The sequence below is a fragment of the Bradyrhizobium sp. USDA 4449 genome (assembly GCF_054056275.1).
In genome coordinates, this window is sequence record NZ_JBSRYD010000002.1 from 57672 (window position 1) to 113443 (window position 55772).

The following is a 55772-nucleotide window of genomic DNA, read 5'->3' on the forward strand; positions in this document are numbered from 1 at the left end:
AGCAGGTTTCTGGTCATCAGCCAGCGGTCGTGATCCTTGCGGCCAGACTCGGCGGCGGCCGTCATGGCCTCGAGCTGCACGACCAAACGCGCTGCGGCCTCGCGTGGCCGCCGGCGCTCACGCGGAATGTTTTTCAGCCCAGCATGCAGGCACGGCAGATGGGATCGCGTTTTGCCGCGGTCCCTCAACAATGCTGCGGCGAGCAGGCGGCCGAGCCAAGGCGTGTGCTCGAGCGGTTCGATCTCACCCCAGGCGTCGGCGGCAATCGCCCCAGCCAGGGTCGGCGGCAAGCCGCGAGTCTGGTCGACCACATCGCGCCACTGATCGAGGCGTTCCTCCTCATCCCAGTCGGGATCGTAGATGAGAGAATCCCGCTCCGGCCGAAACCGAGTCTCGTCGGCAAGCCTCCGCTCCGCCCTGGTGTTCGCTGCGTCGACCGCGTCGAAAGCGGCGGCCAGATGGGGATCGGTCTCGCGGAGACCGAGGGGCAATTCGAGACCCACCTCCTCCCGCTCGCGAGCCTCGTCGATCTCAAAACCTCCCTCACCTTCCTTCCACTTGCTCGTCTCCTGCTCTCGTTCGCCCCGCCCGCGGAGGCTGGAGAGCCCTCGAGCTGACAACGCCCATTCGGGTTTCGCCTCGGCGATGCGCCGACGGGCGCGCAGCACGGCGTGGGCGCGAGTCAGCTCATGGGTAGGAGCGCGAACGTCCATGCCGGCATCGTGGAGCACGAGGTCATCGAGGTGGACAAGTTCGCCGTCCAGCCACAAACTGGCGCAGGCATCGGTGAAGTGTGTCCGGCTGATTGCGCCGTCACGGATTGGGCTTTTGGCCAGCCGCTCGTCGAAGCGAGCCACGGCGTCCTCGGCGGCAGCGAGCGGTCCGACGAGCTGGGCCCAAGGCAGTGGATCGGGGATTTTGTAGGTCGGCAGCAAGGCCCTGATAAACCTTAGGGAGAAGCAGCGAAACGGAAACTAACACGGCTTTAGCTTCCGTCATAGCGATGTCGGTTCCGGACAGTCCACGATTGAATTTCGGCTAGCAAATTAGCGCTTCGGCCGACCTCGACCCAGACTCTTCGCCGCGCTGGCGCCAAACCGCCGAGAAGATGCGCCGCTGGTCAGGTCCCCTGCCCTCTACCGGACGCCTTCGGCCGCCGTCCGCGCTCAGATGTCCTCGTTGGTCAGGTCGACTGTCCGAACGTCGCGGTCACGGCTATCGGGCTGGCTCCCCGCGAATCAGCGTTCATTACTTCTGCCACGCTCAGACTCGGTCCGATAGTAGCGCTTGTCAGGCCGCCTCGATGTCGGTCTGCGGAAAATCCGCGCCCTTGAACATCAACGGTTCGCCAAGATATCGGGCGCAGGCGTAGGCAAAACAGTCCCCGAAATTGAGCCGCGCCGGGTGTCGGCCCTTGCCGAAGCGGTCGAAGGCGTCGAGCGCGATGCGGGCTGTTTCGGGCGCAACGTTCACCATTTTAATTTCGATCAGCGCGAGATAACTCTCGACCGCTTCGGCCGCCGCGGTGATCGGCAGATCGAGCACGCGGGCGATAGCAATCGCCGCCTCCCAGACGGCCAGCGGCGAAGTCAGCCGGGTTGTGCTTTGCTGCACGCGGGCCAGCAACTCGCGCGCCTCATCTTCGTCGGTCAGCATCGCGGTGAGCGCCGAAGCGTCAATGAACATCAGGAATCCTCGTACAGGCTGTCGCGGAACGCCTTGTCAGCAGGCTTGCCGCTCTGCGGATTGCCTCTAGCCCGGAGATCGCGACAGAACTGTACGCCCAGGTCGACCAAGGTTGGCTTACCCTGCTCACGCTCCAGCTCATGGGCGAGCGCCGTATGCACGGCCTCGGTGAGGCCAATCTTCTTGAGCGCAGCGACCCTGCGTGCCAGCGCGTCGGTCTCGGGATTCTTAATATGGAAAGCCATCGGGCGCTCCTCTATCCGCCAACGTGTATCCTTATATAGCACGTCGGATACACCACTTGAAGGCCAACCCCAATTGCTCGCCAAGGCTTGCTCACGACGCCTAGCGGCATTCTGATGTTTGAGGCCGCCTTTGACTTTTCCTCGGACCAGTACGCTCAACGGTCTGTTTGGAATTTCCGGGGGTTCTGTGCTGCGTCCAGCCCCGTCGCGACGGCGGCCAAGGCTGTGCGACCTTGAGATTCGCTGGATTGGGTTGCCGGGTCCGGACTGGCCCCCTAGGGCGCGGAATGAATCTCTGCTTGAAAAGAGCGTCTGCTCTCCAGATTCCAACCGTGCACTTGAGGCTCAGAATTTTCACCGGCTTGTTGACCGCGGTCAACTTTTGATGGTCGGGCGCGCACAGGCAGGGCGTGTAGGTGCTATGATACCGAAATGCCAAAGCGGATGCGGGGGTCCTGCGGGCATGAGCTGCTGCCTTCCCTCCTCGGATTACGACGGTGTTCGGCTTTCTGCACCGAGCAAAAGTTGACCGCGGTCAACTTTCCAATGCACTACATTACGCGATCCTTCCCTCGCTAGACGTTGGTGCGTGGAGCCGTCCACATCTGAACCGGGTTGCAAAATCGGCAATCTGGGGCCAGGGGTTCTTTGACTAGCAGGCCTGAGCCGACCGAAAATCATAAACTCCGAGATTGGCCTGGCGGACATCTCCGATCAGAGCTGGGTGGGCATGATAAAAGCCTGCCGGCCCTTACCGCTGAATGCTCTTTGGAATTCGATTCTCATGGGGCGCATCGACCGCGGGCAGGCAAAAGATACGAGCGTCGCCTGGGCGGTCCGAATGAGCATCTCGAAAAATTCGCCTAGCAAAGAGTTTGGCTCGTGGTCATCGTCCAATTTCACACTGGCGCGAGACTAGATCCGAACGCCTTTTCGGTCGGCCGATCGATGATGGTGATGAGGTTCTGCGCTGTCTCGCCGTCCGCATGGCAACGTCTCGCAGTTGGCCCAGACGATGCGGGGAGAGCGGCCCGAACACTCGCCAAAGCGGGCTCAGCCCGCGAAGAAAGTTGGTGACGCCCCGTAGAGTTTGCACTTCACCGCTGCAACGGATCGGAAGTCTTCGATAGAAGCGATGCCGAGAAAAATGCCATCGCTCGCGATCCAAGATTTCCTTTCGCAGACAAAGACAGCATTGAGCTGGCAGCAGCCTATCGTTCGGCGGCAGAAATCTTCTATGCTTATCCATGGCTTCTGAACGTACAGGGCCTTCCACGGCAGCACGCTGGCGGCTTAGGAGGCGCAATTTTGTAGCCAAATGGGGCCGAGTGACCGCGTCGGGCAGGGGTGCTCAAGGTGTTCGACGTCGACCAGTCTGGCCGAGACCACTTCTCAGATAGGTGACGGCGATTGCGGGTGAGCTTCGCCGAACATGGGAGCGCCACGCACCGCATTGTTGCTATTCGTTGAAGTCGCGATGCATGTAGAACTCGGCCTTTGCGCGACTGGTTCGTTGGCCTAGCCCCAGCCGTCCCGTAGTCCTTAATCTCTCGTTAACCCTTTCTTCATTGCCGAGCGGTAGAGAATCGGAGTTACTAACGCCGAATGTAGAGTTTTCGGCAAAATGTCGTAACCACGAGATGCCGCCGTGTCTTTGACAGAACAAACTGTCGCCGATTATTCGGCGTTAAATGAGCCTCGCGCGATCCATGAACTGATCGCTGCGGACGCTCGCGAGCTATCCGCGAAACTTGTCGCCCACAGACTGAAACTCTTCCCGCCGAAAGCCGCAAAAACCTTACGTCGATTCTCGTCCGGCGAAGCGGCCAAGTTGATCGGCGTGAACGACTCCTATTTGCGGCAGTTGTCGCTCGAGAAGAAGGGGCCCGATCCCGAGATCGGGCCGGCCGGCCGACGTCTCTATTCCCTGGGCGACATCCAGGCCCTTCGGACTTATCTCGACGAGACCGGAAAGGCCTCGCGCCGATATCTGCCGACGCGCGGGGAAGGGGAGCATCTGCAGGTCATAGCTGTCGTTAACTTCAAGGGCGGTAGCGGCAAGACCACCAGTGCGGCGCACTTGGCCCAGCATCTCGCCTTGCAGGGATATCGCGTTCTTGCCGTCGACCTCGATCCCCAAGCGTCCTTGTCGGCTCTGCATGGATACCAGCCCGAATTCGACGTCGAAGAGAACGGCACCTTGTATGGCGCCATCCGCTACGACGACAGCCGACGCGAATTGAGCGACATCATCCGACGGACCTACTTCCCGCTCCTGGATATCGTGCCAGCGAACATCGAACTGATGGAATTCGAGCACGAGACGCCCAAGGCTTTGGCCCAGCGGCAGTCCGGAGATCCACTCTTCTTCGCAAGGGTGGCGACGGTGCTCGGGTCGGTGGAGGCGAACTACGACGCCGTTGTCATTGATTGTCCGCCCCAGCTGGGATTCCTCACGCTGTCGGCACTATGCGCCGCGACCGCAGTCCTCATCCCGGTGCATCCCCAGATGCTCGACGTGATGTCGATGTCGCAGTTTCTTCTGATGACCTCGGACTTGTTGGAAGTCGTCGCGAAAGCCGGCGGCAACATGAATTACGATTGGATGAGATATCTCGTTACCCGCTACGAACCCGGCGACGGTCCGCAGGCGCAGATGGTCGGCTTCATGAGATCGCTTTTCGGCGACCGCATGATCACAAACATGATGCTGAAAAGCACCGCAATCAGCGACGCCGGCATCACCAAGCAAACCCTCTACGAGGTGCCGCGCGAACAGTTCACGCGATCGACCTACGACCGCGCGATGGAGTCGCTCGACGGCGTCAATGGGGAGATCCAGAACCTCATGCAAGCGGCCTGGGGGAGAGCCTGATGGGACGCAAGAACCTACTCAGCGATCTGCTGAGCGATGCCAAGCCGGCCGCTCCTAGCGCGCCGCCGGCGGAGGAGGGGAGGGCACCCCACCCGACCCTCGGTGGGCGTGGCGTCGTCGGAGCCATGAGTCGGTCGCTTGAGCGATTGACGGCCGAGAGCGAAGCGGCGAGAGCGCTGGCCGATCGGTTCGCCAATGGCGAGACAGTGCTCGAAATCGATGCCTCGCTGATCGACGCATCTATCGTGCCCGACCGGATGCCTGGTACGGACGAGGAGCATGAGGCTCTGGTCCAATCGATCTCCGCCAACGGCCAGCTCGTTCCCGTTCTACTGCGTCCTCATCCAAGTCAGCCGGCCCGCTACCAAACGGCTTACGGTCATCGCCGGGTGCGGGCGCTGAAGGCACTCGGACGGCCGGTCCGTGCGGTCATCAGGAAGATGACCGACGAAGAGCTCGTGGTGGCGCAAGGCAAGGAGAACGGCGAACGGAAGGATCTTTCGTTCATCGAGAGGGCAATCTACGCCGTCACTCTCGAGGACCGCGAGTTCAAGCGTGACACGATCGGCTCCGCCCTCAGCGTCGATAAGACCGAACTTTCCCGCCTGATCTCGGTCGGTCGCGCCATTCCGCGTGCGCTGATCGAGGCAATCGGCCCCGCCCCGAAAACTGGCCGGAGACGGTGGATGGAGCTCGAAGCCTTGCTCCAGGGCAAGGATGCAATCGGCGACTTGGCGCCGCTGATCTCGAACCAGGCCTTTCGCAGTAAAGATTCCGATGCGCGCTTCCTTGCCGTATGCGCAGCGCTTGCGCCCAGGCCGCAGCGAGCGGAACCTGAGCCTTGGACATCTGCCGACGGCAAGGCAGTCGCCTCGATCGACCGCAAAACGGAAAAGACCACCCTTGCGGTAAACGAGAAGGTTGCCCCAGGCTTCGGCGAATTCGTCGTAGGACGGCTAGGTGAACTCTACGTGGAGTACCTCAAGGGAACTGCGTAAGCGCGCTTCCCGAGACTCCTTGAGAACATGGCGCAGCCAGCAAGAAGGCTTGCCGCGCGATCAGTAGGCGTATCGATTTTCAACAGAGGAGTAGAACGCAAAGAAAAAGGCCCCCGAAACGTCTCCGCCCGGAAGCCTTCTCTAACGTGTAAGCAGCCTTAGAGAATCACGGACGCGAATCCCAGTCAAGCGTATTTGCTGCGGTATCGATTCGCCGAGCGCTTTTTCTTTGCCTGAAAAGGCGAAGAACATGATCGACAGTCACCCAACGACGCCCTTCGGGCGGCGCGCGCTGACGCTTGCCATGATGGCGAGCCAGGCGGCCGCGAAGGCATGCCCTGAAGACAGAGTAGTTCACAAGTGGAAGATCTTCCGCGCGATCACCGATGCGAGGGAGCGGCTCGATATCTCGGATCGTGCGTTGACCGTGCTCAACGGCTTGCTGACGTGTCTACCGGAGACGGCTCTCACCCCTGGCAACCTCGTTGTCTTTCCCTCGAACGCGTCTCTGAGCGAGCGCACGCACGGGATGGCTGGGACCACGCTCCGCCGACATCTCTTCGCGCTGGTCAACGCGGGACTCATCATCCGCCGCGATAGCCCCAATGGAAAGCGATACGCTCGGCGATCTGGCGATGGCACAATCGAGCAGGCGTTCGGGTTCGATCTGACGCCGATCGTGGCGCGGGCCGATGAGTTCGATCGTCTGGCCGAGGAGGTAAGGATCGAGCGTCGCGCTGTCGCCTTGGCGCGGGAGCGTGTCTCGATACTCCGGCGGGATATAGCCAAGATGATTGCCGTCGCGGCGGAGGAGGGGGCCCAGGGCGACTGGGGGGATGTCCGGAGGCGCTTCGCAGGCCTCAGTGGCCGCTTGCCACGACTGGTCGGTCTAGGCCTCCTCGAACCTCTTGCCGAAAGCCTGGAGCGCCTTGCCGCAGAGGCGGGCAAGCTGTTGGATTCACATCTCTCTGCACAGAAAACGGACGGCAATGACAACCATTCTGGCGCGCACTATCAGAATTCAAATCCAGACCCCTTTATTGAACTTGAACCAGCCTCTCAAGAAGGCACGGGGCCGATCGGTGAGACCCAACCGGTGCCGGAGAGGAGGAGCCAACAGACGACGGGATTTCCGTTGGGGATGGTCCTCAAGGCTTGCCCTGACATCGCGATGTACTCGCGGACAGGGATCGGAAGCTGGCCCGAATTCATCGCGACGGCCGCGGTCGTTCGATCGGCGCTGGGGGTCAGCCCGAGCGCCTGGGAAGACGCCGTGGACGCGATGGGGGAGGGCGATGCAGCGGTCACCGTCGCCGCGATCCTGCAACGGTCGGCCGAAATCAAAAGTCCCGGCGGCTATCTACGGGGTCTGACGGCTAAAGCTAGGGCCGGGAACTATTCCATCGGACCGCAGATCATGGCGCTCTGGAAGAAGCAAAAGATTGCAAATCATGGACAGGCTTCCTAGCAGCGAGCGGGCGTTCCGACGCCCTGCGACTGGCGACTGCGTCTCAGGAACGGCGAGACGCGAACTGCACTGCGGGCGCGATTGAAGTGTTCGATGGTTCGATAGAAGCGATGCCGCTGCCGGAGGGCGCGGGAGGCGGTGCGATGTGAAGGAAGGAGACGGGGAGCGCCAGAACATAGAGTAACGGCGCGCCCACGATGTGGCGGTGAAGCAGCCCACGATCTGCACTGCGACCTTTCGCTAGGACTCGCCGGAGCCGGCGAACAGCACCGTTGGTGGCGTTGCGCGTTGCGGCGGGATGGACCGTCCGCCTGGTGATCCTGGTTTGCTCTTGAGATCGTATCGCTGGGCCAGGTCGAGTAGTCGCCGCCTGGTGAACGGGTCCGCGTTCTCGGCCAGATCGCGCGCCCGCTTCGCGAAGCTCCTATAAAAATCTTCCACGACGCCACCCCCGCAACATCACTGAAAACCGGATTTCAGTGCGGGACGCGCTCCGCGTCAAGCGGTCTGGTGCATACGGACAAGTTTTGGCGATCTACTTGTGCTCGCGGCGCACTGGGAGCTGGTTCCGGCAGGGAAAAACCATGACTCCGCTCTACCTGAGCCGGAAGCTGTGCCCGAAGTGCGGGAAACCGATGACGGTTGTGCCCACGACGTCGCGCCGGGCCGGCCGTGCTACGTCTGCTTGGCCTGCGAAGACGATCCGCTGCGCGATCCCGCTGCCCGGAAATGGGCGGAAAGCCGGCTGCGCCCGCCGGCTAAGTAACGTTCGAACCGAAATCGAGCCCGGCAGCCGATCTCTGTTGACGTCGATCGTGCTCACAACCCGCACCAATGCTGTGGCGTTGCAACCCGCACGCCGAGCTTCGTTCGATCGCGCGTGCCGGCGGAATCACCCCGGACTCGGCGGCCGGCAAGTCCAGCGACGCTACCATCTGTCTCACGCCTCGCCGGGCGGTCGCATGGATGCGTAGAGCGGGGCGTTGAATCCACCTGGCGAGACAGGTCACTAGCCTCTTTATCGATCTTGCGACGGCAACTTCGACAGGGGCGCCGACGTTGCTGACAGCGACAAGCTCCATCGCGGGTGATGACTCGGCGCCGAGCTGGCCTGCTCAGGGTGATCTGCGCTTTGTTACTACGCCGTTGCCTTGAAATCCGAATGGCCGGACCGACTCGGGCCGCCTGTTTTCATTCCACGTGTTTTCGCGAAGGGCGCACCCATCTGCGTCCTCGATGGAGGCTGGTCTGACCGAAGGTCGATCCCGCTTTGCGGGCTCTCGATCTTGTCCCTGCAACGCCCGCCCTCGACTTTCTTCCCCTGGCGCTGCCCGCCATTCCTCGCGGTCCAAGAAAGTCGCTGCCGGCCGCCCTCCATTCATTTCGGCCCTCCGGGTGCAGGTCGATCGCCTCCGGTCTCACGACCGCCATCGAGGACGCGATAGGCGCGCCCGAGAAAACCAAGGGAATGAGACAATGGCTACCATCGGCACCTTCACCTCCACTGGCAATGGCTTCTCCGGCGCGATCAAGACGCTAAACCTCAACGTCAAGGCCAAGCTGATCCGCGTCGAAAATCCTTCTGACAAGGGACCGCACTTCCGCATCTACTCGGGCAACGTCGAGTTGGGTGCGGCCTGGCAGAAGACCGCCAAGGACACCGAGCGTGACTACCTCTCCGTCAAGCTGGACGATCCGAGCTTCCCCGCTCCGATCTACGCCACCCTGACCGAGGTCGAGGGTACGGAACGCCTCCAACTGATCTGGTCCCGGCCGAACCGGGACTGAGCCTCCCAAGAGGGCTCCGCTGCGAGGCGGGGCCTTCTTCCCTTCGAATGGAGAGAAGCTCATGACGGTCGACACCATCGAGGAACTACGCGCCGAACTGCGCGACTGCCTGTTCGGTCCCGCGGAGCGCAAGGCGCTCGAAGCGCAACTCGTCGAGCTGATCCGGCAACGCAACCAGCCAACCACGTCCGGCGACGCATGGCCCGCCGATCAGCGGTTTTCCACCGCCGGGGCATAGCCACGGCGTCGCTTTGTTCGCTCGAGCCGGTCAAACGCCTCGCCGAGCATCAGCAGGTTGATGTCGCATTTGCGCCCGAGGGCGCCGCGCGGTTCTTACCGTCGTCCAGCTTTGGTCGGCGTCGGCTCCGTCTCGTCTCCCAAACTATACGGAGATTGCGAGGTGACGCTGCCTCAGAACGTGTTGGTTTGAACCAACAGGGCTAGTGGCACACGCATTTGGCTTTCGTTGTCTTGCGTCAACTCCGGTGTGCGCCTGTCCAATCATGCGAACTGACTGCGCGCCCGATGTGGCTCGGTCCCACCTGACTCTTCTGGCAGGGGATTTTGTGCCTGCTTTCAGGATTCTGCTGGTTCGCCATGGGCGTTGGTTCAAACCAACACCCAGGATGAAGAGGCCGGTCAAGTCAGGACCGAGCCGGCAGCCGAAGCACGGTCTGGAGGAACATGGATGGAACGGGCGCAGATGGTTGCACCAAGGTCGGCCCGGTGAACACGATCGTCATCAACAACCAAAAGGGCGGCGTCGGCAAGACGACCCTTGCCGTGCATCTGGCCTGGTTTATGGCGGAAGCGGGCCGCCGGGTTCTGATGATCGATGTTGATGCGCAGGGCAACGCGACCGACACGCTCAAGCAGCATACAGGGTCGATTTCGGCGGCCGCCCTCTTCAAGCCGGCGACCCGGTTTGTCGCTGGGGAAAACAACGGCATCACACTGGCGCCGGCCGACAGCTCTTTGACGGATATCGATCGCGGCAATGCTGCAGCTGTCATGACCCTGCAGCAGAATCTCGCTGAGGCCGCCGGCCGCTTCGATGTCTGCGTGATCGACACCCCGCCATCGCTTGGCCTTCGCAGTGTCGCTTGTTTGGTCGCCGCCTCGCATGTGTTGGCGCCGATTTACCTGGAAGATTATTCCGTAAAGGGCGTCAAAGCCCTGATGCAGACCGTGATCGGTGTGCAACGACGCTACGCTCGTCAGGACACGCGATTCCTCGGCCTGCTGCCGTCGAACTTTAATACCAAGTCGCCGCGTCAACGAACGCACCTAGAGCAGTTGTTGCGCGAAGCGGGCAAGTACGTGTTCCCAGGTCAGATCGTTGCACGGGACGGCTATGCCGAAGCCGTTGCGGAGCGGGTGCCGGTGTGGAGCTTGAAGCGTCGCTCGGCGCAAGAAGCCGGTCGGGAAATCCGCGCGGTTCTCGCCAAGATCGTGGAACGGCTTGATCAGGAGACGACGAATGACGCTTGATCTCAGCTTCAAGGAGCTCGTCGACGTCGCTGCAAACCCTGGCGGCGTAACCGGACGGCCGCTTTTGGTCGCAATCGGCTGCATTGACGAAGACCCCGATCAACCACGCCGCACCTTCGGCGAACAGGAATTGGAGGAGCTCTCCCAATCGATTGCCGAACATGGCGTGCTGCAACCCATCGTGCTTCGCCGTTCTAGTCAAGATGGACGCTACGTCATCGCCATGGGCGCGCGCCGGTACCGCGCCGCGCAGCGCGCCGGGCTGCGAGAAATGCCCGCGTTCATTCAAGACGTCGATTTGCCAGACCGATACGCTCAGATGATCGAGAATATCCAGCGCGATGATTTGCGCGTGCCTGAGATCGCGAGGTTCATCGCAGACCGATTGGACGCCGGCGATACCCAGGCGGAGATCTCGCGCAAGCTCGGCAAGCCAAGAGACTGGGTGTCGCGTTACGCATCGGTCCAAGGTATGCCGGACTTCCTTCGGGCACGGCTTGAGGGCAGTTCGATCCGTGCTCTTTATGAACTCTATCAGGCCTGGCGCACGCACCCCGACGAGATCGAGCGCCGATGCGCGACGCAGGACAGCTTTACCGACGCACAGGCTCGACAACTGGCCCGGGACGTTCGCGGGGAGGGCGTCCGGGCCAATCCACGGAACGAATTACCGGGTGGGCGACTTCGATCCGAAAACTCCGCTCCCCTCCCGGAAGCACTGCTCACGCGCAACGTGGCGGACGACCGCGAAGCGGCAACGGAGCATCAGCCAAAAACTCGCGTCGTTTCGCAATCGAAACCGGCAGCGTCGCTGGCAATCAGGGTTCGGTATCAGGATCGGACCGGGCAGCTCGTTGTCGATCGACCCGCGACCCAGGGCTCCCGTCACGCCGTGGTGTTGGTCGATGGTGCGGACAAAGAAGAGGAGTTTCCGGCGTCGGCGCTCAGCATCGAGGAGATCCTGTCGAGATGAACTCGTTCGACACTTTCGCTGCCGCGGCGACAGACTATCGGCGTGCGCCGGCGGAGCGACTTTCCGATCCGAAGGATGGCGCGTTAGCGCGGCAGCCGAAGGCCGAACGCGCTCCCCACAGCGCCGTAGAGAGGCCGCAGGCTGCTGGAAAGTCGCGGTCCACAGTGCCGGTGTCAGTTAGTGCCTTCGTTTCCTGGCTTGCCGGCGGATCGGTCTTCGCGATGCCTACTCCGCCAAACGAGCGCCCCGAGCAGAGTTCGGCACAGAGGGCAGGGGCCCTCGATCGCCTTACATTGGCGAGCGTTGAATGCAGAGAATGTTGGTTTGAACCAACATCAAGGGACAAATTTTTTGGCTTTCTAGTGCAGGATAGGCTTCGCGCCAGCGATGTATTACATCGCAATTGGGATTGAAGTGCATGGCTCTGATCTCGCTTCGCGTCTCCGACGAAGTCGCGGCGCAGTTCTCCGCTTTTGCGGCTACCCAAGGCGGCAAATCCGCGCTGCTGCGGCGTCTCATTGCTGAGGCCCTAGCTGCACCAGCGCCGCGCATCCTGGCGTTGCCTATCGGACGACCGGAGAAGGTGACGGTGCGGTTTCGCGAGAGCGAGATGCGGCAGCTCGCGGAAGTCTCGCATCAGCGCGGCATGACGCGAACCGGTTGGATCGTCGCGCTGGTGCGCTCACGGCTGGGGTCGCCCGTGCAGCATTCCCCGAACGAGCATGAGGCGCTCCGCGCGATCGTTCGCGAGCTCAACCGGATCGGCGGCAACATCAACCAGATTGCGCGTGCCGCAAACACGAGTGTGCTGCAGGGCAAGGCGGTTGAGCCGGATCTATCAGCAATTCAAGAGGCCAAACTGGTCATCGAAAGAGAGCTCGCGCAATTGCGTGGCACGCTGCACGGCAACGCCGATTATTGGGATGGACGGCGATGAGCCGGCGCTCGCCGCGGCCGACCGGGCTAGCCTCCGATCTTCCGCCGATCTCGTATGTCTGGGAAACGCCCAATCGGCGCCCACGGCGGGCCGAGTGGGATATCCCCGATCCGGCGGTTCCCGGCCGCTTTACGCCGGCGATGCGTGCAAAGCTCGAGCGCCTCGTGCGCCGAGCACCAGAGGTGATGGTCAAGATCACCGGTCGCACCAAGGACGTGGCGCATCTCAAGTCGCACCTTGCATACATCACGCGAAACGGCGAGCTCGATGCGGAAACAGAACAGGGCACGTCGCTGACGGATCGTGCCGGATTGAAAGACCTGCAGCAACGCTGGGAGGATGATGCCGGTCTCGACGACAAGCGCCGCCGCGATGGATCGCTTTCGATCAACATCATTCTGTCGATGCCGGCCGGTACTGATGCCATCGCACTCAAAGATTCGGCCCGGGCGTTTGCCATTGAGACATTCGGCTATAATCACGACTATGTCTTCGTCCAGCACCTCGACAACAAGCATCCCCATGTGCACTTGACCGTTCGGTCTTTGGGCCAGGACGGCAAGCGCCTCAACCCCCGGAAGGCGGATCTTCAGGCCTGGCGGGAACGGTTTGCGGGCGAACTCAGGCTTCGAGGGATCTCGGCGGAGGCAACGCCGCGGCGCACCCGTGGACGGATTCGAAAGGCCGATCGCGGGGCGGTCCGCGCGATGCGCAAACGTAAGATCACGCCCGAGGTTGATCGGCTCGCCCGTAAGGAGGTGCTTTCGGAAGTGAGGGGTGGCAGGGCCGCCAAGCATCCTTGGGACGAACAGATTAAGTCCCGTCAGGACGTCATCCGGCGTCGATATCTCGATTATGCCGCCGAGCTGCAGCGCTCTGAAGCGCCAGCAGATCACGAGTTGGCTCGCCAGGTTCGCCAATTCGTCGACGACATGCCTGCTCTCGAAACCCGACGACATGCACTGAAGAACGAGCTTTCGGAGTTGGCCGCTAGCCGGCGTCGAGACGCGAAGCAGGACGTTGATGCAGTGGGGCACGACAAAACACGAGGCGACGAGCCGACCCGATAGGCGAGTGGGGGAATGATAATCCGGGGTAGGAGGTTCCGGTCCCTCCCCGACCAGATCCAGCGTAATCCCTTGATTCCCAGACTTGGTCGCGATCGACGCTTCGATGCGAGCGATGTCCGTTGACGTTCCGGAAGCTTGGTCAACCAATCGCGCTTAAACCGCGGTCAGTGTCTTCCTATGCGGGGAGGACTTGGGCGGTGTTAATTCGTCAGGCTCATAACCTGAAGGTCATAGGTTCAAATCCTATCCCCGCAACCAAATAACCCACTGATACAACTGGATTTCTTGAGAAGGCCGCTCAGAGAGCGGCCTTCTTGTGTGTGGGCGGTAGCCACCGAGTAGCCACGGAGCGGGTGTGCGAGCCATCTGCCCCCGTCCTCACTGCTGCTTATGGGGTATTGGGGCTCGGCTCGTTCAGGATTTGAGAGCCACGTAGTCGTCGGAAAATCGCCTCTGGTTGCCATTCCGCTCGCAAGGCGAAAGCTTCGAGTCTCAGTTTGAATTTATGCCGTCCAAGTGCGGTGGCGCCTTTCCGGAGGGACGGCAAAGGAAAGCAGCTTTGGCTCGCACTCCGAAATTTTTACGTGAACGAATTTCAGGCAAAAATCGAGCTTGTCTAAAAGCTCTTCCGCCGCTGCTACTACGTCCGACATCCCGGAAAGTGAGCGATGATGGTAAACCGCGTTTCTTGCCTCGCGCACCTTCTCAAACTTCGCACTGAAATCAGCGGTGCTGAGGGGATGGAATCTCGATGAAAAAACTGACCAATGGTCCTCAACAAGCTGTCTGATATGGTTCAGATGGCAATCATGCATGAACTCATATCCATTCAACATCCCGTCGATAGGGCCATTTGGGAATTTCTTCCCTTCAATGTCCAAGATTACGGCGCCAATCCGGAACGCTGCATGTCGCGCCAGCGGGACGGTTCCGATGTGGGTAATATTTTTAGCCCGACCACCCCGCTTAAGCTCTTCGTAAATGGCCCGCCACCATCTGGCATGCTTGTAATGATGCTCCAAAGTAACCGCGACGGTGGAGCGCAGCGCGTTTTCAAACGAATGAAAGACAGGGAAAAGCTGCGCATGAACGTCAGCTCCGGCGCGCTCTCCAACTGCAACGCCTCGAGGAGCTGCTCGCGATCAGCATCATCCGGTATTGTATTTTGCGCTACAATCCCTTATCTTGGGCGTGCATGGAAGGAGGTGGCAATGGCTAGTAGCGTAGAGCGTAAGGAATACCCGATCTCGATGCGTCTGCCGGAGGCAGACGTCGCGATGATCGACCGTGCTGCGAGCTTGCGTGGACGCTCGCGCACCGACTTCGTGCGCGATGCTGCGGTGAGGGCCGCCGAGGAAGTCGTGATGGAAAACCGCCTCATCCGCATGACCCCCGAAGGGTTCGAGGAATTCATGGCGGTCCTGTCTGCTCCCGCCGTGCCGGTTCCCGAAATGGTGGAATTGGCCAAGAGGCCTGCGCCCTGGGAGCCCGGCTACATCGCAAAGCAGTGAGCCGTGGTCCTATCGGCTCCCGAACCACTGACTGCCAGCCACGATGTATCCGAATTTTCGTGCGGCAAGCCGACACTCGACCATTGGCTTAAGACCCGCGCGCTCTCCAATCAGGAGAAGGGTTTCACCGCCGTGCTTGTCGTTCATGAGGCGGGGCGTGTCGTTGGGTACTACGGTCTTGCACCGACGGCGGTCGTACCATCGGTGCTTCCACGAGCCATTCGCACCGGACAGCCGCCTGATCCGGTTCCGTGCCTGCTGCTCGGACAGCTTGCCACTGACACCCGCTGGGCTGGACTCGGCATCGGCACGGGTCTCGTAAAGCACGCGCTCCAACGCTGCGTGCGGGGTGCAGCGTTGGTCGGCGGTCGCGCGCTCATGGTCAACGCCGTCGATGCCGAAGCCGCCGAGTTCTGGAAACGGCGCGGCTTTGTCGCGTCGAGGGACGATGCTCTCATCCTTTTCCGATCGATCGCAGCGATCGCCGCTTCGGTTGCGGCTGAACAGTCATAGGAGCGCAGATTGAACGATCCAATCGTGCGGGGCGACTATGGGACATCATGAGTCCCATGTTCGCGTTCAATATCGGCATGAGCCTCTTTCTTGAACGCAAGCAGCGGAAGCTAGTCCTGATCGATAACAAGACGGACACGCCATTCCATCACCGGGGATCAGCCAATCATAAACTTGCGCGGAGACGGCATCCGGCCTCCGACTGAGCTCTGTTTTTATTATCCGGTCTCTCCCCGTTCGGCCCTTCTGCTGCCGGAAGCCAATGAACAGCCCGCCTTCTCGTCCGCGAGCCTGACTGCGGCGCAGGTTGGAGAGCTAAATCAGGAGATGCGTCGAGCCTCTCACAGTCAGCTCTTTGGGCAGACCAGGGATTCGTTGCTTCTCGTAAAGGCCTAGCATCGTTGTTGGAGCTGTTTAAAAGTGAATGACGAGAGGGCAAGGTTCGGCGTGCAATGCGACCGCGAACTGCCCGCTTCTGGTTACGCGCTTGACGTGAACAGCCGGCCGAAGTCTGCATGCGATCCTGGGCGGCTCGCGCGCGGATGCACTGTAAACAGGCTGGGAGAGGGATCATCCAGCTTTTCGTTCGACCTCAACAGCGTTCTCCAACAACGGAGTATCTAGGCTGGGAATATCCGGCATGGCCTTACCGGCAATTGCCTGCAGGTCGCCGACCATGCCTACGGTCGAATCGATGACGGCCAGGATTTGAGTTTCCCGCTTGGCCCATTGCCGGCCCATAAACTTGCGCTCCTTGTCGAGATCCTCGCGCATATCGTTGAATTTCTCGACGACAGCTTCGACCCGCTGCCGAAACTTCGTGCCGGTCAAGTAGTGATAAACCTGCTCCATCTTCGTCTGTTGTCCCTGCTGCACCATGCGGGAACTGCAGACATCGATGAGTGCCTGACGAAGAGCGACCGCTACGGGGAGGGCGCAGCGTGGATGCGCAACCCACACACCGTCGACCAAGTCGAATTGCTCGACATGCTTCGGCAACGTATGCGAGATGATCAGAGCGACGTCGGCGCCGGAACGACGCTGGTCGTCGCGCAATTTGGCGAGCCACCCGTCACTCCACGCCTTGGTGCGCTTGGTTTCCCAAAGGATGATGCCGGCAGATTGGCCAATAGCACCATTCACCTGTTGGATAACGTCCGCCCCAAGCTCACCTTTGCCAACCGGCTCAATCGAATCGGTTGGAAAACGTCCGCGGAGAAGCTCTTCGAGCTCGACCTCGAGAACCTCCCCTTGAGATTGCTGTGATCCCTGTTCGGCCTTGCGCTTAAGCTCCTCGATCGTGCGTGTCATCGACTCGATGGTCTGGTCTTTTTCGGCAACGCGCAAGCGCGCAGCCTCGTCGGCTTCCTGCCTGGCCTTGATCTGGATTTCACTGATTGAGGCCTGGACGCGCTTCTCTATCGTCAGGTCGAACTCGCGCTTTTCCTCTTCGAGCGCCCGCTGCTGCCGCATCAGTTCAGCCTGCTGCTTTTGGGCCTCGGCGAGCTTCGCGTTGTTGGAGAGCAGGGTGGCTCGTAGCTCCGCAGCTTCGGCCTCCTTCGCCTGCAGCTCGGCCGCGGCCGCCTCCCGCGCCTTCTTGCTTTCGGTCGCGACCAGCTGGGCGCGTTCGGAAGTCAATCGCTTCGCAACCTGGCCTTCGATTTGCTCGCGGTCCTTCGCTACCTGCTCGCGTTCCAGCCGCAGCGCCTCGGTCTTGCGCTCCATCTCGGCATCTTTGTTGGCCAGTTGTTGTTGAAAGCGCTGACGGGTTTCAGCGAGGAGGGGGGCCGCCAGCGACTCAGTCAGCCGGATCTCGTGATTGCAGTTGGGGCAATGCAGGGTCGCCTCGTGCGAAGCGCCGGTTGCTTTGAAACTCATGAATTCCCTTCCATCATTGCAACCGGATTGAACATGATCTGTGCGCGATTGCGATGTCGCTCGGCTCAATGTCCACATACGCGTCGTCGATTTCGACTTGGCCGGCGGGTTTTCCACCGACATGTCGATCTACCCGAACGCTTTCACGGAGGAGCTCAAATTAGAACAAAAAGGGAACAGATGTCAATTTTGTATCCGAATGAGTTTGTGTTTTTGTGATTTTACTTAGTCTGACTGCGGAAAATTGACGTAACTTAAACCTCGCGTGCGGTTTGAAAACAGCTAATTTTACTTAGTATGGCTGAGCAAAACGACAGAAAGCTAAACAAACTCGAACGAACCCTCCCGCAGGGGCTTCTCGTCGATGCCGCCTGGATGGAACGGCATGGATACTCCACCAGCCTGCGCAGCCAATACGTATCGGCCGGCTGGCTCGTTCAGCCGGCGCGGGGAACCTTCAAGCGCCCGCTCGGCGAAGTCTCCTGGCAGGGTGTGGTCGTTTCGCTCCAGCGACTGCTCGGCTCCGATCTCATCGTCGGCGGACGTACCGCCATGGAAGCGCAAGGCCTCGGCCACTACTTGAGCCAGAGGGGCGCTACGACCGTACATCTATATGGAACGCAGTCCGCTCCCGGCTGGCTCGGCAAACTCCCGCTCGAACAGAAATTCCGCGTTCACCGCACACAAAGTCTATTCAAAACGCACGGGAGCAAACCCGGATCAAAGTCGGGGACGACGCGGGAAATACAGGGACCATTCGACTGGCCTCTCACGGTATCGACGCCCGAACGTGCGTTCCTCGAACTGCTTGACGAATTGCCCCGCCACGAAAGCTTCCATCAGGTTGATGCACTGGCGGAAGGCTTGAGGAGCCTGAGTCCCCGGCGGCTGCAAACGCTTCTGAACGACTGCAAAAGCGTCAAGGTCAAACGACTGTTCTTCTGGTTCGCGGAGCGACATCAGCACGCCTGGCTCAAACAGATCGACAGGTCGAAAGTCAATCTCGGCGCGGGAAAGCGCATGCTCGTCAAGGGCGGCAAACTCGACACCAAATACCTCATAACCATCCCAGACGACCTCAATGCCCCTGTCTGAAAAATTCCGGCATCAGGTAGCCTTGTTGATCGAGACGATTCCGTTCGTCGCGGCGGAGCCCGATTTTGCGCTCAAGGGCGGCACCGCCATCAATCTCTTCCACCGCGACATGCCGCGCTTATCGGTCGATATCGACCTGACCTATGTGCCGGTGGCTCCGCGCCCCGAATCTCTTGCCGCGATCGATGCGGCGATGAAGCGCATGGCGGCGGCCATCAGGAAAGGATTGCCGGGCGCACGGGTGACGGAAGTCGTCAACGCTCGTGAAAAGATCGTCACCAAGCTGACCGTCCAGAAAGGCGATGCGCAGATCAAGATCGAGGTCACGCCGGTGATCAGGGGCCGCGTCTTCGAGCCGCAGCTGCGTGACGTGTCGCCGAGCGTCGAAGAAACGTTCGGCTTCGCACAGACGAAAGTCGTTTCGTTCGCCGATCTATACGCCGGCAAGCTCGTCGCGGCGCTCGACCGGCAGCATCCGCGTGACCTCTTTGATGTCCGCGATCTGCTCGCCAACGAAGGCATCACAGACGATCTCCGCAAGGCGTTCATCGTCTACCTCATTAGCCATGACAGGCCGATTTCCGAGGTCGTGGTTCCTCGTCGCAAGTATATAGAGCACGAATTCACGCACGGCTTTGAGGGCATGACCGCCGACGAAGTAACCCTGGACGAGTTTCTCGAAGCCCGGGAAACGCTGATCGGCCGAACTCGCAGGAAAAATGCCGCAAGCTCACAAGGATTTCCTCGTAGAGTTCAAACGCGGCGAGCCGGATTGGAGCCTGCTGGGCGTCCCCGGCGCGGCGGAGCTGCCGGCGGTGCGCTGGAAGCAGATCAATCTGGACAAACTTCTTGCCGAGCACCGGGCGAAGCTCGTGGCGCAGCTCGAGCAAGTCTTGCGCAACGCCTGAGGTCGGAGGAGGGGATCTCCATCAAGTACGCGCGGCATCTTGTTCAGAGAACATCTCCAAGGAGGCGCCGCCACCCAACAAGCTTGGAGCTTGGGAGCTCAGTTGAGCCGGTTATCGCCTGACCTCGGCTGTCTCGGAGCCTGCATAAAAATTCTGAATCGTTGGCCCTGATCGATTCATTTATTTAATTGGACGGTCGATTCGGTAATTGCGATTCTGGCGCATGTCCGAACTCACCGTGCAATACCTCGTGCTCGAGCGTCGCGATCCGGCTCGTAACATGGCGCGCTTCTATGTGCTCACGATCGAGCCGACACTCTTTGGCGATACGGCATTGGTGCGTGAATGGGGCCGTCTCGGCGGGCGTGGCCGACGGCGGCTGGATCTATTCGATGGTCACGTGCAGGCCGTCGAGGCCCTAGAGTCCTGGCTAAGACGGAAAACCCGTCGTGGTTACGTCCAGCGCCATTCGCCATGCTTGGAGCGAACGCGCGATCCGGCGTGAAGAGATGGCTGGGATGGACGAAGCGCCGAAGAAAGTATATCAAAGTAATCCGAAGTCGTCTTCGGTAGCATTCCAAGAATTGAAAAAGTATTCCATGATCTATGTTATACGGCACCAATAGGTAGCCGCGAAAGCGGCGTGGCCATCCTCTTCCCCGGGCAATCCGTGTGTCACACTCAGGAGATGATTCGCCGGTGCATGGACGCGTGACATGTGGTCCTGGTAAATACTCGGAACAATTCGCCGCTCTCTAATGAGGTTTCGGTGACCTCCGTCCAGAGCCTGTCCATTATCCGGCGAGAAAACCGCCATCTACGGCAACGACCGTCCCGGTCGCGTATTGCGAGGCCGGCATGCACAGGAAGGCGACTGCGCCAGCGACATCTGCCGGCTGGCCCCACCGCTTGAATGCGGTGCGCTCGGCGATGCGCTGGTAGTGCGCTTGATCGGTGCGGCCGGCCGCATTGATCGCCGTCTCGATGTAGCCTGGCGCGACCGCATTGACGCGAATGCCTTCCTCAGCCCACTTCAAGGCCAGCGCCTTGGTCAACATCACGACACCGCCCTTGCTGGCGCAATAAGCAGGAATCCGTGGCAGGGCCAGCGTCGCATTCATCGAAGCGATGTTGACGATCGAGCCCTTCTGCACGGCGAGCAGCGGGCGAAACGCCATGCAGGTTCGAAACGTGCCGGTGAGATTTACATCGATCACCTTCATGAAGGTTTCGATCTCGAATTCCTCGTCGCGCGCGAGAATCCCGGCGCAGTTGACCAGCGCATCGACGCGCCTGTGCTGCAGGGCGAACGACGCAACGGATGCATCGTCGGTCACGTCGAGCTTCGCGAGCGTCAGGCCCGTGCGCGGCTTGAGGAGCGTGCGGGCGAGATCGGCCTCATTGGCGCCCGTGGCCGTCACCGTCGCGCCGAGGTCGCAAAACTGGTTGCTGATGGCGGCTCCAATGTCGCCGGCGCCGCCGATCACGACGGCATGGAAGCCGGCAGCGAGGGAAAAGTTCGAATTCATCGGCTGGATCTCACTTCAGGGACTTCGGAGGCGCAGCCGTCGATTCTCGTACCACCAGCGAGAAGTCGATCTCGCGATGCATGATGGTTTGCTCGCCGGCAAGGCTCCGCACCAGATATTCGCCGGCGCGCTGCCAGGTCTCTCCGGTCGGAACGTGGATCGTGGTGAGGCTCGGCCGCAAATGGCGGCTCCAGTCGAGGTCGTCGAAGCCGACCACCGACAGGTCGCGCGGCACGGAGAAACCGTCGCGCTCGGCCTCCAGCAGCACGCCATAGGCGATGACGTCGTTGCCGCACACCACGGCTGAGGGCCGATCCTTGAGGGTGAGGAGATATCGCGCCGCCTCGCGCGCGTCGTCCAGCGTATAGGGTACCTCGACATGCCATTGCGGAGGCAGCTCGAGGCCGTTCTCGGCAAGCGCGCGCCGAAAGCCGGCGACGCGGGCGCTGGCGCGGTCGTTGTTGCGCTGAAGCGCCGAGACGATCCCGATGCGGCGATGGCCGAGCTCGATGACATGCGCGGCGGCGCGATGGGCGGCGGCTTCATTGTCGGTGCCGACGCAAGGGTAGGGCCGGTCGGGCTGGTAGATGCCGACATTGATGAAGGGCACCGCGTTGTCCGCGAGCAGCTTGCGCAAGCCGTCGTGATGGCAATCGCCCCGCAGCACGAGGCCATCGACCCCGCGGCTGATCAGGTTGCGCGCCTGCTGCAGTTCGACGTCGAGATCATAACCGCTGGTGGTGAGGAACAGCATGTATCCGACCGAGGACAGATATTGCTGGAGCGAGGCGATGCCGCGCGCGAACATCGTGTTGTCGATCGTCGGCACGATCGCGCCGAGGGTGCGCGAGCGCCGTGACGACAGAAGGCGCGCCGGCGCGTGCGGGATGTAGCCGAGAGCGTCGATCGCTTGTTCGATGCGGGCGCGCAGGGAAGGGCTGACCGCAGCCGGATCGTTGAGCGCGCGCGAGACCGAGGCGGTCGAAACGCCGGCCCGGGCCGCCACGGCGCGGATGCCCTGTTTCACGGATTTGGCGTTGGTCAGGCTCATGAATGTAACGTTACATTCTGCGGCGTGGCCGCGTCGTAGCGGATATGCACATGTCTGCCGGAGATTTCGTTGCTTGTCCATCGCTTGACACACCGGATTCGAGGTCTATTTTGTAACCGTTTTCAATTGATGCTCAAATGTTCAAAATGGTCCGCCAACCAAGGCGGCCAGCCGGGAGGAGAGTTCGATGAAGGCCAGGATGCTCGCGACGCATGTCGCGCTACCCGTTCTCGCGATTGCAGCGGTCAGTGCGCCGGCGCGGGCGGCGGATTTCGACTGGATGAAGTTCAAGGGCAAGACCGTCACCTTTCTCGCCAACAACAATCCGGTCTCCCAGGCGCTGCTGACCTACAAGGCCGATTTCGAGAAGCTGACCGGCATGACCCTGAAGGTCGACGGCTATCAGGAGCAGCAGATGCGCCAGCGTCTGGTCACCGTCATGAATGCGAACAGCGACGAGGTCGACGTGTTCATGACGCTGCCGTCGCGCGAGGGCGAGCAGTTCGCCGCCGCCGGCTGGTATGCCGACCTCACCGCAATGGCCAAGAACGAGGTGGCCAAGGACTATGATCCGGTCGGGCTGAGCCAGGCGTTGCTGAAAGCCGCGACCTTCGGCGGCAAGCTGACGAGCATGCCGATGAACATCGAGGGCCCGATCTTTTATTACCGTACCGACATCTTCAAGAAGTGCGGTGTCGAGGCGCCGAAGACCATCAAGGAAGTCGAAGCCGCCGCTGCGAAGATCAAGTCCTGCGACAGCGCGGTGACGCCGTTCGTCTCGCGCGGACTCAAGCCGGCGATCGCCTACACCTTCAGCAACATGCTGCACAATATCGGCGGCAGCTATATCGCAGGCGGCAAGTCGAACCTCTGCTCGGCCAAGGGCAAGGAGGCGCTCGATACCTATAGCCGCCTGCTGCGCGATTTCGGGCCGCCCGGCGTCGTCAACTACAGCTTCCAGCAGATCTCGGCGCTCTATCGCAGCGGCCGCGCGGCGATGGCGTTCGAATCCTCGAACGAATTGCGCACGGTGATGGAAGGCGGCGCGCGGTTGAAGGACACCGGCCTGTTGCCGTTCCCGGCCGGCGAGGCCGGCACGGTGCCGACCACCATCGGCTGGGGCATGGCGGTGTCTTCGCACAGCAAGCAGGCGGATGCGGCCTGGTATTTCGTGCAATGGGCGACGAGTCCCGAGGTGCAGAAGAAGATGGCGCTGCAGGGCATTGCCCCGCCGCGTCCGTCGGTCGCAAAGGACCCTGAATATCGCAAGTGGATCGACGAGGAGCCGGTTCGCAAGGAATGGCAGGCGGCGCTAGACGTGCTCGCCACGAAGGGCTCCTCTGAGGTCGGCTATCCCATCGTCGCCAATCCGGAATCCCGTGAGTTCATCGGCCAGGCGGTGCAGGATCTGATCCTGAAGCAGAAGCCGATCGACCAGGCTTGCGCCGATGCCGACAAGGCACTCGATGCGCTGATCGCCCAGAAATAATGTTCGGTGCTGGCTGGCCTGCGGCCGGCCGGCACGCGTCACCCCCAAGGAATCGCACGCATGTCTGATGCGGCTGCGACGCTCACGCAGGATCGACAGAAGCTGGAAATGTCGGCGCTTTCGGCACCGGCCGTGATCTTCACGGTCGCGATGATCGCGTTTCCCGTACTCTATACGGTCTGGCTCGGTTTCCAGAGCTTCTCCTCGACCGGCAAGCAGTCCTTTGCGGGCCTTGCCAATTATTCCAGGCTGGTCTCCGACTACGAGTTCTGGCACGGCCTGTGGGTCACGATCGCCCTCTATGTGCTGTCGCTGGTGCTGCAGCTCGTGTTCGGCGTCTGGCTCGCGCTGGTGCTGTTTCATGCCAAGCGCCTGCCGGGCATCGTCCGCTCGCTGTTCATCTCGCCCTTCATGATGCCGCCGGTGGTGGCGGGCATGATGTGGCTGGTGATCCTCGATCCGTCGCTCGGCGCCGCCAACTACATCCTGCAAGCATTCGGCCTGCCGCCGTCGGACTGGCTGGCCTCGCCATCCCTGGTCATTCCGACCGTGGCGCTGATCGACAGCTGGCAGTGGACGCCTTACGTCGCGCTGATCGTGTTGGGCGGATTGCAGTCCCTGCCGCCGAGCGTCTACGAGGCCGCGCAGATCGACGGTGCATCCCCATTCAAGACTTTCCAGCGCATCACGCTGCCGCTGCTGCTGCCGACCATCGTCACCGCGGCGATCCTGCGCAGCGTCGATCTGCTGCGCTTCTTCGACATCATCTACATCACCACCCAGGGCGGCCCCGGCAACGCCTCGAACACGCTCAACATCTACGGCTTCCGGGTCGGCTTCGAGTTCTTCAACATCGGCTATGCCAGCGCCTTGATGCTGACGTTGACGGCGATCGTGTTCGGCGCCGTGCTCGCCTTCAACCGCCTGCGCGGCGCAGTGGCGTGGTGATGTCATGAACGATGCCGCCCACACCGACCGCTGGATCCGCCGGCTCAACACCCTGCAGCTCGTGCTCGCCGGCGTGCTCATCATGGCGCCGACGGTCTGGATGGTGCTGTCCTCGTTCAAGCCGTCCTTCGAGGTCACCGCCTATCCGCCGACGCTGATCTTCACGCCGACATTGGATAATTATGTCGAGCTGACCAGGACGACGCCATTCCTGAGCTACGCGCTCAACAGCCTGATCGTCACCGTCGGCTCGACCGCGCTCGGATTGCTGTTTGGAATTCCTGCCGCGTTCGCGGTCTCCTGGACGCGGATTTCGTGGCCGGCGATCCTGACGCTCGCTGCGCGCATGGCGCCGGGCACGCTGTTCCTGCTGCCCTGGTACGTGATGTTCCGGCAGGTCGGCATGATCGGCTCCTATACCGCACTGATCCTCAGCCATGCCGTGATCACGCTGCCGATCGTGATCTGGGTGCTGCTGCCGTCCTTCGACGGCATTCCACGCAGCGTGTTCGAGGCGGCGCAGGTCGATGGATGCAGCGTCACGCGCATCCTCTGGCGCATCGCGCTGCCGTTGGTGGCATCAGGCGTCGCGGTCTCGGCGATCCTCGCCTTCGTCTTCTCGTGGAACTACTTCCTGTTTGCGCTGGTGCTCTCCAATGGCGACACCAAGACGCTGATCGCGGCGGCCTTCAACTTCATCGGCGAAGGCTCGACGCAATGGGGCGCCCTCATGGCGGCGGCAACGCTGATCGCGCTGCCGCCGCTGGTGCTGGCTGCCCTGGTCCAGCGCTGGCTGGTGTCCGGACTGACGCTCGGCGCGGTGAAAGGTTAGGTATCCGATGAACGTGTCCCCCCGTACGAATTCGATCATGCAGGCCGCGGTGTTCCACGGCAATGACCGCATCACGATCGAACGCGTGGCAATGCCTGATGTCGCCACCGGCGAGGTGCTGGTCCGCGTCTTGCGCACCGCGTTATGCGGCTCGGACTTCAAGCTGTGGCACAAGGGCTCCGAGTTCACCGCTGGCCATGAGATCTTCGGCGTCGTCGAGCAGCCCGGTCACCGACTGCATGGCCGGCGCTGCGCGGTCTACATTCCCCTGCATTGCGACCACTGCGCGGCCTGCAAGCGCGGCGATACCCAGATGTGCCTCGAGGTCTCCAGCCTGATCGGCTGGAACAGGCCGGGGGGATATGCCGAATACGTGCCGGTGCCGGAAAACTGCCTGCTTCCGGTGCCCGACGACATCGAGGACAGCCTCGCGCCGCTGCTGCTCGATACCATCGGCACGTCAGGCCACGCGGTGCGCTTCGTCAGCCGCGTGGTGCCGTCGGACGAGGCGGGGCCGGTTCTCATCATGGGAGCAGGGCCGGTTGGCCTCGGCGTCGTGCTGGCGCTCCGCGCGCTCGGCTACGATGACATCCATGTCGCCGATCCCAACGCGGCGCGTCTCAGAATCGCGCAATCCTTTGGCGCGACGGCGCATCCGGTGGGCGACACATCGAAGCGCTTCGCCCTCATCATGGAATGTTCGGGCGCGCATGCTGCGCGCAATCTCGGCATCGAGCTGGTCCTGCCGCGCGGCGCATTGGTGCTGGTCGGCGAGAACGCTGCGCCCTGGACCATCGAGGAAGGCAAGGTGTTTCGCCGCAAGGATTTCTACATGATCCGGACCTTCTATTTCCCGGTCCAGGATTTCGAGCCGAATGTCGAGCTGCTGCGCAAGTACAGGGACGAGTACCGCGTCCTCGTCGACGGCGAGTTCGGCCTGTCGGCTCTGCCCGAAAATTTCGTCCGCTTCGCCAAGGGCGAGCTGATCAAGCCTGTGCTGGCGCTGGACTGAGCGATCATGGCCTCGATCTCGATCCGCAATCTCGTCAAGCGCTACGACAATTTCACCGTGATCCCCGATCTTAACCTGGAGATCGCGGACCACGAGTTCGTCGTGTTCGTCGGCCCGTCCGGCTGCGGCAAGTCGACCTTGCTGCGCATCATCGCCGGCCTCGAGCCGATCTCGTCGGGCGATCTCTATATCGGCGACAAGCGCGTCAACGGCGTGCAGGCCGCGCAACGCGACATCGCGATGGTGTTTCAGGACTACGCGCTCTATCCGCACATGAAGGTGTACGACAACATGTCGTTTGCGCTGGAGCTGCGGGGCGTGCCGAAGGCGGAGATCGACGCCCGCGTCAAGCGCGCCGCGGCGCTACTGCACATCGAGCCTTACCTCGACCGCAAGCCGAAGGAGCTGTCCGGCGGCCAGCGGCAGCGCGTTGCGATGGGCCGCGCCATCGTGCGCAATCCCAAGGCGTTCCTGTTCGACGAGCCCTTGTCCAACCTCGACGCCAAGCTGCGCGGGCAGGTGCGCGCCGAGATCAAGGCGCTGTCGCAGGAGCTGAAGACGACCATGGTCTTCGTCACCCACGACCAGATCGAGGCCATGACCATGGCCGACCGGATCGTCGTGCTCCAGAGCGGCACGATCCAGCAATACGATACGCCCGAGGCGGTCTATGAGCGGCCCGCCAACCAGTTCGTTGCCGGCTTCATCGGCTCGCCCGCGATGAATTTCTTTCCGGTCGAATGGCGTGACGACCGGGCCATTCTGTCGCAAGGCGGAACGGTGGTGCCGCTCGACGGCGAGACTGCGGGTCGCCTGCGGCAGGCTGGCAATGCCGTGCTTGGCGTTCGTCCCGAACATTTTGCCGTGGCGACGGATGCCGTCGACGGTATCGCCATCAACGTCAAGCTGGTCGAGCCGCTCGGCTCGGATACGTTAATCCATTTCGATCTTGCTGGCGCCCCTGCCATTGCGCGTGTCGATCCGGCGCTGCGGCCGAAGGTCGGCGATCGCATCACATTGCGCCCGCAAGCCGGCAAGACGCATTTGTTCGATGCCGCCAACGGGCAGGTCTTGCGATGAACGCCTCGGTCAACATCGCCGATGTCTCGGCGCTGGCGGATGTCGCATCCGGGGCGAAGCCTGTGCACGTGATCTGCCTCGGCTTGTCCGCGCTCGACCAGGTCTGGCGGGTCGACCGGCCGTTCGCGGGCGGAAGCGAGAAGATCAAGGCCGTGGAGTACGGCACGCTCGGCGGCGGCATGGCTGCCAATGCGAGCGTCGCGGTGGCAAAGCTCGGCGCGTCCGTCGCGTTCTGGGGGCGGGCGGGGGCTGACGCCGCCGGTCACGAGATGAAGTCGGCTTTCACGGCGGAAGGCGTCGAAGTCGAGAGCTTCAGGCTGTTTGCCGACGGCCGCTCGTCCGTCTCCGGGATCATCGTCGATGCTTCCGGCGAGCGGCAGATCGTGAATTTCCGCGGCCAGTATCCAGAGGCTGCGGACTGGCTCCCGCTCGAAGCCGTTGCGCGCGCATCGTCCGTGCTGGCCGATCCGCGCTGGGTCGAGGGCGCTGCGACGTTGTTTCAGCAGGCGCGGACGCGCGGCATCCCGACGGTGCTCGACGGCGACATGGCCGATGCCGAAGTGTTCGAGCGGCTGCTGCCGCTGACCGACCATGCCATCTTCTCCGAGCCCGCGCTTGCGGCCTTTGCCGGCTCATCTGAAGACAAGTCCATCGCGGGCATCGCGCGCTTCGGCTGCCGCGTCATCGCCGTCACGCGCGGCGAGGCGGGCGTGAGCTGGCACGCGAATGGCGAGCTGCACCGCCAGGCCGCCTATGCCGTCGACGTCGTCGACACCACGGGCGCGGGCGACGTCTTCCATGGCGCCTATGCGCTGGCGATCGGCGCCGGCCTCGAAGTGCGGGCCGCCATGACGTTTTCCGCGGCGGCGGCCGCCATGAAATGCCGCCATGCCGGCGGGCGGAACGGGATCCCCACCATCAACGAGTGTCTTGCATTCATAAGGACGAAGTCATGAGAACGATTGGAAAGAACCGCGGCCTGGCACGGCTTGCTGACGCAGATGGCCACTTTCGCATGGTCGCGCTGGACCAGCGGCCGCCCTTGTTCGATGCCATCGCGAAAGCCAAAGGCATCACGCGAGATCAGGTCGAATATTCCGACGTCACGGCGGCCAAGCGCCTCCTGGTCGAGAACCTCGCGCCGTATTGCAGCTCCATGCTGTTCGATCCGAATTTCGCGGTGCCCGCCGCGATCGATCTATTGCCGCCGCGCTGCGGCCTGATCATGACGCTGGAAGAGCACCGCGTCGAGGAGACCGCCGGCGGCCGCAAGTCGCGTGCGATCACCAACTGGAGCGTGGACAAGATTCGCGCCATGGGCGGCGACGCCGTCAAGGTACTCGCCTGGTACCGGCCGGACGCCGATGCCGCCGTGAACGAGCATCAGAAGCGCTTCGTGCGCGAGATCGGCGAGGATTGCGCCCGCCATGACATTCCCTATGTGCTGGAGCTCCTGGTCTATCCGTTCCTCGGCAGCCCCAATCATACCGCCGACTACGTGGAATCGCCCGGCAAGCTTCCAGGCCTCGTCATCGACAGCGTGCGCGAGTTTGCCAAGCCCGAATACGGCGTCGATCTCCTCAAACTGGAGAGCCCTCTGGCGGCCAACAGCCTGCCGGCCCGTGACGGCAGCGCGGAGGCGAAAGCCGCGCAGAAGGAGTTCGATGCGATCGGCGGTATCTGCCGCGAGCGGAGCATCCCCTGGGTGCTGCTGTCGGGGGGCGCCGCGCCGGAGAAATTCGAGCGCGTGCTCGAGTACTCCTATGCCGCAGGGGCGAGCGGATTTCTGGCGGGCCGAACCATTTGGCTCGACGCCGTCCTGAAGAATTTCCCGGACCGCGCAGCGGTGTCGGCGAGCCTGCGCAAGGATGGCCTCAACGTGCTCGAGCGTCTCAATAAGCTGACCACGGCCAAGGGCGCCGCGTGGAAGGCTCGCTTTCCGGTATTCACCGAAATCAAGCAAGAAGGTGACTTCGCGCGCGCCTACTGAGATGGTCGCGGCTCCGCGTGGTCTCGCAGGATCTGCAACATGACTGACAGCTTTACCATCCGTTCGATCGAGGCGTTCTGCTATCGCTATCCGCTCGCAGCGCCGGTGGTGACGTCGTTCGGCAAGATGCTCAACCGTCCCGCCGTCTTCGTTCGCGTCGTCGACGAAGACGGCGTCGAGGGATGGGGGGAAGCCTGGTCCAACTTTCCTGCTCCAGGCGCGGAGCATCGTGCCCGGCTCATCAACGAGGTGCTTGCGCCGGGCCTCCTCAGGCGCAAATTCGGTGGTCCGGCTGAGGTTTTCGAGACCCTCACCAGGGGAACCGAAGTGCTGGCGCTCCAATGCGGTGAGCCGGGCCCGTTCGCGCAGGCGATCTCCGGCATCGATATCGCGCTGTGGGATCTCTCCGCACGGCGGCAACGTTCGCCGCTGTGGCGGATGCTCGGCGGTCAATCGAGCACGATCAAGGTCTATGCCAGCGGCATCAATCCAGGCGGCGCCGCGCAGACGGCGGAAGCCGCGCTCGAGCGCGGCCATCGCGCATTGAAGCTAAAGCTCGGGTTCGGTCTCGAAACCGATCTTGCCAATCTCGGCGCGCTGCGCGCCCTCGTCGGCGCGGGTATGCTCGCCGCCGATGCCAATCAGGCCTGGTCGGTCGGGCAGGCATTGGAGATGCTGCCGCGCCTCGCCGCGTTCGATCTTCGCTGGCTGGAGGAGCCGATCCGCGCCAACCGGCCGTGGGAAGAGTGGTGCAGGCTCGGGGGCGCCGCGAAGATGCCGATTGCCGCGGGCGAGAACATCTCCAGCGTCGAGGGATTCAGGGACGCTCTGGCCAAAGACGTGCTCGGTGTGATTCAACCCGACATCGCGAAATGGGGCGGACTCAGCGTCTGCGCGGGCGTCGCGCGTGATATCCTGAGATCGGGCAAGACATTCTGCCCACATTATCTGGGCGGCGGCATTGGACTGCTTGCCTCGGCGCATCTCCTGGCCGGTGTCGGAGGCGACGGTTGGCTCGAGGTGGATGTCAACGACAATCCATTGCGCAATTTCTATTGCGGCCCGGTTCTTAGCGTCAGGGAAGGCACGGTTGAATTGGATCAGGGGGCGGGGCTCGGAATCGTGCCAGATCTTTCCTCTATTGAGCGCTATCGTAGCGCCTAGAACCAGAACCCATCGCTTATCAGGGCGCGATGCTGGATCCTGCCGAGGTCCCAATGATTTTGCTACATCCATGAGGAAAGAGCGCTCAACTCGATCCAATCTCGGTTAAAGGCGGGGATGGTGTCGATCCCATCAGGCAACGGACGCGCTGGGCAACCGTTCATTGTTACACTTGAGTTTTGTCGGGGCAAGGCAGAAATGACACCCGGCGTGCAAAGTAGAAATGTCACCCGAACTGACAGCAACCGGGGCGCATGGACGTTATTTTTGGCCTGAAGACGCGCCTGCGCTCGTTAGAAATGTCACCAGGAAATCGGTGAGGAGGGCGCGCGGACGCGGAGCTGGCCGGGGTTGCGCAGCGGCCGCGCGACCGGATGGTACGCCCTGGAAGGTCAGGTTGGCTTGAACATGTGCCGCTCGGCCTGGCCTCGACGGCGTGGCGCCTTGGCTGAGCGCGACATGTCCAGCTGCTTCTGCTGCTCGGCAATGTAGGCCAAGACCTCGCCCAGCCGCTTGTTCTCGACGATCGCCGCCTGATTGACCTTCTGCAGCTTGTCGAACGTTCGGTAGGGCAAATCCCGCCCGTTGTGCCGGATCGCCAGATGGCCATCCGGATAGTCGATGATCGTGACGCGCTGGCGGGCAAGCCGCCGCGTGACCTCGTTGTTCTCGAGCATGAACAGGATCTTGTCGTACTGAATCGTCAGATTGTTCGTCAGCGTGCGCTCTTCCTTCCAGGCAAAGACGTCGCTCAGCGGCGCCAGGTCCTCACCGGGGCGATGGGCATCCTGGTCCGACTTCGCAGTCTTGCCAAAGCGAGCATTGTAGCTCGCCATAAACGCCGGCAGGAACGCGTTGCCGGCCGCGATCGTCGAGATCCCGGCAAGCCGCATCTCCTTCACCAGACGATCCTGCAGCGTTCCGAATGAGCGCTCCACCCGACCTTTGGCCTGAGGGGAGTTGGCACAGATGATATCGATGTTGAGTTCGCTCAGAGCGCGGCCGAATTGCGTCATCCCGTTGCCACCGGCCGCCTCGCGATGGTTGACCCGGAAGATCGAGTGCTTGTCCGAGTAAAACGCAACCGGGCGGCCATAACGCTCCACATAGACCCTGGTCTCGCGCAGATAATCCAGCGTCGATTCCGAAGGTACGAACGCCGCATGCAGAATCTGGCTGGTCGCATCGTCGATATAGGCCAGCAGCGAGCACTCCGGGCCACGTCCTTCGAACCAGTAATGCTTCGAACCGTCGATCTGGATCAGCTCACCAGTCCGTTCACGCCGGTTGCGCGGCTGATGCACCGAGGGCAGGCGGCGCTTCCGATCAATCCATAGCCCGTCCGCCAACATCCACTTGCGCAGCGTCTCCCGCGACACCAGGCAGGCGTGGTTCTCTTTGAGCTTCTCTGCCGCCAGCGTCGGGCCGAAATCCGCATAACGCGCCTTCACCAGCGACATCGTCAGCTCGCGCACCTGCGCCGGCATCCGGTTGTTGCTGGGCTTGCCACGACGCTTGGAGGCCAAGCTTGCCGCTCCATGCTCGCGGAGCGAACGGAGCAGCCGGAACACCTGTCGCCGTTGCAACTGAAGCACCGTGGCGGCTTCTGACACCCGCAATCGCCCGGCTTGTACCTCCATCAAAATATTGAGCCGCGAAAACTCCTTGTCGCTCATAGACACCACCACGATTGCCGTCCCCCGCAACTGCATTCCAACCGCGGAGTGCCATCTCAACTTTGCGGAGGGGTGTCATCTCTATATTGCGCTTACAAGTTTGATTCGCATAATACTCATTATGGAATATCCGAAGTGAGATGGCGTTGTCAAAAGCCCGTCTGAGCCTTAGCACGTCAACCGTCTCAATCTATCCCGCAGCTTGCATCACGAGCAAGAGCTGCGCCCGCGTCATTTCCGGTTTCTTGAAGCGTTCGCGCATACGCCGAATGGCTGCAACAGCGCGAGCTTCGTCGAGTGCGATAGTATCTGCAATGAAACCGTCGGCCGATTTCGCCTCCATGTTCAGGTCGGAAAGAACTGCCGCCGGAGTCCCTAAGGTTTTCCGTTACAATCATCGCGGCTTGCGCCTTGGCCGCCGCAGCAAAACGTGGTGATCGTTGGGATCGGGCAGACCCGCGGCAACCGGCAAGAAGTTATCGAAATCTGTAACCATGGCGTCTTCAAAGGCAGCTTCCATGCTGGCGCGCGCGAAATCTGCGCGCCGGGGCATCGGCGAAGCCCCTGCCGGACAAAATTTCCTCGATAGCTGTTTCGGTCTCATCCAGGACGGGGCTCGACCAGCGGAGACGAAAAATTCCACCTCGGCCAGGAGCGAAGCACCTTCCTTTTGAGCGCGCTTGAAAGCGAGCACGCATCGACGAATGCGGTGAAGCGGTTTGCAAACAAGCGTACAGGTGCTCCGCGTCCTGCTCGGCGAGATTCGCAAGCGCTTTGCCCCGCTTCTCATCACGCGTGCGCTAAAGTTCCTGACCACCGTTGGACTTACGGGCGCGATCAGCTGCGGAAGACTACGAACACCCCGCGCCCCTACCCGTCTGAGGTCGCGAGAACCGGCTAGGAGACACCCGCAGGAGGGTCAGCATAGTGCGCCGACGCGTAGCATCGGGACCCGGGAGCGAGTGCAGTCGCGCGACCGGTTAAGGCGGCACCCGAGCTCCGGGGTTGCGAAGCGATCACCCAGCGGAATGCGCGCGGGCGTGCAGGGCCCAAGCTGCTGGCCCATGTTCTGTTTGTCAAGTACGCTCTGCACCTGCCGGTTCGGGTCAACGCGAGGCATCGATCTCCCGATTTCGCTGGCGCCGGTCAAGCCGGGGCCAAGAATCGAGCCATAGCATCGATGGCGAGCTCGTATCCGTTTGCTCCAAAGCCAATCAGGATGCCAGTCGCGGTGCGCGAGATAAGGGAGTTGTGGTAGGTGCTCTCCCGTGCATGAACGTTCGAGATATGCAGCTCGATCTTGGGACCGCGGAACATCTTCAGCGCGTCGAGCAGCGCGATTGACGTGAAGGTGTAGCCGGCCGGATTGACGATGATACCTGCGGCCTCTTGGCGCGCCTGATGCACGCTCTCAACCAGTTCGCCCTCGAAATTGGTCTGACGGAAGTCGATGTCATAGCCAAGCGGCCTGGCGCGGGCAATGCAACGGTCGCGAATTTCGGGGAGCGTGGTTCGCCCGTAGATCTCGGGTTCGCGCTGGCCAAGGAGGTTGAGGTTAGGTCCGTTCAGAAGGAAGATTTTCTTCATGTTTTTCCCTTTTTTAGGTGGCTTCTAATCGACGAGAAGCTGGCCGAGAAACGCCTGCGTCCGCTTGTGTGTGGGCGCCGAAAAGAACTGTTCCGGAGATGCCTCTTCGACGATTTCACCGTCGGCCATGAAGACCACTCGGTCCGCCACCGCCCGTGCGAAGCCCATTTCGTGGGTGACGCACACCATGGTCATGCCGTCAGCGGCAAGGCTGATCATAGTGTCGAGCACCTCCTTGACCATTTCCGGGTCCAGCGCCGAAGTCGGCTCGTCGAACAGCATGATCTTTGGATTCATGCACAGCGCGCGGGCGATCGCTACGCGCTGCTGCTGGCCGCCGGACAACTGAGCTGGGTACTTCTGTGCGTGCTCGCCGATCTTGACGAGAGCGAGTAGGCGTCTCGCTGTTGCCCGCGCTTCTTCCAGAGATACGCCCCGGACCTTCAACGGCGCGAGCATGCAGTTTTCGAGCACGGTCATGTGCGGAAAGAGATTGAATTGCTGGAACACCATGCCGACTTCCATCCGCACCGCGTCGATATTCTTACCTCCTGCCGTCAGATCTATACCATCGACGACAATCGTGCCGCTCTGCACGGTCTCCAACTGGTTGATGCAACGCACGAGCGTCGATTTTCCGGAACCGGACGGTCCGCACAGCACGATGCGCTCGCCGTTACCGACTGTGAGATTGATGTTCTTCAGCGCGTGAAATCCGCCAAAGTACTTGTTGACGCCATCCATGACGATGGCGGTTTGGGAATCGACTGTGGGCGGCATGGAGCGTCCTGCTTATTGCACGGTAAAGGGAACGCCCTCGATCTTGGTCGGGAATTCGGGCAGCGGCTGGTCGATCCACTTCTTATTGATCGCAGCCAGTTCACCGCTGGCCCGGATTTCGTCGATCAGGGTGTTTAGCCAGACGTTCAGATTGCTCTGGCCGGGTTTGGTCGCAATACCCATCCACTGCTCGTTGAAGACCAGCTTCTGCTCGAATTCATTATTGGGGAATATCTTGTTGATGTTGATCATGTAGGTGGTATTTGCTCCGATGGCCTGTACCTGCCCGGCAATTAGGGCCTGGATGACAGCCGAGTCATCGTCGAAGCGGCGAATGTCTGCGGACTTGGGCAGACCATTGGTAATGGCAATATCCTGGGCCCCGCCGCGCACGACACCGATTCGAAGAGCGGCTGCGTCTTCGAGCTTCGTGATCATCTGGCCCTTCCTGGCAAGCAGGATGATCTTCATTCCGGCATAAGGCTCGGTGAACTGCACCACTTTGGCGCGCTCCGGATACATGCCCATGATCGCAAGCATCATATCGACCTTACCGGTCATGACTTGCGCGATACGCGCGGCAACGGTCGTCCCGACGAACTCCGCCTTGACGCCCATCTTTTTGGCGATCAGCTCGCCGACCTCCACATCATAACCCGCAGGCTTGCCCGACGCATCGAGGAAGCCCCACGGCGGCAACTCCGACAACACACCGATCCTGACTATGCCACGCTGCTTGATTTCCGCGATCGTCTGAGCGCCTACCATCTGTGGGGACATGGCTGCAAATCCGAGCGCTAACCCACAAACAATCACGCGACGATGAAAATATTTCGATATCACATTTCCTCCTTGGTGCATTTTGGCTTATTGGCTTCTTACTGGCGTGAGGCGACGTTCGATAAGTCGTCCCAGCTGCGATAGCGGCCAGCAGACTATGAAATAGATCAGGCCGACAATCGCGAAAATCAGCAGCGGCCGGTACGTGATATTAGAGAGCAGCGTTCCAGTCCGGGATAGCTCGGTGAAACCGATGATCGCCGCCAGCGACGTGCCCTTGATAAGCTGAACCAGGAAGCCGATGGTTGCCGGCAGCGAAATCTTTAGGGCTTGCGGCAGGATGATGTAGCGCATCCGGAACCCATAGTGGATGCCGAGAGCCTTGGCGGCTTCGGTCTGGCCGCGCGGGATTGATTCGATCGATCCGCGCCAGATCTCGCCCAGAACGGCGCTCGCGTGAAGCATGAATGCAATCGACACCGCAATCCAGGGGCTCACCGAGATGTTGAGCAGCCCTATACCGTAGTAGACGATGAACAATTGCAGTAGCAGTGGAGTGCCGCGGAACATCTCGATGAACGCGGCGGCAAACCGCTCCAGCGGCCTCAAACCGCAGGTCCGGCATAACGCCACGGCGAGTCCGCCGAGGCCTCCAAACAGGAAACCGACTGCCGACAAGGCCAGCGTCCACAGGGTACCGACCAGCAGCAGATGAAACTGTGCGGGCCCAAGTGAGGTGATCATGGCTGGACTCGCATGCGTACCTCTTACCCTGCCGGATATGCAAAACAGATGCGCCGGATCAGCGTAGACAACTTGGACAGCCCAAAGGACATCGCAAGGTAGAGCCCGGCGATCGTGAAGTAGATCTCGAAGCTGCGGAAGGTCACGGCCTCGAGCTCCGCACCGACGTGCGTCAGCTCGGCCGCGGTAATGGACGAGGCGATACTCGATGTCAGCATCAGAAAGATGAACTGGCTGGTCATCGCCGGATACACAGTGCGCAGCGCAGGTTTGAGAACGACATGGCGGAAGATCTGCGTCGGCCTGAGACCGAGGGCGAGCCCCGCCTCGATCTGGCCGCGCGACACCGCCTCGACGCCGGCGCGCAGGATCTCTATCGTATAAGCGGCGCCGTTCAGGCTGAGCGCGATGATCGCCGCGACATTTGGATCGAGCCGCACGCCGATGCTGGGTAGTCCGAAGTAGAGAAAGAAGATCTGCACGAGAAACGGCGTGTTGCGCACGATCTCGACGAATGCTCCGATGAGCCAGGTGCTGATCGTCTCCCGCATCTGCAGCACGAGCACGGCTGCGACGGCAATCGCGAGCGTGACCGGCATCGCGAGCAGCGACAGTTGCAGCGTCAACAGGCAGCCCTTCAGCAGTTCGCGCCAATGCGCGACGACAGCAGTGAAATCGAAGGCGTATGCCACGCGTCCTCCCGGTAATAGGCCAGGGTCCCCCCATGGCGCGCGCTATTGATGAACGACTCACAGGATATCGCCGGCGTTCTCGCGGAAACGCCAGTCTTCTGGTTCGTCTAATCGCAATTGTGTATGGAGTGCTCCAACTCTCGATTTCGCGGGGCGCATTCTTCCTCGCTTCGAAAGTTGTGGGAAACGAGACGATGGACAGGATTACCGTATCGCGGAGGCTCGCTGTTGACCCGCAGCAGTGTCAGTTCGCCATCGCAGCCGCCGATCATGGGAGTATCCGGCAAGCTGCCGAGTTGCGGTCGGTTCAACATTCGATCCTTAACCGATCTATTCGTCGGTTTGAGCATAGGATCCGCGTCACCGTATTCATTGCGCAAAGGCTCGGTTGCGATACTGCAGACTGTTTCGATTAGCAGACGTACCGCTCGTCCTTCCCAAGTGATTTGATCGATCGGCGCTTCCCAGTACTTCGGTACAACATAGGCCAAATGGCGGGCCTTAACGGCCAAGCCTGCTATCGTGTATGCCGGGGTCTCCATGATCGCTCGTTCGATAGGATCGAGGCAGGCCAGTAGTGCTTCATCCTCCATCGTGGAGTAGCCGTCGGAAAGCTCAAGATTCCCATCCTGGCGTTCGAGTTCTGCTGCGATCTCGATGAATTGCCTCTCAAGCCCCAAAAGAGCTGCGTCTGACGAGGTGTCACAATTCGGGCAATGGCTCCCAAGACGCTCGGCCATCAAATTAAACTCCAATACACGAAAAACGTCTGCTCTAAACGGTTACCGTTGAAATTCGCGGATGTCAACGCTTTTCGTGGCTGGTAGACGCAAAACGTGTCTCATGAAATGGCGGTTGGATGACCCCCGATCAATCTCGGGCAGCGCGTGGACTGCTCGACTGGTCTCAGGCCGAATTGGCTGCTCGGTCCAATTTGAGCGAGAGCACCATTCGTGACTTCGAAAAAGGCCGCAGGATCCCTTCCATAAATAACTTAGCCGCGGTCAGACGTGCTTTAGAGGCCGCAGGGGTTGAATTTATCGACGGCAACCACCCCGGAGTTCGACTCACGCGCTAGACTAACGACGTTCGACGACCGGCTTACTTAATTATAAGAGAGCCATGACTGGAGATGACTGAAGGGCGTCACACCGTGTCATCCCTGAGGCGCGCCCCCTGTCCAGGAACGCAACGATCGCCTGATGTCGGCAGCGTGCACTAGCTGCGGCCTATCTCCCGTCTGAAGAAGAGCAAGTTCATCTTGCGCGTTCTATGTAGGTTGACAGCGCATAATCCCGGACGCTGAGCTTGAGGGGCTATCGCAAGGGCGCCAGGCCGCGCGAAGGGAGCAATCTCAATGATCGATTGTATCAACACCCCTGTTGGTCAACATGCGCTCGATCTTCCAGCGTCGGCGGCTATCGAACGCGGGCCTCAAGATATGATTTCGGCGCGGCGTCACTCTGCTCGTTGATTTCAGTTTTGAGAGGTCCGACGACTTTCTGACGAGTTCGTGAGGATGGGAGCCGGATCCGAGCTCAGACGTTCACCTGACGACGAAGCCGTAAGCGTAGGGATCGCGATCGTCGATGAAGATCGTATTGAAGCCGGTCATGCGAGCCCAGCCGGAAACCGAGGGCACGATCGCGTCTCGGTGCCCCACCCTGGCAGCGGCCTCGACCCGTCCCCTGAACAGCGAGCCGATGATCGATTCATGTACGAATTGATCGCCGACCTGTAGCCGGCCTTTGGCGGCGAGCTGCGCCATGCGCGCTGAGGTGCCGGTGCCGCATGGTGAGCGGTCGATCGCCTTCTCGCCATAGAAGACGGCGTTGCGCCCATGCGCCTCCAGTTTCGTCGGCCTCCCCGTCCACTGAATATGGCTGAGACCGTTGATCTCGGGATGCTCGGGATGGACGAACTCATACTTCTCGTTCAGCGCTGCACGCAGACGCGACGACCACCCCACCAGCTCAGCGGCGGTATGGTCGGCCATGTCGCGAAAAGATTTTTGCGGTTCGACGATGGCGTAGAAATTACCGCCATAGGCGACGTCGACGACGATTTCACCAAGACCATTGACCTGGGCCGTCAGACCCTCCGCGTAAAGAAAACCTGGAACGTTGGTGAGGCGCACCTCCTCCACAAAACGGCCTTCCTGTCGGTAGGTGATATCGACCTTGCCGGCCGGTACGTCGATCGACAGCTTTTCTGGTTCGCGTGGCGTGATCAGGCCATTCTCGATGCCCATCGTGATGGTTCCGATGATGCCGTGGCCGCACATCGGCAGACAGCCGGATGTTTCGATGAACAGCACTGCCACATCGCAATCGGGACGTGTCGGTGGATAGAGGATGGAGCCCGACATCATGTCGTGGCCGCGCGGCTCGAACATCAGGCCGGTGCGGATCCAATCATAGTCACGCTGGAAGTGGGCACGCTTTTCAAGCATGGTCGCGCCCTCCAGATGCGGCCCCCCGCCGCAAACGAGACGCACTGGATTGCCGCAGGTATGCCCATCGATGCAGGAAAATGTGTGGGTGGCCATGGTCAGAGTCTCCGAAGCGAGCCTAGCGGACGCTGAAGGGAAGAGGGTCCGCCATTCCGGTGCCGACGATCAGCACGTTAGCCGCCAGCGACAGTTCTTCAAGCGACGACGAACCCACCATGTGCCTCAGCGAGTCGATATCGCCCGCTCTACCCCGGAACAGGCGCTTCTGTGTCCAGCAGGCGCGCGGCCTTTAGATCGCTCCAGAGTGCGGCTGGCACGGAGGCGGTCAGCGCTGCTACGTTGCGCTCGACCTCCTGCGCATCATGCGCCCCGAGCACTACGCTCGCGACAGCCGGATGACCAAGCGCGAAATGTAGAGCGGCCGTCGGCAGCGGTACTCCATGAGCTGCGCAGATACGCTGGATTTCGACGACCTTCAAAAGGACGTGCGGTGGCGCATCCTGATAGTTGTACTTGGCGCCCTTGATGGCGCCCGTCGCCAGAATCCCCGAATTGAACACTCCGCCGAGCAGAACCGCAATGCCCTGCTTCAGCGCCAGCGGCATGAACTCCTCGAGTGCCGGCTGCTCCAGCAGCGAATAGCGTCCGGCAAGCAGCATCACGTCGAAGGACCCGGCTTGCGCAAAGCGCACGCACATTTCGGCTTCATTGACCCCGATCCCGATGCCCGCGACCACGCGTTCGGAACGAAGCTTGTCGAGCGCTACATAGGCCCCGGACATCGCCTCGCGAAAGCGGTCTTCGATCGCGTTCTGTCCGTGGGTCCACACATCGACATCATGGATCAGCAACAGGTCGATACGGTCCGTGCCAAGGCGCAAGAGCGATTGCTCGACCGAGCGCATGGTGCCGTCGTACGAATAATCAACGACGGCCCGGTGCGGCTGTCCGCCTACAAATCCAGACCGAGTCTCCGGCTGGTGAAAGGGATCCATCCAGCGACCGGTCTTGGTGCAAAGCACCACATTGTTGCGTGGCACACGTCGGAGCGCCGTTCCACAGCGATGTTCCGACAGGCCATTGCCGTAGTGAGGCGATGTATCGAGCAAATTGATGCCGAGCTCGAACGCGCGGCTTGCGGCAGCAATCGCAGTCTGGTCGTCGAGCTCAAGAAAGAGGTCGCCCAGTGGCGCGGTTCCGAATCCGAGGATGGAAGCCTCAAGTCCGGTCCGGCCAAGGGTGCGACGCGGTAAAGCCGATTGCGAAGCCATGATTGATCCGCCCTTCTCCGCGGTCTCAATGACGCGCTGGTCTCGTAAGTGGTCATGCGCAGCCTATGTATTTGCCGCGACGTGTCAACGCGAAGGAAGAGCCTCCCCTGCGCAAAGCACCTCCCGTAACCAAGCGCACGAGCTTTAACCTCGGCGCCCGGGAAGATGAGTTCACGCTCGCCTCGGATTCTCGCTGCCCGCGACCGCAATCACGGCTATGATAATCAACCCGGTCATGACCAAGCGCACGCCGGGGCTCGCGCCGAAGATGTTGAGCATCGTGACCAGAAGATACATGAACAGCGCGGCGCCCCAGATGCCGGGAACATTGCCGCGGCCGCCCGCGACCGACGTTCCGCCGATCACGACAACGGCGATCGACGCCAGCAGGAAATCGTCTCCCATGTTCAGCGCAGCGCCGCCTGAAAACCCCGATTGCAAGATGCCGCAGAGACCGGCGAGCATTGCACTGAGCACGTAGGTCGCAAAGCGCGTGCGACGGACGTTGAGACCAGCGAGCCATGCGGCCCGCTCGTTCTGCCCGATCGCAGCAACCGTCCGGCCATAGATCGTGTGTTTGAGTGTCAAGCCGATGATCACCGCCAGAGCGGCTACCGCAATCGCCGCGAACGGGACGCCGAAGGCCCGGGCCGTCGCGAAGTCCGCCAGAGGTGCCGGCGGCTTGATGCGAAGGCCTCGTCCGGTGGAGATCGCCGTCGATAGCACGAGAAAGCTCGAGGAGAGCGTAGCGATGATCGGTGGAATGCGAAGCAGCCGGATCAGGCCGTAATTTCCCACTCCGACCAAGAAGCTGGCGCCCATCGCGGCTGCGGTCCCGACCAGGATGAGCGCGCTCTCGGAGTCCATCAATTTCATCGCGATAACGCCCGACAGGGTCATCGTCGCCGGAATGGACAAATCGACGTTTCCAGGTCCCGTGGTGATCACCATCATCTGGCCGAGCCCGACGATGACCGTGAACGTCGCGAAGGCGAGCGCCGAGGAGAGAATTTCGCCACCGCCGCGTCCTCCGGCGAATACGACAGCCAAGAGCCAGACCAGACCGGCCGCAAGGAAGGAGCCAACCCAAGGTTGACCGACGAGCCGGCTTAGAAGGCCTTTCATGAGCTTTTCTCCCGGCTGCCCGCGAGTGCTCGCAGCGCCAGCACGATGATAAGAACCGCGCCTTGCGCTCCAATCTGCCAGTCGGGTGAGATCCGCAGGAAGATCAGGAAGGCGCCCGCCAGCGCCAGCGTGAGGGCGCCGGCCACGGCACCAATGGGATTGATCCGGCCTCCAATGAACTCGCCACCGCCGAGAATGACGCCGGCAATCGAATACAGCGTATATCGGTCGGCGACATGGGCATCTGCCGAAGTCGTGAGGCCGAGTAGCGCCAATCCGGCCAGCAACCCAAACAAGCCGGCGAGCATGTACATGACGACTTTGGTGCCTAGCATCGACCAGCCGGCTCGGGCGAGCGCCTTTGGATTGCCCCCGGCGCCGCGCGCGACCACGCCAAAGCTTGTAGTCATGAGCGCAAGGTGAACGACGAGTCCAATCGCAACTGCCGCAAGGATCGGAAATGGGACATATGGCGTCTGCACCGTCATTATCGTCTTCAATACGGCGGGTGCCTTACCGCCCGGCGAGGGCAGCATCGTGACAGCAATTCCAAGCCAAACGAAGGAGAGCCCCAACGTCACCACAATCGAAGGCAGATTCCGCGCATGGATCAGCGCACCGACTACGCCGTACGCCAGCACGCAGGCCATGAGCGCCGAGGCACCCCAAACGGGGTTGGAATTGAGCACCGTCGCGGCAATAACGCCGACCAGGCCCACGAACGGACCGATGGAGAGGTCCAGATCGTTCACGGTGATGATGAACATCTGCGCTATCGTTGCGAGAGCAATCGGAACGGCATATTGCAGCATAAGGTTCAGGCCGAAATAGCTCATAGTCCGCGGCTGCACGTAGAAGGTGGCCGCGAGCACGATTGCAAGCGTTAGGAACGGCAAGGCCGCGCGGAGCAAACGTGGGTTTTTCATGTCCCGCTCTCCGCAAAGGAGGCTCGCAGGACGCGTTGCTCGGAGAAATCGGCAGCCTCGATGGAATCGGAGATCTTTCCATTCCAGAAGACGTAGACCTTGTCACAATGCGTAAGCTCATCGAGCTCTGTCGTGTACCACAGGAAGCTGCGGCCCGAGGCGGCCTCGGCGCGGATCATGGCGTAGACTTCCAGCTTGGTGCCGATATCGACGCCGCGCATGGGGTCATCCATCAGGATGATCCTGGCGTCCGAGGCGAGCGCCCGGGCGAAAAGGACCTTCTGTTGATTCCCTCCGGACAGGGTCAGAATATTCCTGCCCATGTCGGAGGTCCGAATGCCGATGCGCTCGCGCCAGGCGTGCGCCAGCTTCGCCTCGGCAGCCACGTTGATGAAGCCGCGCTGAATGAGAGAACGCAGCGAAGCGACCGTGACGTTCTCGGCGATGGACCAAAGGTTGAACACGCCTTCACTCTGTCGGTCGCCGGCAACGAAGGCCACGGGCCGGTCGATATCGGCCTGGCCCGCGAAAATCTGCAACAGCAGCCTGGTCTGGCCATGCCCGGCAAGGCCGGCAAGCCCTACGATCTCGCCCTCGCGGACGACGAGCTCGCCGCCACCATCACGCTGCGGGCTTGCACGCACCACCACGGCAGAATCAGCTTTAGGGGATTGCCGCCGATCTCCGCTCGCCTCGACCTCCTTGAGGTCCGAGCCCATTGCGGCCATCAGCGATGAGCGATCGAAGGCAGGGGCCGGACGCGCCGCAACTTGCTTGCCGTCCTTCATCACGACGATGCGGTCGGAGGTCGCAAGCACCTCACCGAGGATGTGCGAGATCAGAATAATTGCGGTACCGCGCGCCGTTTCCTTCCGGATGTAAGACAGCAATTGGCCGGCGGCGACCGCATCAAGCGAGGAGGTCGGCTCGTCCAGGATCACCAGTCGTAGCGGCGCCCTCGTGACCGTGAAAGCGCGCGCGATCTCGACCATCTGGCGCTGGCCGATCGGCAGATGCGCGATCTCGTCGTCGGGAGCGATGCGGTGTCCGGGAAAAATCTCGTCGAGCTTCGCACAAATCAGCGCGCGTGCGCGCCCTTTCCAGCCAAAGCCCCGCAGCGATGCGTGCGTGATGCGGGCATTCTCTGCGACTGAAAGATTGGGGCAGAGCGACAACTCCTGGAATACGCAGCGAATGCCCGCCGCTTGCGAGGCGGCGGCCGACCATTGCGCTTTTGGCTCCGCGCCCCCTACGGTCAATCTGCCGGCGTCAGGCAGCAGCGCGCCGGCCAACACATGCATCAGGGTGGATTTACCAGCGCCGTTGTGGCCGACCAGTCCCAGGCATTCGCCGACGGCGACCACGAGATCGACGCCCGCCAGCGCACGAACGGCGCCGAACGATTTTTCGACGCCGTCCAGTCTAATGGCTTCAGTGCTCAAGGATCAGATCTTACTTGCTCGCTCCGGCGACGACCTTCGCGGCGTCATCGGCTGTGTACTCGACATTGGCGACACCGCCCTTCTCCGTCGTGGCCAGCGACTTCTCAAGGTCTGCTTGGTCGATCTGAAGGAAAGGTACCGTCAAGTCCTTCGGCACTTGCTTGCCGTCGAGGATCATCTGCGCGACCCAGAACGCGAGAGTCGAGACCCCCGGCGCAATCGAAACGGACATCGTCTCGTATCCGTTCTTGTCCTTTTGTTCTTTCCACCATTGCAGTTCGTCCTGGCGATTGCCCATGACGATGAGTGGGGTCGGTCGTCCGGCCGCCGCAAACGCTTGCGCCGCCCCATAACCGTCGCCGCCTTGCGTGACGACCGCCTTGATCTCAGGAAGTGAAGGCAGAATGCCCGCGACCTCCTTCTGCGCCACTTCCTGCGCCCAGTTGCCATGCACCGATCCGACGATCTTGTACTGCGGATTGGCTTTGACACCGTCCTCGATGCCGGAGTGAATGGCATCATCCACGAACACGCCGGCAAGACCGCGAATTTCGAGCAGGTTGCCGCCCGCCGGCATCTTCTTGGTCAGGTAATCGACCTCGACGCGCCCCATCTTCTTGAAATCGACCGCGACACGCCAAGCGCATGGCTCGGTTACAATGCCATCAAACGACACCACCGTGATCCCTGCGTCACAGGCCTGCTTGATGACGCCGTTCAGCGCGTCGGGAGAGGCGGCATTCACGACGATCGCGTTGTAGCCCTGTAGAATGAGGTTCTGGATCTGGGCTGCCTGCTCGGTGACCTGGTTCTCCGAAGTCGTGTAAGCGTCGGCGGCTGCCACGATGCCGGAGGCAACGGCGGGCTTCGTCACCTTGTCCCAGCTCTTCAACATCGCCTGACGCCACGAATTGCCGGCGTAGTTGTTCGAGAGCGCGATCTTCTTGTCCTTGGTGTCGGCCACCGCGGCGCTGGCGGCGGCCAGCAGACCCACAGAAACAATGCCAAAAAGTGTCTTCCTCATGCGCTGCTCCCATATTGTATCCGGCCACTCGTTCTTTATGCCGAGTGGGGCACACGCTAACATAATTTATCGAGCTGACAATCTCGACCCGCTATATCCGGCTGAGGTGAACACCTCACGGGCGAGCGTCGTTCCAGCGGCATCGCGAACTGCAGGCAGCTACCGCTGCCTTCACGGCCTTTGCGCCGCGCGAACGAGCTCTGCCTTCCGCCGTGCCGTCTCCAAACCGAGCGCAATGAACCGACGAGCATGACGCGCCAGCTCCATGTTGTCGGTCCACAGATTGCGCCAGATGGCGGCTTTCCTGGACAAATTTTCGTCGACGATCTCGGAGGAGAACGATTCGAAACTGAGATCGTCCTTGTAGCCGATCGCCGTGAGCGCGTCGAAAACTGCTGCGAAATCGATGTTGCCGGTGCCGAGGAAGCCACGATGGCTCTCGCCGATATGGACGTAGCCGATCTTGTTCGCGGCACGGCGGATGGCGAGCCCGATATCGGCCTCCTCCAGGTTCATATGGAAGGTATCGAGATGAAGGAAGATGTTGTCAGAGCCGCTGTCCTCAATAAAGGCTAGCCCTTGTGCGCTGGTGTTGAGCAGATTGCTTTCGAAGCGATTCACGATTTCCAGATTGAGTGTGACACCGGCCGCCTTGGCTCTTTCCGCGGCCTCGGCAAGCGTCGCCGCGCTGCGATTCCACTGATCACGGGTGGACGCCGTGGTCTGCAGTCCATGAGCGGATGAGAGGATGCCGCCGAGCTTCCGGCCACCGAGATCTCGCGTCAGCGCTATGGTTCTGTTCAGGATTTCAACGCCGCGTGCGGCGATCGCGCTGTCGGCGCTGGAAATATCGCCTTCAGCCGGCAGACCGATGCTGATCACCACGCCGAGGTCCAGGTCAGCAATGCGCCCGGCGAGCCTGTCGATATCGACATTGGCGGGATCGAGATAGGAGAACTCGATGAGGTCAAAGCCGGCCTCCTTGGTGTTGGCCAACGTCCGTTCGAGGTCGGTTTGCGCCGAACTGGCCGACCAGACGAAAGAGTGGATTCCAATGCGCGACATGATCATCTCCGGCTGCCTGGAAATTGAGTGCAGCCGCAGCGAAGCGACCGCAGCGACGTTTAGAGCAGCTCTAGCGGGCTGCCGTCCAGTCGTTGCAGTCCTTCAGGTTCTCGGCAGTGATCAGTTTCGGGTCGAGCAGCACGACCGGCTCGGCCGGCTTTTGCCCGCGAGCACGTCGGCAGCCATCCGCAGCGCCGGCGGCGATAAGCGCTAATCCGGGAGCTGGACATTCCGTTATCGCTGGGCCAGCCGTGAGATGTCCGCGACGGTCACCTTGACCGTGCGGGTTTGTCCAGCACGGTCGATGGTCAGCTCCAACTCCTTGCCGATCCCCACATCATCAAGAATCGAGGTCAATTCCTCCATGCTGTGGACCGGCTTCCCGTTGGCGTCGGTTATGATGTCCCTGATTACCCCCTCCTCGCTCACACCTTCAATTCCCGCCTGCGCGGCGGGAGAACCGGGCAGAGTGCGCAAAATGATCACTCCGTCGATCCCGAGGCTTGTGGCCTCATCTTGCTTGGCAGCGACGATACCGATACCCGCCAACGGCACGTGACCATTGCGGATCAACTCGGCCGCGACGCGGTTGACGATATCTACCGGAATGGCGAATCCAATTCCGGCAGAAGCTCCGGAACCAGAAAGAATGGCGCTGTTCACCCCGATCAGCCGTCCGGCGCTGTCGAGCAACGGGCCACCGGAATTCCCCGGATTGATCGGCGCGTCAGTCTGAATCATCCCTTTGACCTCGCGCGCAGTGACCGATGGCAGCTTTCGGCCAAGCGCACTCACGATGCCGGAGGTCAAAGTCTGGTCGAGACCGTAAGGGTTGCCGATTGCGAACGTGCTTTGCCCGACCTGCAGGTCAGCCGAACGGCCAACAGCAATGGGACGCAACGCCGATCTTGGCCGCTCCAACTGAAGAACGGCGAGGTCGTAATTTGGAGCGGCACCCACAACATGCGCGCCGACAAACTCGCCCGACGTCAGCCGAACTCCGATCTGGCCCGTGCCACTGATGACGTGATTGTTGGTAATCACGTGTCCGGCGACGTCCCATATGATGCCGGAGCCAGATTGCACGACGCTGTCCTGATCGTCGGAAAACATCGTTGTGCTCGGCTTTCCGCGGGCGAATACGTGCACCACGGATGGAGATACTTCCCTGAAGAGGCGAATCGTCGCCTGCTCGTTTCTAGCGAGGTCGGCCCGAGGCGTGACAGTGCGAGGAGCGGAGGCAGAAAACCATAGCGCTGACAGGTAGGGCTGTAACACCCAGAGGGTGGCCAATACCAGCACCCAGGCGATGACCACGCGCAGGAAACGAATAGGCACCCGTATGCCTCCTTGCCGGCACCTCAATCACACGAGCGCCCAATCGTTCCGAGTGGTCGTTCAGACGCCCGGGGCCGAAGCTGCACGCCCAAGGCCTCTCCCCCCAATACTGCACCCGCTGTGCCATGCTGGAGCGCAAGCAACACACCCCCCCTCAGCCTCGGTGGATATATGCGCTACTTCCGCCTTCCGGAGCGTCTTGGAAGCTGGCGAGCCACACTATGTGGGCCGATCGTCGAGGCCAAGGAATTACCGTCCCTCGTTTTCGCCCGCACTCGCGACGATCGGCGTGCCCTCCGATAGGAACACTTCTTTTCTCCCCGATTTCTGCCTCTAGGAGAACTGCACATGACTTATCCCAACGACAACAGACCCGCGAACCAGTATCGACGGAACAACCGAGGAGGCTGGGTGGTTTTGGCCATCTGTGTGGTCCTCATCATTGCTGCTGGCGTCTACTACTCAGGCCGGCACAATACGACCGCGTCCAACCAATCCACTTCGCCGACAACGACAACTACCGGATCGAACACAGGAAATCCAGCAGCGCCCAAGAAATAGCGAACCTGAGCAAGCAGGTCGGTAAGCCGGTCGAGTCACCAAAAAAGCTACGCCCTGCGTCATCCGAACTGGCTGAAGAGCTGGAGTTGGCCGATGATGCTGCCGGTGTCGGCGCGAGAGGCAGAAGTGCGTTAACGGTTCCGTCCGCATCACATCAAGCTGCGGCCTCGGCTTTGCCTCGCGGTCCGTACGTCTGGGTGCGCCAAAACACTTGATCTCCATGAGGCCGCCCACTCCAACGATCGTTCGCGAGAACCGGCGTCCGATGGGGACATCGTGCGGGAGTATGGCAGCTTCGACGATCCCGAATGGTAGGGTGGATATGAATGGGAGCCCCAGGCCACTGATCACATCGAGAATGGCTTTCGCAAGAAGGTCGCCCCTGCCCCTACCCGGCCTGAGTTGGTGAAACACGGCCTGGAGCCATGCTTCCTTTTCGGCCCAAGCGGTCACGACTATCGCGTCGAGATTAGCCCAGTCGCTGTCGCAACTATCCAGCGATTACCCCAACGCACGATAGAGTCGATTCGTCCGATGCCAGGGACCACGTCGCCCTGTGCCGCCATTCGAATCCCATCGGGCCCTTCGAGTACGGCCGTTCCGCCGCGAACCTCGAGGACTGCCCAACCCGCAATGGTCGCTGGTCTTGTTTCGGGGACCGACAGGAGCGGCCCCGCAGGCGCGAGCGAGCCAGTCACAGACACGTCCGCGTCGAGAGACGGAGAAGCCAGGCTTGAAGCTTCCGCCGATTGCGTTCCACTCGACGGTTTAGCCAGGGGTTTCTGAACAATGCCAGCGATGACTGTGGAGGGCTGACCTAAAGCAGGCGGCGTCCGCGAGGCTGATATTGCGGCCGATGCAAACTTTCGGGCGCTTTCAGCCTTACTGACTGACTTTACGTCCGGCATGCGGCGCGAACCCGTTTCCATCTGGGCAATTGGCTTGAGAGCTGAGATAGCTGCAGGACCATACCAAGCAGCAGCCCAACCCAGTCCAAAGCCCCCCGCCAAGGCTGCCAGGACGAGCCAACTAGTGGGTATCGAATGACTGCTTGGCGCCAAAAGCGCGAGGACCTCATCTCGAGTAGAGGTCGAGAAATCAAGGTGATCGAGAGTGACGGGCCGCGTCGCGACCTCGCCCCTGCCGTGATCCGCGACGGTCACGATCCTTTCCAAGGTATTCGCATGGTGCAATTGCATGCTCGGGTCCCTTGCGGTCCCCAATGATCATGCCGGAAACTAAACCAACCCTTAACAGACGGTGCACTCGGCACGTGCAAGAGAGCAGTCGCTCGCGAAGGGCTGCCAGGGGATAAGACCGGCCCGCGTGCTGGGCAGCGACCAAAGGGCAGAAGGGGACTACCACGGCTGCGAGATCGCAGAGCGCGGGAATTGCCACCTGCAGCTTTGCCGACCAGACTTGCGGAGCGAAACCGATCCGAAAGACAAGCGAAAGCAGCGGAGTGCGACAACGGTCCAGCGTCGCCTACGAGCCGCTCCGGCGAGAAGGATTGGCACCAGGACGAGCCGTATCCCCACGGCGAGCCGTCGAATGAGAGCGCTTCGGCGGAGCCAGTTGTCGCGAGCTCGCAGAGCGTTCAGGTGATGACCGAGCTTGCCACTTCGACATGGTTGGGAAGCTCGCGGCAGATCGCGTTACCTCCACCTCATTGTCCAGTGCGCAACCGAAGCATTGGAGCAACAGTCTCACAGCCCTTTGAACAGTGCGCGATTCTTAATTTGCGTCGTGTGCGCGATTCAGGCCTGCTCTCTGGCGAAGCAGATAGTGGCATGGGGGACGCCGAGAATGATCGTACGGGTGGCTATTGTTGCGTTGTTGCTGATCCCGCTGGGGTCCGAAGCCTTCGCTTCGCGTCACTACAGGCCCGCGGGGCGCATCTCGTGCAGCGAGGTCAGATACTACGTCGCGAAATATTCGGCACAAGTGGCTGAGATGTACGCCCGTTCTCACGGCGCTACTGACGCACAGATCGATCGAGCGCGACGTTGCTTGGCCTCAAACGAGACTGCCGAAACTGAGCGACCGCGCGCTTATACCGATTGAAGTCGTAGATCGGGCTCTCCAGCGGCGTGATGTGTGGCCTCCGGCAGCAGCTCGTCGCCATGACCGTTCGACTGTCCTTTGCAACCGCGAGCTGCTGGCTCGTCCTTGCATTCGGAGCCGGATCTCGTGGCACGAGCACAATGAATCCATGGCGCCGCCAGATTTGAGCCGCATAGGTGCCCAGGTCTGCCCGAAGGGTCATGGCGGGCGGGGCGCAACACCGGGAGTTTTCGATGTCCGGTTATTTGCGATTGTACTTCGTCAGTTTCGTTCTTATTGAAGCTCTTTCGACCGCGCCTGCGTCGTCCAATCCTCTTGCGGATCTCTTCAATACTACTGAACCCGCACCCGCGGTGACCTCTCCTCCACAAGCGGAATGCGTGGGACGCCCCGGCAACTCGACCCCCGACGGCCAGCATTGGGTCTATCGAGTGGACGGGCATCGCAAATGCTGGTTCCTGACCGAGGGTATCGCGAAGGTGAAGAAGGCCGTTCGTCGGCGCGTGACCAAAGAGAGTATCGCCAGTTTGGACGAGAGCGGGACCGCGCGGCCCAGGCAGAACGGAATCCTTGATGCGCGCGCGGAGTTGCTGCGCTCAATGCCGGCCGCGCAGACTCATCCGGAAGTCAACGTTGCCGATGCTGGATCCGACGTCAGTGCGACCACCGCTCTGCCGTCGGCGACCATCATCGCCGAGCACAGCCCCCGGCCCACGCTGTCGGTGTCGAGCCAAGATCAAGTCGATGTTGAGCAACTTCTCGCGGCCGCGCCGGCCAACGACACACTGACTTCGTCCGGACCGCCGACTATGCCGATCGACGTGCTTATGCCCACCGCAGAGGCCCGTAACGAGGCGCCGAGCCGGACGGCAACTTGGCTGGGCGTACTACTGATGATGCTGGGAATGCTCTCCATCTTGAGTTCGAGCCGCTCGCTTCGGCACGCGGTCAGATTGCACTTCTGAGGCGCACTGCACCGGGGTGGGATCACCGTATGCGCCATGCAGGCGGCGAGACCTCGAGCCGAACAAATGTATAGCTAGGACGAGGTTGAGGCTTTGAGACCGCGATCGGCGTGCCGCAGTGTTTTCGACGCGCAGCGTCGAACGAAAATCCTGGCGGTGGGGCAACACCGTCAGAAACCTTCCACACGTCAGCGGCAGCCACTCGCAATCGCGGTTAGTGGTCGTCTCGGTCTAGCTCTCGCAACAGTCGATGAAGGAAGTCGCTGGCGTGGTTATATTGTGCGCCGCCGTCCAGGATCTGATGAGCGAGTGGTGACACTATGTTGCCAACAGCCTCAGGGCCAATCAGCTCGGTCCGCGATGACCACAACTCCAACAGCCCGTCGGGGATGTGTTCGCTCGATCCGAACAGCTTGAGGAGCCGGCCTTCAGCCACACCGTTATGATCATGGTGGGCCTTGGCCGCATAAAAAGCGAACAACCCTCGAAAGGCTTCACGGGAAACCGAAGGCCTTGCCATCGCAATGTCCCCCAGAAATTTTGCAAAGGTATTTCCGAAATCTGGAACTGAACTGAGCCTATTCTCTCGAAATCCTCACACGAAGACTCTATTTACAACATACCGGGAAAAAATGGCAATCCCTTAATCCATGTTAGAGGGGCTCACTGCCCGTGGACGTATCGCAACCGGCTTTGTTCATTTTCTATGAGCTTAACCGAACCTGCCGCTCAGGTCGCGGAGACACTATGGGCCCGAAGCCGGGCTCGCTCTCCACGCGGGCGTGCCTCTCGTGGCAGTATCACGACTTTATGCTCTGAGGGGCCCCTCGGCCTTGAGAGCTTTCCGCACCCGCTTTTGTGGTCGCCACGAGCCCTCTTCCGCCAGAAATGCGAAGACGATGGACAACCACCATCAGCGCCAGCACGAAGCCGCCGACGGCGTCGCGTCATATCCCGGAAGCTACCCAACAATCGGGACGAGATTTTAGGAAGTCGAATTCACTGGCCCTGCGGCCTTCTTACATCTTGACCGTCACTTTACGGTTTTCGCCGAGATTCGGCTGCTGGCCGGTCAACCTGGCCTTGGCAAGCTCAAATGCCACCACGGCGGAGCTCGCCGGCCCGTCCCACAATTCTGCGGTGACAGGCTCTACGCGCAACAAACATACGTCAGGATCGTCGGGGCCGCCGGGCCACCATACCTCGTCGGTCCTGCGCCACACCACCTTGGTCCTTTCGGCATCGCGCACAACCGAGGCGCGGCCGGTGATCGATAGATAGACGTTGCTGCTGGAATTGATGAAGACGAGACCGACGTCAGGCGCAGCTTCGATTTCATCCTCCTTGGGACTATGAATGTCCGTAACGAAGAAGATCACACCGGCATCGCGGTCGGGTCTCGCTTCTAGCGGTCGCGCGCGTAGCCCGCCGCCGAATTGCGTGGTCAGCATGCACACACCGACCGTTCCGATGATGTCCCAGACCCGGTCGATAGGATCTTTCTTGCTCATGACAGGAACCAAACTGCGTGGACCCGAACCGGCTATGTGCGGTCATTCGCGGAGGCGATAGCAACGCGCGCAGGCATCTGTGAAACCGGCATCGCCGGTATCCGTTCCCTTCCTTGCAATACCGTCACGTCGCGCGACCAGCGCTCGGCGGTATTGAACGCGACGATTTGCGCTGGATGGGCTATACGGGTCTTCCAGAAGGCGGCAAAGAAGCGACGCGGGACTGTTTTGTTCGTGAGCCTCGCAGCAGGGGCGCCCGACCGCGCCTCTGAGCGGAGGCCTTACTCAAGGTTTTCCGTCCTTCCGATCGGACGAAGCACTGGCTCGGCGTTCGTATTCTTCCGCCATTGCGGTGAGCCGCTCGATCACCTCAGGATCGGTGATGGAAGCAGCCAAGCGCCTGCACCTCTGGGCCTCGGCAAGTAATCGGGTCTTCTCGTCTTCCATTGCAGTTTCCAGCCCGCTTTCCTTAGGGCGGGGCACGGCTCCTGCGCAGGTGCCCGTGCGTCAGCCGTCCTTCGGCGCATCCTTTTTTGTATGTCGCGGGCCAACTCTCGCCGAGGGACTCGACCCGCACCTCCCGCCGCCGCCCGCCATCGGCGACCGTCAGCTCGGTCTCGGGCTTGCACAGGTCGAGCCGTCTTCGAGCTCTACGCCGTGGCTCCCGGACCGGGAGGGAATCTTCCACCGGCGCGTCCCTGACGTCCCGGTCGGCGGTAGCTACTTCTGCCCGGAGGGCGCCTGCGCATTCGAATCGTTCGGGGTCTTTTGTTTGTTGGCTTCATGATGCCCGATCGCGCATCCCGCCGCAGCGCCAAGCTTACCGTGACCGGCCATGTGGCCCGCGACACCACCGACGATGGCTCCCTTGATGCAGCCCTTTGCGTCCGCGCCGGAGGCCGAAGCCAGCGCCATTGCGGCCACGAACGCCGCCGTAAACAGCAATTTCATGTGCTTCTCCTCGCTCGTTTTCGCAAGATCAATTCGATCGGGAGGCGGTCGTTCCCGCTGCGAGCACGTTCCTGACTGCAGATTCGCAATTTGGTCATCCGGGGAAATCGGCCCCGTCAGCGAACCATCTCGCCAAGGAGCAAGTCGCTCGCCTCCGAGTTTTCCCATCTGCTGCAGCGGATCGTCCATGCCTGGAGAGGTTATGCGCGGGATCAAGGAGAGCAGACGGTCCAGGAGGTCCCGCTTCCTCCGCGATGCGATGGTCGACGTGCAAATTGCCAGCCGCGGCATTTGCAGCAGGCAGGTCCTGCTGGCGATGCGGCAGGTGCCGCGCGAAGTCTTCCTTGATCGGCGGTTCGCCGAAGCCGCGTACGAAGACAGCGCGGTACCGATCCCGAAAGGGCAGACCATTTCTCAGCCCTACATCGTCGCCAGGATGCTCGAGGCCGCCGCGATCGCCAAGTCGGACCGGATTCTGGAGATCGGCGCGGGCTCGGGTTATCTGGCGGCACTCGCCGCCAAGCTCGGGCGAGAGGTTTGCGCGATCGAGCGCCACGAGGCATTGGTGCGCCGCGCCCGATCGCGCCTTCGGCATCTCGGCTGTCTCAATGTGGATCTGCGTCATGGCGACGGGACCGCAGGATGGCCGGAAGGCGGCGAGTTCGACGTGATCCTGGTGTCGGCCGCCAGCGCACAGACGCCCGTGATCCTCAAGACTCAACTGGCTCCGTCGGGACGACTTCTCATCCCGCTCGGCGATCCTGACGGTGTGCAGTGGCTGACCAAGCTGACAAGAGAGGCGAACGGTCAATTCGTCGAGGAAAGGATCGAGGAGGTCCGCTTCGTTCCTCTTGTCTCCGGCAAGGAGCTGCGGACGTCATGACGGCCAACCTCGACCTTGCGAGACCTTCGAACTCAAGATGCGCTGGCCCGTGCCCGTTCACGAGCTTCCCGGCGCCGCTCGCAGCGTTCGCGCCGTCGTTTTGCCCGCTCGGCGGGCTGCCGCAGCACAGACACCAGGGCTGCGGCAGCCTCGGGCAAAGGCTCCTCGAATATCTGGTCGGTCCCAGAGCGAGCCTCCATGAATTCCAGCGCTGTCCGCCCCTTCGCGGTGATCTTCCAGCCGCCGCTTTCGCGCTCGACCAAGCCTTGCGAGAAGATGTCGAGATCCGGCATGCGGGCAGCGAGCCGCTGGGTGCGCTCCGCCCAATCGCGGCCGCTCGTCGCCAGAATCGCCATGTCGCGCTTGAGGTCGGCCATCACGGCGAAACCAGCCGGATAACTCACCAAAATCTTCAGCACCGTCACCTGGAAGTTCACCGCGATCCCTGCCCGGTTAGCGCCACATGGTCGGCGCGCGAGAGAGTGCGTGGTGACCGACGGAGAGCTTCGGGCGAGATTTGCCCCTTGCTAGCGGCTTCCAAGATCTTCGACGCGACGTGCGTGCGTGCCCCGATGTCGCGCTGCGAAATGCCCTCGCTGACTTCATCGAGGACCGCGCGCAAAAGCGCGGTGCGGTATCGAACATGAATTGCCCCCAGACGGGAAAACCCAAGCAGCATAGCGGCCTTTTCAGGTCTTGGGAGTCATATATGTTAAGACCGCCGCCACCACTGCGAAATCGACGTCTACTGTGAGTTGATGGATGCCCTCTATCAGGCGCGCCGGGGTGGGCTTCCTGAGAACAAGCATGCGTGGTTGCGTGGGCTGTCCAATGCGCCCTTGTAGGCAAGGAAGCCGCCTGACGATTGTGGTGGGTCCGCGCCCGCCGACGTCGCGCCAACTTGTTGTGCGGTCACTTGTTCGGTATCGCGCCACGCCATATTGAACGCCTGTCGACGCTCGGATCGCAATGGGCGTTACGCCATGCCGATTTTTCCCGCAGCCTGGCGGAAAAGGCCCGCAGTTTCGGCGGAGAACTGGAAGGCGTTCAAATACTCGTCGACATTAAACCGAGGCCGCGCAGCGCGGATTGCCCGGACAAACACACCGGCTTCCTCGATCCTGCCAGCAAGCACCTGACAGAAGGCGGCGGTCGCAAGGATAAAGATATGGGCGTTCGGCTGCATCGCCGCCTTGACCGACCAGGCCGCAGCCTCATCGAACCGGCCCAGTCGCATGTAGGCTATCCCCTTGCTTGCCAGCATGCCGAACATGAGCGGATCGAAGGGGCTTAGAACGCGTGATTGGTCAGCGGCCTCGATCGCGGCAAGCGGATCGCGCGACTGCGAATGGACGAAAGCCAGGGTGTAATGGCCGAGCGCGAAATTCGGACTAAGGTCCACCG

Annotated in this window: 55 protein-coding genes and 1 tRNA gene (2 of these 56 cut by a window edge); 27 read left to right on the top strand and 29 right to left on the bottom strand. The window is 61.4% G+C overall.

What is annotated here, in order from left to right; all coding sequences use genetic code 11:
- The 3 genes from ACVIIW_RS36270 to ACVIIW_RS36280 all read right to left on the bottom strand — a co-directional run.
- Positions 1 to 935, bottom strand: partial view of an RHE_PE00001 family protein gene (locus ACVIIW_RS36270; RefSeq protein WP_456705411.1) — the 5' portion only. Its footprint begins 202 nt before the window's first position; the window shows 935 of its 1137 coding nt (coding positions 1-935); its start codon is at positions 933 to 935; its stop codon lies beyond the left edge, outside the window.
- Between the two features lie 355 nt (positions 936 to 1290).
- Positions 1291 to 1686 (bottom strand): type II toxin-antitoxin system VapC family toxin, encoded by a 396-nt coding sequence (locus ACVIIW_RS36275; RefSeq protein ID WP_456705412.1) that lies wholly within the window; start codon positions 1684 to 1686, stop codon positions 1291 to 1293.
- The gene (locus ACVIIW_RS36280) at positions 1686 to 1931 is read right to left on the bottom strand and encodes a type II toxin-antitoxin system VapB family antitoxin (RefSeq protein WP_456705413.1); all 246 of its coding nucleotides are present in this window, start codon (positions 1929 to 1931) and stop codon (positions 1686 to 1688) included. Before ACVIIW_RS36280 ends, ACVIIW_RS36275 begins: the two co-directional genes overlap by 1 nt.
- A gap of 1654 nt (positions 1932 to 3585) precedes the next feature.
- On the opposite strand from ACVIIW_RS36280, the gene repA reads away from it, so the two are divergent.
- The 3 genes from repA to repC all read left to right on the top strand — a co-directional run bounded on the left by repA (position 3586) and on the right by repC (position 7272).
- Entirely contained in the window at positions 3586 to 4806 is a 1221-nt protein-coding gene (gene repA / locus ACVIIW_RS36285; RefSeq protein WP_456705544.1) for a plasmid partitioning protein RepA, read from the top strand.
- Positions 4806 to 5804 (top strand): plasmid partitioning protein RepB, encoded by a 999-nt coding sequence (gene repB / locus ACVIIW_RS36290; protein ID WP_456705414.1) that lies wholly within the window; start codon positions 4806 to 4808, stop codon positions 5802 to 5804. The genes repA and repB overlap by 1 nt, the downstream gene beginning before the upstream one ends.
- Positions 5805 to 6057: 253 nt before the next feature.
- On the top strand, positions 6058 to 7272 hold the full coding sequence (gene repC / locus ACVIIW_RS36295) for a plasmid replication protein RepC (RefSeq protein ID WP_456705545.1): 1215 nt from the start codon (positions 6058 to 6060) through the stop codon (positions 7270 to 7272).
- A gap of 240 nt (positions 7273 to 7512) precedes the next feature.
- On the opposite strand, the gene ACVIIW_RS36300 is transcribed toward repC, so the two are convergent.
- Positions 7513 to 7713, bottom strand: coding sequence for a hypothetical protein (locus ACVIIW_RS36300; protein ID WP_456705415.1), 201 nt, complete (start codon positions 7711 to 7713; stop codon positions 7513 to 7515).
- A gap of 1035 nt (positions 7714 to 8748) precedes the next feature.
- On the opposite strand from ACVIIW_RS36300, the gene ACVIIW_RS36305 reads away from it, so the two are divergent.
- The 9 genes from ACVIIW_RS36305 to ACVIIW_RS36345 all read left to right on the top strand — a co-directional run bounded on the left by ACVIIW_RS36305 (position 8749) and on the right by ACVIIW_RS36345 (position 15555).
- Positions 8749 to 9060, top strand: a complete 312-nt coding sequence (locus tag ACVIIW_RS36305) for a DUF736 domain-containing protein (RefSeq protein WP_456705416.1) — start codon at positions 8749 to 8751, stop codon at positions 9058 to 9060.
- A gap of 61 nt (positions 9061 to 9121) precedes the next feature.
- On the top strand, positions 9122 to 9298 hold the full coding sequence (locus ACVIIW_RS36310) for a hypothetical protein (RefSeq protein ID WP_456705417.1): 177 nt from the start codon (positions 9122 to 9124) through the stop codon (positions 9296 to 9298).
- 446 nt (positions 9299 to 9744) lie between these two features.
- Positions 9745 to 10551 (top strand): ParA family protein, encoded by an 807-nt coding sequence (locus ACVIIW_RS36315; protein ID WP_456705418.1) that lies wholly within the window; start codon positions 9745 to 9747, stop codon positions 10549 to 10551.
- Positions 10541 to 11524, top strand: a complete 984-nt coding sequence (locus ACVIIW_RS36320) for a ParB/RepB/Spo0J family partition protein (RefSeq protein ID WP_456705419.1) — start codon at positions 10541 to 10543, stop codon at positions 11522 to 11524. The genes ACVIIW_RS36315 and ACVIIW_RS36320 overlap by 11 nt, the downstream gene beginning before the upstream one ends.
- A gap of 418 nt (positions 11525 to 11942) precedes the next feature.
- Positions 11943 to 12461: a plasmid mobilization protein gene (locus tag ACVIIW_RS36325; RefSeq protein ID WP_456705420.1), complete on the top strand. Its 519-nt coding sequence runs from the start codon at positions 11943 to 11945 to the stop codon at positions 12459 to 12461.
- Positions 12458 to 13531, top strand: coding sequence for a relaxase/mobilization nuclease domain-containing protein (locus ACVIIW_RS36330; protein ID WP_456705421.1), 1074 nt, complete (start codon positions 12458 to 12460; stop codon positions 13529 to 13531). Before ACVIIW_RS36325 ends, ACVIIW_RS36330 begins: the two co-directional genes overlap by 4 nt.
- Positions 13532 to 13709: 178 nt before the next feature.
- Positions 13710 to 13789 (top strand) — tRNA-Met (locus tag ACVIIW_RS36335).
- 509 nt (positions 13790 to 14298) lie between these two features.
- Positions 14299 to 15042 carry a type II toxin-antitoxin system TacA family antitoxin gene (locus tag ACVIIW_RS36340; RefSeq protein WP_456705422.1) on the top strand — a complete coding sequence of 248 codons (744 nt, stop codon included), beginning with the start codon at positions 14299 to 14301 and terminating at the stop codon, positions 15040 to 15042.
- A gap of 3 nt (positions 15043 to 15045) precedes the next feature.
- Positions 15046 to 15555: a GNAT family N-acetyltransferase gene (locus tag ACVIIW_RS36345; RefSeq protein WP_456705423.1), complete on the top strand. Its 510-nt coding sequence runs from the start codon at positions 15046 to 15048 to the stop codon at positions 15553 to 15555.
- Positions 15556 to 16125: 570 nt separating this feature from the next.
- Here ACVIIW_RS36345 and ACVIIW_RS36350 read toward each other — a convergent pair.
- Positions 16126 to 17433 carry a DUF2130 domain-containing protein gene (locus ACVIIW_RS36350; RefSeq protein ID WP_456705424.1) on the bottom strand — a complete coding sequence of 436 codons (1308 nt, stop codon included), beginning with the start codon at positions 17431 to 17433 and terminating at the stop codon, positions 16126 to 16128.
- A gap of 297 nt (positions 17434 to 17730) precedes the next feature.
- Between ACVIIW_RS36350 and ACVIIW_RS36355 the strand changes: the two genes are divergently transcribed.
- The 3 genes from ACVIIW_RS36355 (at position 17731) to ACVIIW_RS36365 (ending at position 19941) form a co-directional block, all read left to right on the top strand.
- On the top strand, positions 17731 to 18528 hold the full coding sequence (locus ACVIIW_RS36355) for a type IV toxin-antitoxin system AbiEi family antitoxin domain-containing protein (protein WP_456705425.1): 798 nt from the start codon (positions 17731 to 17733) through the stop codon (positions 18526 to 18528).
- On the top strand, positions 18515 to 19558 hold the full coding sequence (locus ACVIIW_RS36360) for a nucleotidyl transferase AbiEii/AbiGii toxin family protein (protein WP_456705426.1): 1044 nt from the start codon (positions 18515 to 18517) through the stop codon (positions 19556 to 19558). The genes ACVIIW_RS36355 and ACVIIW_RS36360 overlap by 14 nt, the downstream gene beginning before the upstream one ends.
- Positions 19559 to 19659: 101 nt before the next feature.
- On the top strand, positions 19660 to 19941 hold the full coding sequence (locus ACVIIW_RS36365) for a WGR domain-containing protein (protein ID WP_456705427.1): 282 nt from the start codon (positions 19660 to 19662) through the stop codon (positions 19939 to 19941).
- A 289-nt stretch (positions 19942 to 20230) separates the two neighbouring features.
- On the opposite strand, the gene ACVIIW_RS36370 is transcribed toward ACVIIW_RS36365, so the two are convergent.
- Both ACVIIW_RS36370 and ACVIIW_RS36375 read right to left on the bottom strand, forming a co-directional pair.
- Positions 20231 to 20965: an SDR family NAD(P)-dependent oxidoreductase gene (locus ACVIIW_RS36370; protein ID WP_456705428.1), complete on the bottom strand. Its 735-nt coding sequence runs from the start codon at positions 20963 to 20965 to the stop codon at positions 20231 to 20233.
- A 10-nt stretch (positions 20966 to 20975) separates the two neighbouring features.
- A complete protein-coding gene (locus tag ACVIIW_RS36375) occupies positions 20976 to 22016 on the bottom strand; it encodes a LacI family DNA-binding transcriptional regulator (protein WP_456705429.1) in 1041 nt (346 codons plus the stop codon).
- Positions 22017 to 22203: 187 nt separating this feature from the next.
- Here ACVIIW_RS36375 and ACVIIW_RS36380 point away from each other — a divergent pair, with 187 nt between their 5' ends.
- The 8 genes from ACVIIW_RS36380 to ACVIIW_RS36415 are packed head-to-tail and all read left to right on the top strand — an operon-like array spanning position 22204 to position 30531.
- On the top strand, positions 22204 to 23505 hold the full coding sequence (locus tag ACVIIW_RS36380; RefSeq protein ID WP_456705430.1) for an ABC transporter substrate-binding protein: 1302 nt from the start codon (positions 22204 to 22206) through the stop codon (positions 23503 to 23505).
- A 60-nt stretch (positions 23506 to 23565) separates the two neighbouring features.
- Positions 23566 to 24453 (top strand): carbohydrate ABC transporter permease, encoded by an 888-nt coding sequence (locus ACVIIW_RS36385; protein ID WP_456705431.1) that lies wholly within the window; start codon positions 23566 to 23568, stop codon positions 24451 to 24453.
- A gap of 4 nt (positions 24454 to 24457) precedes the next feature.
- The gene (locus ACVIIW_RS36390; protein WP_456705432.1) at positions 24458 to 25285 is read left to right on the top strand and encodes a carbohydrate ABC transporter permease; all 828 of its coding nucleotides are present in this window, start codon (positions 24458 to 24460) and stop codon (positions 25283 to 25285) included.
- A 7-nt stretch (positions 25286 to 25292) separates the two neighbouring features.
- Complete coding sequence (locus ACVIIW_RS36395) at positions 25293 to 26297, top strand: zinc-dependent alcohol dehydrogenase family protein (RefSeq protein WP_456705433.1); 1005 nt, start codon at positions 25293 to 25295, stop codon at positions 26295 to 26297.
- 6 nt (positions 26298 to 26303) lie between these two features.
- The gene (locus tag ACVIIW_RS36400) at positions 26304 to 27377 is read left to right on the top strand and encodes an ABC transporter ATP-binding protein (protein ID WP_456705434.1); all 1074 of its coding nucleotides are present in this window, start codon (positions 26304 to 26306) and stop codon (positions 27375 to 27377) included.
- A complete protein-coding gene (locus tag ACVIIW_RS36405; protein ID WP_456705435.1) occupies positions 27374 to 28333 on the top strand; it encodes a sugar kinase in 960 nt (319 codons plus the stop codon). Before ACVIIW_RS36400 ends, ACVIIW_RS36405 begins: the two co-directional genes overlap by 4 nt.
- Positions 28330 to 29367 carry a tagatose 1,6-diphosphate aldolase gene (locus tag ACVIIW_RS36410; RefSeq protein ID WP_456705436.1) on the top strand — a complete coding sequence of 346 codons (1038 nt, stop codon included), beginning with the start codon at positions 28330 to 28332 and terminating at the stop codon, positions 29365 to 29367. The genes ACVIIW_RS36405 and ACVIIW_RS36410 overlap by 4 nt, the downstream gene beginning before the upstream one ends.
- A gap of 39 nt (positions 29368 to 29406) precedes the next feature.
- Positions 29407 to 30531 carry a mandelate racemase/muconate lactonizing enzyme family protein gene (locus tag ACVIIW_RS36415; protein WP_456705437.1) on the top strand — a complete coding sequence of 375 codons (1125 nt, stop codon included), beginning with the start codon at positions 29407 to 29409 and terminating at the stop codon, positions 30529 to 30531.
- Positions 30532 to 30923: 392 nt separating this feature from the next.
- Here the strand turns inward: ACVIIW_RS36415 and ACVIIW_RS36420 are convergent, their stop codons facing one another.
- From ACVIIW_RS36420 to ACVIIW_RS36455, 8 genes are all read right to left on the bottom strand, one after another.
- Positions 30924 to 32207: an ISNCY family transposase gene (locus tag ACVIIW_RS36420; RefSeq protein ID WP_456703560.1), complete on the bottom strand. Its 1284-nt coding sequence runs from the start codon at positions 32205 to 32207 to the stop codon at positions 30924 to 30926.
- Positions 32208 to 32397: 190 nt separating this feature from the next.
- Positions 32398 to 32550, bottom strand: coding sequence for a hypothetical protein (locus ACVIIW_RS36425; RefSeq protein WP_456705438.1), 153 nt, complete (start codon positions 32548 to 32550; stop codon positions 32398 to 32400).
- Between the two features lie 803 nt (positions 32551 to 33353).
- The gene (locus tag ACVIIW_RS36430; RefSeq protein ID WP_456705439.1) at positions 33354 to 33794 is read right to left on the bottom strand and encodes a type II 3-dehydroquinate dehydratase; all 441 of its coding nucleotides are present in this window, start codon (positions 33792 to 33794) and stop codon (positions 33354 to 33356) included.
- A gap of 24 nt (positions 33795 to 33818) precedes the next feature.
- The gene (locus ACVIIW_RS36435) at positions 33819 to 34574 is read right to left on the bottom strand and encodes an amino acid ABC transporter ATP-binding protein (RefSeq protein WP_456705440.1); all 756 of its coding nucleotides are present in this window, start codon (positions 34572 to 34574) and stop codon (positions 33819 to 33821) included.
- A gap of 12 nt (positions 34575 to 34586) precedes the next feature.
- Positions 34587 to 35354 (bottom strand): transporter substrate-binding domain-containing protein, encoded by a 768-nt coding sequence (locus tag ACVIIW_RS36440; RefSeq protein ID WP_456705441.1) that lies wholly within the window; start codon positions 35352 to 35354, stop codon positions 34587 to 34589.
- A gap of 87 nt (positions 35355 to 35441) precedes the next feature.
- Positions 35442 to 36098: an amino acid ABC transporter permease gene (locus ACVIIW_RS36445; RefSeq protein ID WP_456705442.1), complete on the bottom strand. Its 657-nt coding sequence runs from the start codon at positions 36096 to 36098 to the stop codon at positions 35442 to 35444.
- A 23-nt stretch (positions 36099 to 36121) separates the two neighbouring features.
- Complete coding sequence (locus ACVIIW_RS36450; protein WP_456705443.1) at positions 36122 to 36790, bottom strand: amino acid ABC transporter permease; 669 nt, start codon at positions 36788 to 36790, stop codon at positions 36122 to 36124.
- A 107-nt stretch (positions 36791 to 36897) separates the two neighbouring features.
- On the bottom strand, positions 36898 to 37530 hold the full coding sequence (locus tag ACVIIW_RS36455) for a hypothetical protein (protein ID WP_456705444.1): 633 nt from the start codon (positions 37528 to 37530) through the stop codon (positions 36898 to 36900).
- A gap of 119 nt (positions 37531 to 37649) precedes the next feature.
- On the opposite strand from ACVIIW_RS36455, the gene ACVIIW_RS36460 reads away from it, so the two are divergent.
- On the top strand, positions 37650 to 37868 hold the full coding sequence (locus tag ACVIIW_RS36460; RefSeq protein ID WP_456705445.1) for a helix-turn-helix domain-containing protein: 219 nt from the start codon (positions 37650 to 37652) through the stop codon (positions 37866 to 37868).
- 468 nt (positions 37869 to 38336) lie between these two features.
- Here the strand turns inward: ACVIIW_RS36460 and ACVIIW_RS36465 are convergent, their stop codons facing one another.
- The 7 genes from ACVIIW_RS36465 to ACVIIW_RS36495 all read right to left on the bottom strand — a co-directional run bounded on the left by ACVIIW_RS36465 (position 38337) and on the right by ACVIIW_RS36495 (position 46095).
- A complete protein-coding gene (locus ACVIIW_RS36465) occupies positions 38337 to 39338 on the bottom strand; it encodes a 4-hydroxyproline epimerase (RefSeq protein ID WP_456705446.1) in 1002 nt (333 codons plus the stop codon).
- 149 nt (positions 39339 to 39487) lie between these two features.
- Positions 39488 to 40513, bottom strand: coding sequence for an aldo/keto reductase (locus ACVIIW_RS36470; protein ID WP_456705447.1), 1026 nt, complete (start codon positions 40511 to 40513; stop codon positions 39488 to 39490).
- Between the two features lie 171 nt (positions 40514 to 40684).
- Entirely contained in the window at positions 40685 to 41638 is a 954-nt protein-coding gene (locus ACVIIW_RS36475) for an ABC transporter permease (RefSeq protein WP_456705448.1), read from the bottom strand.
- Complete coding sequence (locus ACVIIW_RS36480; RefSeq protein ID WP_456705449.1) at positions 41635 to 42564, bottom strand: ABC transporter permease; 930 nt, start codon at positions 42562 to 42564, stop codon at positions 41635 to 41637. Before ACVIIW_RS36480 ends, ACVIIW_RS36475 begins: the two co-directional genes overlap by 4 nt.
- The gene (locus tag ACVIIW_RS36485) at positions 42561 to 44006 is read right to left on the bottom strand and encodes a sugar ABC transporter ATP-binding protein (protein WP_456705450.1); all 1446 of its coding nucleotides are present in this window, start codon (positions 44004 to 44006) and stop codon (positions 42561 to 42563) included. Before ACVIIW_RS36485 ends, ACVIIW_RS36480 begins: the two co-directional genes overlap by 4 nt.
- A gap of 10 nt (positions 44007 to 44016) precedes the next feature.
- Positions 44017 to 45030, bottom strand: coding sequence for a substrate-binding domain-containing protein (locus ACVIIW_RS36490; protein WP_456705451.1), 1014 nt, complete (start codon positions 45028 to 45030; stop codon positions 44017 to 44019).
- 171 nt (positions 45031 to 45201) lie between these two features.
- A complete protein-coding gene (locus tag ACVIIW_RS36495; RefSeq protein ID WP_456705452.1) occupies positions 45202 to 46095 on the bottom strand; it encodes a sugar phosphate isomerase/epimerase family protein in 894 nt (297 codons plus the stop codon).
- Between ACVIIW_RS36495 and ACVIIW_RS36500 the strand changes: the two genes are divergently transcribed.
- A complete protein-coding gene (locus ACVIIW_RS36500; protein WP_456705453.1) occupies positions 46085 to 46309 on the top strand; it encodes a hypothetical protein in 225 nt (74 codons plus the stop codon). The genes ACVIIW_RS36495 and ACVIIW_RS36500 overlap by 11 nt on opposite strands.
- Positions 46310 to 46329: 20 nt before the next feature.
- Here the strand turns inward: ACVIIW_RS36500 and ACVIIW_RS36505 are convergent, their stop codons facing one another.
- Positions 46330 to 47433, bottom strand: a complete 1104-nt coding sequence (locus tag ACVIIW_RS36505; protein WP_456705454.1) for a S1C family serine protease — start codon at positions 47431 to 47433, stop codon at positions 46330 to 46332.
- Positions 47434 to 50291: 2858 nt separating this feature from the next.
- Between ACVIIW_RS36505 and ACVIIW_RS36510 the strand changes: the two genes are divergently transcribed.
- A complete protein-coding gene (locus tag ACVIIW_RS36510) occupies positions 50292 to 51023 on the top strand; it encodes a hypothetical protein (RefSeq protein WP_456705455.1) in 732 nt (243 codons plus the stop codon).
- Between the two features lie 214 nt (positions 51024 to 51237).
- Here ACVIIW_RS36510 and ACVIIW_RS36515 read toward each other — a convergent pair whose 3' ends face one another.
- From ACVIIW_RS36515 to ACVIIW_RS36530, 4 genes are all read right to left on the bottom strand, one after another.
- Positions 51238 to 51543: a hypothetical protein gene (locus ACVIIW_RS36515; RefSeq protein WP_456705456.1), complete on the bottom strand. Its 306-nt coding sequence runs from the start codon at positions 51541 to 51543 to the stop codon at positions 51238 to 51240.
- A 499-nt stretch (positions 51544 to 52042) separates the two neighbouring features.
- Complete coding sequence (locus tag ACVIIW_RS36520) at positions 52043 to 52534, bottom strand: pyridoxamine 5'-phosphate oxidase family protein (protein WP_456705457.1); 492 nt, start codon at positions 52532 to 52534, stop codon at positions 52043 to 52045.
- A gap of 285 nt (positions 52535 to 52819) precedes the next feature.
- Positions 52820 to 52981: a hypothetical protein gene (locus ACVIIW_RS36525; RefSeq protein ID WP_456705458.1), complete on the bottom strand. Its 162-nt coding sequence runs from the start codon at positions 52979 to 52981 to the stop codon at positions 52820 to 52822.
- Between the two features lie 273 nt (positions 52982 to 53254).
- Positions 53255 to 53485 carry a hypothetical protein gene (locus tag ACVIIW_RS36530; protein ID WP_456705546.1) on the bottom strand — a complete coding sequence of 77 codons (231 nt, stop codon included), beginning with the start codon at positions 53483 to 53485 and terminating at the stop codon, positions 53255 to 53257.
- 202 nt (positions 53486 to 53687) lie between these two features.
- Between ACVIIW_RS36530 and ACVIIW_RS36535 the strand changes: the two genes are divergently transcribed.
- Positions 53688 to 54368 (top strand): protein-L-isoaspartate(D-aspartate) O-methyltransferase, encoded by a 681-nt coding sequence (locus ACVIIW_RS36535; protein ID WP_456705459.1) that lies wholly within the window; start codon positions 53688 to 53690, stop codon positions 54366 to 54368.
- 32 nt (positions 54369 to 54400) lie between these two features.
- Here the strand turns inward: ACVIIW_RS36535 and ACVIIW_RS36540 are convergent, their stop codons facing one another.
- Both ACVIIW_RS36540 and ACVIIW_RS36545 read right to left on the bottom strand, forming a co-directional pair.
- Complete coding sequence (locus ACVIIW_RS36540; protein WP_456705460.1) at positions 54401 to 54805, bottom strand: hypothetical protein; 405 nt, start codon at positions 54803 to 54805, stop codon at positions 54401 to 54403.
- Between the two features lie 539 nt (positions 54806 to 55344).
- Positions 55345 to 55772, bottom strand: partial view of a transcriptional regulator gene (locus ACVIIW_RS36545; protein WP_456705461.1) — the final stretch only. Its footprint extends 1603 nt past the window's final position; only the last 428 of its 2031 coding nucleotides appear in the window; its start codon lies beyond the right edge, outside the window; it ends in the stop codon at positions 55345 to 55347.

What these genes read in the sequence shown, in the direction of transcription:
- ACVIIW_RS36275 (WP_456705412.1), bottom strand. Translation starts at nt 1,686, where the DNA reads ATGTTCATTGACGCTTCGGCGCTCACCGCGATGCTGACCGACGAAGAT.
- ACVIIW_RS36280 (WP_456705413.1), bottom strand. Translation starts at nt 1,931, where the DNA reads ATGGCTTTCCATATTAAGAATCCCGAGACCGACGCGCTGGCACGCAGG.
- repB (WP_456705414.1), top strand. Translation starts at nt 4,806, where the DNA reads ATGGGACGCAAGAACCTACTCAGCGATCTGCTGAGCGATGCCAAGCCG.
- ACVIIW_RS36305 (WP_456705416.1), top strand. Translation starts at nt 8,749, where the DNA reads ATGGCTACCATCGGCACCTTCACCTCCACTGGCAATGGCTTCTCCGGC.
- ACVIIW_RS36310 (WP_456705417.1), top strand. Translation starts at nt 9,122, where the DNA reads ATGACGGTCGACACCATCGAGGAACTACGCGCCGAACTGCGCGACTGC.
- ACVIIW_RS36315 (WP_456705418.1), top strand. Translation starts at nt 9,745, where the DNA reads ATGGATGGAACGGGCGCAGATGGTTGCACCAAGGTCGGCCCGGTGAAC.
- ACVIIW_RS36320 (WP_456705419.1), top strand. Translation starts at nt 10,541, where the DNA reads ATGACGCTTGATCTCAGCTTCAAGGAGCTCGTCGACGTCGCTGCAAAC.
- ACVIIW_RS36325 (WP_456705420.1), top strand. Translation starts at nt 11,943, where the DNA reads ATGGCTCTGATCTCGCTTCGCGTCTCCGACGAAGTCGCGGCGCAGTTC.
- ACVIIW_RS36330 (WP_456705421.1), top strand. Translation starts at nt 12,458, where the DNA reads ATGAGCCGGCGCTCGCCGCGGCCGACCGGGCTAGCCTCCGATCTTCCG.
- ACVIIW_RS36340 (WP_456705422.1), top strand. Translation starts at nt 14,299, where the DNA reads ATGGTCCTCAACAAGCTGTCTGATATGGTTCAGATGGCAATCATGCAT.
- ACVIIW_RS36350 (WP_456705424.1), bottom strand. Translation starts at nt 17,433, where the DNA reads ATGAGTTTCAAAGCAACCGGCGCTTCGCACGAGGCGACCCTGCATTGC.
- ACVIIW_RS36355 (WP_456705425.1), top strand. Translation starts at nt 17,731, where the DNA reads ATGGCTGAGCAAAACGACAGAAAGCTAAACAAACTCGAACGAACCCTC.
- ACVIIW_RS36360 (WP_456705426.1), top strand. Translation starts at nt 18,515, where the DNA reads ATGCCCCTGTCTGAAAAATTCCGGCATCAGGTAGCCTTGTTGATCGAG.
- ACVIIW_RS36365 (WP_456705427.1), top strand. Translation starts at nt 19,660, where the DNA reads ATGTCCGAACTCACCGTGCAATACCTCGTGCTCGAGCGTCGCGATCCG.
- ACVIIW_RS36370 (WP_456705428.1), bottom strand. Translation starts at nt 20,965, where the DNA reads ATGAATTCGAACTTTTCCCTCGCTGCCGGCTTCCATGCCGTCGTGATC.
- ACVIIW_RS36375 (WP_456705429.1), bottom strand. Translation starts at nt 22,016, where the DNA reads ATGAGCCTGACCAACGCCAAATCCGTGAAACAGGGCATCCGCGCCGTG.
- ACVIIW_RS36380 (WP_456705430.1), top strand. Translation starts at nt 22,204, where the DNA reads ATGAAGGCCAGGATGCTCGCGACGCATGTCGCGCTACCCGTTCTCGCG.
- ACVIIW_RS36385 (WP_456705431.1), top strand. Translation starts at nt 23,566, where the DNA reads ATGTCTGATGCGGCTGCGACGCTCACGCAGGATCGACAGAAGCTGGAA.
- ACVIIW_RS36390 (WP_456705432.1), top strand. Translation starts at nt 24,458, where the DNA reads ATGAACGATGCCGCCCACACCGACCGCTGGATCCGCCGGCTCAACACC.
- ACVIIW_RS36395 (WP_456705433.1), top strand. Translation starts at nt 25,293, where the DNA reads ATGAACGTGTCCCCCCGTACGAATTCGATCATGCAGGCCGCGGTGTTC.
- ACVIIW_RS36400 (WP_456705434.1), top strand. Translation starts at nt 26,304, where the DNA reads ATGGCCTCGATCTCGATCCGCAATCTCGTCAAGCGCTACGACAATTTC.
- ACVIIW_RS36405 (WP_456705435.1), top strand. Translation starts at nt 27,374, where the DNA reads ATGAACGCCTCGGTCAACATCGCCGATGTCTCGGCGCTGGCGGATGTC.
- ACVIIW_RS36410 (WP_456705436.1), top strand. Translation starts at nt 28,330, where the DNA reads ATGAGAACGATTGGAAAGAACCGCGGCCTGGCACGGCTTGCTGACGCA.
- ACVIIW_RS36415 (WP_456705437.1), top strand. Translation starts at nt 29,407, where the DNA reads ATGACTGACAGCTTTACCATCCGTTCGATCGAGGCGTTCTGCTATCGC.
- ACVIIW_RS36420 (WP_456703560.1), bottom strand. Translation starts at nt 32,207, where the DNA reads ATGAGCGACAAGGAGTTTTCGCGGCTCAATATTTTGATGGAGGTACAA.
- ACVIIW_RS36425 (WP_456705438.1), bottom strand. Translation starts at nt 32,550, where the DNA reads ATGGAGGCGAAATCGGCCGACGGTTTCATTGCAGATACTATCGCACTC.
- ACVIIW_RS36430 (WP_456705439.1), bottom strand. Translation starts at nt 33,794, where the DNA reads ATGAAGAAAATCTTCCTTCTGAACGGACCTAACCTCAACCTCCTTGGC.
- ACVIIW_RS36435 (WP_456705440.1), bottom strand. Translation starts at nt 34,574, where the DNA reads ATGCCGCCCACAGTCGATTCCCAAACCGCCATCGTCATGGATGGCGTC.
- ACVIIW_RS36440 (WP_456705441.1), bottom strand. Translation starts at nt 35,354, where the DNA reads ATGTCCCCACAGATGGTAGGCGCTCAGACGATCGCGGAAATCAAGCAG.
- ACVIIW_RS36445 (WP_456705442.1), bottom strand. Translation starts at nt 36,098, where the DNA reads ATGATCACCTCACTTGGGCCCGCACAGTTTCATCTGCTGCTGGTCGGT.
- ACVIIW_RS36455 (WP_456705444.1), bottom strand. Translation starts at nt 37,530, where the DNA reads ATGGCCGAGCGTCTTGGGAGCCATTGCCCGAATTGTGACACCTCGTCA.
- ACVIIW_RS36460 (WP_456705445.1), top strand. Translation starts at nt 37,650, where the DNA reads ATGACCCCCGATCAATCTCGGGCAGCGCGTGGACTGCTCGACTGGTCT.
- ACVIIW_RS36465 (WP_456705446.1), bottom strand. Translation starts at nt 39,338, where the DNA reads ATGGCCACCCACACATTTTCCTGCATCGATGGGCATACCTGCGGCAAT.
- ACVIIW_RS36470 (WP_456705447.1), bottom strand. Translation starts at nt 40,513, where the DNA reads ATGGCTTCGCAATCGGCTTTACCGCGTCGCACCCTTGGCCGGACCGGA.
- ACVIIW_RS36475 (WP_456705448.1), bottom strand. Translation starts at nt 41,638, where the DNA reads ATGAAAGGCCTTCTAAGCCGGCTCGTCGGTCAACCTTGGGTTGGCTCC.
- ACVIIW_RS36480 (WP_456705449.1), bottom strand. Translation starts at nt 42,564, where the DNA reads ATGAAAAACCCACGTTTGCTCCGCGCGGCCTTGCCGTTCCTAACGCTT.
- ACVIIW_RS36490 (WP_456705451.1), bottom strand. Translation starts at nt 45,030, where the DNA reads ATGAGGAAGACACTTTTTGGCATTGTTTCTGTGGGTCTGCTGGCCGCC.
- ACVIIW_RS36500 (WP_456705453.1), top strand. Translation starts at nt 46,085, where the DNA reads ATGCGCGACATGATCATCTCCGGCTGCCTGGAAATTGAGTGCAGCCGC.
- ACVIIW_RS36495 (WP_456705452.1), bottom strand. Translation starts at nt 46,095, where the DNA reads ATGTCGCGCATTGGAATCCACTCTTTCGTCTGGTCGGCCAGTTCGGCG.
- ACVIIW_RS36510 (WP_456705455.1), top strand. Translation starts at nt 50,292, where the DNA reads ATGTCCGGTTATTTGCGATTGTACTTCGTCAGTTTCGTTCTTATTGAA.
- ACVIIW_RS36515 (WP_456705456.1), bottom strand. Translation starts at nt 51,543, where the DNA reads ATGGCAAGGCCTTCGGTTTCCCGTGAAGCCTTTCGAGGGTTGTTCGCT.
- ACVIIW_RS36520 (WP_456705457.1), bottom strand. Translation starts at nt 52,534, where the DNA reads ATGAGCAAGAAAGATCCTATCGACCGGGTCTGGGACATCATCGGAACG.
- ACVIIW_RS36525 (WP_456705458.1), bottom strand. Translation starts at nt 52,981, where the DNA reads ATGGAAGACGAGAAGACCCGATTACTTGCCGAGGCCCAGAGGTGCAGG.
- ACVIIW_RS36530 (WP_456705546.1), bottom strand. Translation starts at nt 53,485, where the DNA reads ATGAAATTGCTGTTTACGGCGGCGTTCGTGGCCGCAATGGCGCTGGCT.
- ACVIIW_RS36535 (WP_456705459.1), top strand. Translation starts at nt 53,688, where the DNA reads ATGCGCGGGATCAAGGAGAGCAGACGGTCCAGGAGGTCCCGCTTCCTC.